This window comes from Bifidobacterium margollesii (genome assembly GCF_002860355.1).
In the GTDB taxonomy this organism is placed as follows: domain Bacteria; phylum Actinomycetota; class Actinomycetes; order Actinomycetales; family Bifidobacteriaceae; genus Galliscardovia; species Galliscardovia margollesii.
Genome location: NZ_NMWU01000019.1, coordinates 1 through 56506 on the forward strand (window position 1 = coordinate 1; position 56506 = coordinate 56506).

General features: G+C 61.8%; 55 protein-coding genes, 3 tRNA genes and 2 pseudogenes (1 of these 60 cut by a window edge). 34 read left to right on the plus strand and 26 right to left on the minus strand.

All coding sequences use genetic code 11. The features are described 5' to 3' along the window. The 4 genes from Uis1B_RS05455 to Uis1B_RS05470 all read right to left on the minus strand — a co-directional run. The coding region (locus tag Uis1B_RS05455) for an iron-containing alcohol dehydrogenase (protein ID WP_101616331.1) at positions 1 to 879 on the minus strand (879 nt) is incomplete at its 3' end. 251 nt (positions 880 to 1130) lie between these two features. Then, complete coding sequence (locus Uis1B_RS05460; RefSeq protein WP_101616333.1) at positions 1131 to 1643, minus strand: nitroreductase family protein; 513 nt, start codon at positions 1641 to 1643, stop codon at positions 1131 to 1133. 148 nt (positions 1644 to 1791) lie between these two features. Further along, a tRNA-Phe gene (locus Uis1B_RS05465) sits at positions 1792 to 1867 on the minus strand. Between the two features lie 52 nt (positions 1868 to 1919). Next, positions 1920 to 1993: transfer RNA gene (locus Uis1B_RS05470), tRNA-Asp, on the minus strand. A 317-nt stretch (positions 1994 to 2310) separates the two neighbouring features. On the opposite strand from Uis1B_RS05470, the gene galE reads away from it, so the two are divergent. The 3 genes from galE (at position 2311) to Uis1B_RS05485 (ending at position 4519) form a co-directional block, all read left to right on the plus strand. Further along, entirely contained in the window at positions 2311 to 3324 is a 1014-nt protein-coding gene (gene galE, locus Uis1B_RS05475) for a UDP-glucose 4-epimerase GalE (RefSeq protein ID WP_101616335.1), read from the plus strand. A gap of 149 nt (positions 3325 to 3473) precedes the next feature. After that, complete coding sequence (gene trmB / locus Uis1B_RS05480) at positions 3474 to 4295, plus strand: tRNA (guanosine(46)-N7)-methyltransferase TrmB (RefSeq protein WP_243390272.1); 822 nt, start codon at positions 3474 to 3476, stop codon at positions 4293 to 4295. A 152-nt stretch (positions 4296 to 4447) separates the two neighbouring features. After that, positions 4448 to 4519: transfer RNA gene (locus Uis1B_RS05485), tRNA-Glu, on the plus strand. 177 nt (positions 4520 to 4696) lie between these two features. On the opposite strand, the pseudogene Uis1B_RS12530 reads toward Uis1B_RS05485, so the two are convergent. After that, positions 4697 to 4963: pseudogene (locus tag Uis1B_RS12530) on the minus strand (helix-turn-helix domain-containing protein); the annotation flags it as partial. Between the two features lie 128 nt (positions 4964 to 5091). Between Uis1B_RS12530 and Uis1B_RS05495 the strand changes: the two are divergent. From Uis1B_RS05495 to Uis1B_RS05520, 9 genes are all read left to right on the plus strand, one after another. After that, the gene (locus tag Uis1B_RS05495; RefSeq protein WP_095346999.1) at positions 5092 to 5313 is read left to right on the plus strand and encodes a hypothetical protein; all 222 of its coding nucleotides are present in this window, start codon (positions 5092 to 5094) and stop codon (positions 5311 to 5313) included. A 101-nt stretch (positions 5314 to 5414) separates the two neighbouring features. Beyond that, positions 5415 to 5588 (plus strand): hypothetical protein, encoded by a 174-nt coding sequence (locus tag Uis1B_RS12000; protein ID WP_012576942.1) that lies wholly within the window; start codon positions 5415 to 5417, stop codon positions 5586 to 5588. A 50-nt stretch (positions 5589 to 5638) separates the two neighbouring features. Then, the gene (locus tag Uis1B_RS12005) at positions 5639 to 5785 is read left to right on the plus strand and encodes a hypothetical protein (protein ID WP_014484625.1); all 147 of its coding nucleotides are present in this window, start codon (positions 5639 to 5641) and stop codon (positions 5783 to 5785) included. Then, complete coding sequence (locus Uis1B_RS05500) at positions 5782 to 6996, plus strand: helix-turn-helix domain-containing protein (RefSeq protein ID WP_101616340.1); 1215 nt, start codon at positions 5782 to 5784, stop codon at positions 6994 to 6996. Before Uis1B_RS12005 ends, Uis1B_RS05500 begins: the two co-directional genes overlap by 4 nt. Continuing rightward, positions 6993 to 7520, plus strand: coding sequence for a WhiB family transcriptional regulator (locus Uis1B_RS05505; RefSeq protein ID WP_101616343.1), 528 nt, complete (start codon positions 6993 to 6995; stop codon positions 7518 to 7520). Before Uis1B_RS05500 ends, Uis1B_RS05505 begins: the two co-directional genes overlap by 4 nt. 43 nt (positions 7521 to 7563) lie before the next feature. Beyond that, a complete protein-coding gene (locus Uis1B_RS05510; protein ID WP_033495365.1) occupies positions 7564 to 8160 on the plus strand; it encodes a ParA family protein in 597 nt (198 codons plus the stop codon). Positions 8161 to 8164: 4 nt separating this feature from the next. Beyond that, entirely contained in the window at positions 8165 to 8404 is a 240-nt protein-coding gene (locus Uis1B_RS12340) for a hypothetical protein (protein WP_033495367.1), read from the plus strand. A 154-nt stretch (positions 8405 to 8558) separates the two neighbouring features. Then, positions 8559 to 8966 carry a transcriptional regulator gene (locus tag Uis1B_RS05515; protein WP_101616410.1) on the plus strand — a complete coding sequence of 136 codons (408 nt, stop codon included), beginning with the start codon at positions 8559 to 8561 and terminating at the stop codon, positions 8964 to 8966. A gap of 17 nt (positions 8967 to 8983) precedes the next feature. Then, the gene (locus Uis1B_RS05520) at positions 8984 to 9352 is read left to right on the plus strand and encodes a hypothetical protein (protein ID WP_243390267.1); all 369 of its coding nucleotides are present in this window, start codon (positions 8984 to 8986) and stop codon (positions 9350 to 9352) included. 102 nt (positions 9353 to 9454) lie between these two features. On the opposite strand, the gene Uis1B_RS05525 is transcribed toward Uis1B_RS05520, so the two are convergent. Next, entirely contained in the window at positions 9455 to 10468 is a 1014-nt protein-coding gene (locus Uis1B_RS05525; RefSeq protein ID WP_101616346.1) for an Abi family protein, read from the minus strand. Positions 10469 to 10857: 389 nt separating this feature from the next. Here Uis1B_RS05525 and Uis1B_RS05530 point away from each other — a divergent pair, with 389 nt between their 5' ends. Next, positions 10858 to 15153 carry an LPXTG cell wall anchor domain-containing protein gene (locus Uis1B_RS05530; RefSeq protein WP_101616348.1) on the plus strand — a complete coding sequence of 1432 codons (4296 nt, stop codon included), beginning with the start codon at positions 10858 to 10860 and terminating at the stop codon, positions 15151 to 15153. Positions 15154 to 15325: 172 nt separating this feature from the next. Here Uis1B_RS05530 and Uis1B_RS05535 read toward each other — a convergent pair. Further along, positions 15326 to 16808: pseudogene (locus Uis1B_RS05535) on the minus strand (glycoside-pentoside-hexuronide (GPH):cation symporter). Positions 16809 to 17170: 362 nt separating this feature from the next. On the opposite strand from Uis1B_RS05535, the gene lacZ reads away from it, so the two are divergent. The 3 genes from lacZ to Uis1B_RS05550 all read left to right on the plus strand — a co-directional run bounded on the left by lacZ (position 17171) and on the right by Uis1B_RS05550 (position 22629). Then, positions 17171 to 20332, plus strand: a complete 3162-nt coding sequence (lacZ, locus tag Uis1B_RS05540) for a beta-galactosidase, LacZ type (RefSeq protein WP_101616350.1) — start codon at positions 17171 to 17173, stop codon at positions 20330 to 20332. 96 nt (positions 20333 to 20428) lie between these two features. Beyond that, positions 20429 to 21241: a glucosamine-6-phosphate deaminase gene (gene nagB, locus Uis1B_RS05545; RefSeq protein WP_101616352.1), complete on the plus strand. Its 813-nt coding sequence runs from the start codon at positions 20429 to 20431 to the stop codon at positions 21239 to 21241. Between the two features lie 74 nt (positions 21242 to 21315). After that, on the plus strand, positions 21316 to 22629 hold the full coding sequence (locus Uis1B_RS05550) for an N-acetylglucosamine-6-phosphate deacetylase (protein WP_101616353.1): 1314 nt from the start codon (positions 21316 to 21318) through the stop codon (positions 22627 to 22629). 51 nt (positions 22630 to 22680) lie between these two features. On the opposite strand, the gene Uis1B_RS05555 is transcribed toward Uis1B_RS05550, so the two are convergent. From Uis1B_RS05555 to Uis1B_RS05565, 3 genes are all read right to left on the minus strand, one after another. Then, positions 22681 to 23682, minus strand: coding sequence for a LacI family DNA-binding transcriptional regulator (locus Uis1B_RS05555; protein ID WP_043164836.1), 1002 nt, complete (start codon positions 23680 to 23682; stop codon positions 22681 to 22683). Between the two features lie 333 nt (positions 23683 to 24015). After that, on the minus strand, positions 24016 to 25302 hold the full coding sequence (locus tag Uis1B_RS05560) for a sensor histidine kinase (protein WP_101616355.1): 1287 nt from the start codon (positions 25300 to 25302) through the stop codon (positions 24016 to 24018). Then, entirely contained in the window at positions 25299 to 25955 is a 657-nt protein-coding gene (locus Uis1B_RS05565) for a response regulator transcription factor (protein WP_101616357.1), read from the minus strand. Before Uis1B_RS05565 ends, Uis1B_RS05560 begins: the two co-directional genes overlap by 4 nt. A 185-nt stretch (positions 25956 to 26140) precedes the next feature. Here Uis1B_RS05565 and Uis1B_RS05570 point away from each other — a divergent pair, with 185 nt between their 5' ends. From Uis1B_RS05570 to Uis1B_RS05620, 11 genes are all read left to right on the plus strand, one after another. After that, on the plus strand, positions 26141 to 26446 hold the full coding sequence (locus Uis1B_RS05570) for a hypothetical protein (RefSeq protein ID WP_101616359.1): 306 nt from the start codon (positions 26141 to 26143) through the stop codon (positions 26444 to 26446). Positions 26447 to 26538: 92 nt separating this feature from the next. Continuing rightward, positions 26539 to 27177, plus strand: coding sequence for a hypothetical protein (locus Uis1B_RS05575; RefSeq protein WP_243390268.1), 639 nt, complete (start codon positions 26539 to 26541; stop codon positions 27175 to 27177). Between the two features lie 9 nt (positions 27178 to 27186). Then, entirely contained in the window at positions 27187 to 28287 is a 1101-nt protein-coding gene (locus tag Uis1B_RS12345; protein ID WP_240540841.1) for a peptidoglycan-binding domain-containing protein, read from the plus strand. Next, positions 28277 to 28879, plus strand: a complete 603-nt coding sequence (locus Uis1B_RS05585) for an ATP-binding cassette domain-containing protein (RefSeq protein ID WP_101616361.1) — start codon at positions 28277 to 28279, stop codon at positions 28877 to 28879. The genes Uis1B_RS12345 and Uis1B_RS05585 overlap by 11 nt, the downstream gene beginning before the upstream one ends. An 11-nt stretch (positions 28880 to 28890) precedes the next feature. Then, positions 28891 to 29973: a hypothetical protein gene (locus Uis1B_RS05590; RefSeq protein WP_240540842.1), complete on the plus strand. Its 1083-nt coding sequence runs from the start codon at positions 28891 to 28893 to the stop codon at positions 29971 to 29973. 391 nt (positions 29974 to 30364) lie between these two features. Further along, positions 30365 to 30571 (plus strand): hypothetical protein, encoded by a 207-nt coding sequence (locus tag Uis1B_RS05595; RefSeq protein ID WP_025263185.1) that lies wholly within the window; start codon positions 30365 to 30367, stop codon positions 30569 to 30571. Between the two features lie 18 nt (positions 30572 to 30589). Beyond that, entirely contained in the window at positions 30590 to 31435 is an 846-nt protein-coding gene (locus Uis1B_RS05600) for a VirB6/TrbL-like conjugal transfer protein, CD1112 family (protein WP_101616364.1), read from the plus strand. A 43-nt stretch (positions 31436 to 31478) separates the two neighbouring features. Continuing rightward, positions 31479 to 31859: a PrgI family protein gene (locus tag Uis1B_RS05605; RefSeq protein ID WP_101616367.1), complete on the plus strand. Its 381-nt coding sequence runs from the start codon at positions 31479 to 31481 to the stop codon at positions 31857 to 31859. Next, the gene (locus Uis1B_RS05610; protein WP_101616369.1) at positions 31852 to 34248 is read left to right on the plus strand and encodes a VirB4-like conjugal transfer ATPase, CD1110 family; all 2397 of its coding nucleotides are present in this window, start codon (positions 31852 to 31854) and stop codon (positions 34246 to 34248) included. The genes Uis1B_RS05605 and Uis1B_RS05610 overlap by 8 nt, the downstream gene beginning before the upstream one ends. A gap of 599 nt (positions 34249 to 34847) precedes the next feature. Further along, positions 34848 to 35837, plus strand: coding sequence for a CHAP domain-containing protein (locus Uis1B_RS05615; RefSeq protein WP_243390270.1), 990 nt, complete (start codon positions 34848 to 34850; stop codon positions 35835 to 35837). Between the two features lie 16 nt (positions 35838 to 35853). Next, a complete protein-coding gene (locus tag Uis1B_RS05620; protein WP_240540844.1) occupies positions 35854 to 37095 on the plus strand; it encodes a hypothetical protein in 1242 nt (413 codons plus the stop codon). A gap of 6 nt (positions 37096 to 37101) precedes the next feature. On the opposite strand, the gene Uis1B_RS05625 is transcribed toward Uis1B_RS05620, so the two are convergent. The 14 genes from Uis1B_RS05625 to Uis1B_RS05685 all read right to left on the minus strand — a co-directional run bounded on the left by Uis1B_RS05625 (position 37102) and on the right by Uis1B_RS05685 (position 49063). Continuing rightward, positions 37102 to 37728 (minus strand): ABC transporter ATP-binding protein, encoded by a 627-nt coding sequence (locus tag Uis1B_RS05625; RefSeq protein WP_101616373.1) that lies wholly within the window; start codon positions 37726 to 37728, stop codon positions 37102 to 37104. A gap of 63 nt (positions 37729 to 37791) precedes the next feature. Beyond that, positions 37792 to 38475, minus strand: coding sequence for a hypothetical protein (locus Uis1B_RS05630; RefSeq protein WP_101616375.1), 684 nt, complete (start codon positions 38473 to 38475; stop codon positions 37792 to 37794). A gap of 1 nt (position 38476) precedes the next feature. Then, complete coding sequence (locus tag Uis1B_RS05635; protein WP_101616377.1) at positions 38477 to 39175, minus strand: hypothetical protein; 699 nt, start codon at positions 39173 to 39175, stop codon at positions 38477 to 38479. Beyond that, positions 39165 to 39851, minus strand: coding sequence for a hypothetical protein (locus Uis1B_RS05640; RefSeq protein ID WP_133124850.1), 687 nt, complete (start codon positions 39849 to 39851; stop codon positions 39165 to 39167). The genes Uis1B_RS05635 and Uis1B_RS05640 overlap by 11 nt, the downstream gene beginning before the upstream one ends. Positions 39852 to 40088: 237 nt before the next feature. Then, positions 40089 to 40559 carry a hypothetical protein gene (locus Uis1B_RS12015; RefSeq protein WP_165782746.1) on the minus strand — a complete coding sequence of 157 codons (471 nt, stop codon included), beginning with the start codon at positions 40557 to 40559 and terminating at the stop codon, positions 40089 to 40091. A 79-nt stretch (positions 40560 to 40638) separates the two neighbouring features. Continuing rightward, positions 40639 to 42306: a VirD4-like conjugal transfer protein, CD1115 family gene (locus Uis1B_RS05645; RefSeq protein WP_101616382.1), complete on the minus strand. Its 1668-nt coding sequence runs from the start codon at positions 42304 to 42306 to the stop codon at positions 40639 to 40641. After that, positions 42303 to 42737 carry a hypothetical protein gene (locus Uis1B_RS05650; RefSeq protein WP_101616384.1) on the minus strand — a complete coding sequence of 145 codons (435 nt, stop codon included), beginning with the start codon at positions 42735 to 42737 and terminating at the stop codon, positions 42303 to 42305. The genes Uis1B_RS05645 and Uis1B_RS05650 overlap by 4 nt, the downstream gene beginning before the upstream one ends. Continuing rightward, positions 42734 to 43042 (minus strand): hypothetical protein, encoded by a 309-nt coding sequence (locus Uis1B_RS05655; RefSeq protein WP_101616386.1) that lies wholly within the window; start codon positions 43040 to 43042, stop codon positions 42734 to 42736. Before Uis1B_RS05655 ends, Uis1B_RS05650 begins: the two co-directional genes overlap by 4 nt. Continuing rightward, positions 43039 to 43752: a hypothetical protein gene (locus tag Uis1B_RS05660; protein ID WP_101616388.1), complete on the minus strand. Its 714-nt coding sequence runs from the start codon at positions 43750 to 43752 to the stop codon at positions 43039 to 43041. The genes Uis1B_RS05655 and Uis1B_RS05660 overlap by 4 nt, the downstream gene beginning before the upstream one ends. Positions 43753 to 43770: 18 nt before the next feature. Next, the gene (locus Uis1B_RS05665; RefSeq protein WP_165782747.1) at positions 43771 to 45219 is read right to left on the minus strand and encodes an antirestriction protein ArdA; all 1449 of its coding nucleotides are present in this window, start codon (positions 45217 to 45219) and stop codon (positions 43771 to 43773) included. Further along, a complete protein-coding gene (locus tag Uis1B_RS12350; protein ID WP_240540845.1) occupies positions 45216 to 46223 on the minus strand; it encodes a hypothetical protein in 1008 nt (335 codons plus the stop codon). Before Uis1B_RS12350 ends, Uis1B_RS05665 begins: the two co-directional genes overlap by 4 nt. A gap of 39 nt (positions 46224 to 46262) precedes the next feature. Further along, entirely contained in the window at positions 46263 to 47165 is a 903-nt protein-coding gene (locus Uis1B_RS05675; protein ID WP_101616392.1) for a DUF3801 domain-containing protein, read from the minus strand. A gap of 51 nt (positions 47166 to 47216) precedes the next feature. Next, positions 47217 to 48668, minus strand: a complete 1452-nt coding sequence (locus Uis1B_RS05680; protein ID WP_044088992.1) for a relaxase/mobilization nuclease domain-containing protein — start codon at positions 48666 to 48668, stop codon at positions 47217 to 47219. Beyond that, the gene (locus Uis1B_RS05685) at positions 48659 to 49063 is read right to left on the minus strand and encodes a MobC family plasmid mobilization relaxosome protein (protein WP_043164798.1); all 405 of its coding nucleotides are present in this window, start codon (positions 49061 to 49063) and stop codon (positions 48659 to 48661) included. Before Uis1B_RS05685 ends, Uis1B_RS05680 begins: the two co-directional genes overlap by 10 nt. A gap of 289 nt (positions 49064 to 49352) precedes the next feature. Between Uis1B_RS05685 and Uis1B_RS05690 the strand changes: the two genes are divergently transcribed. Together Uis1B_RS05690 and Uis1B_RS05695 are read left to right on the plus strand one after the other, a co-directional pair. Then, positions 49353 to 49859, plus strand: coding sequence for a hypothetical protein (locus Uis1B_RS05690; protein ID WP_052119034.1), 507 nt, complete (start codon positions 49353 to 49355; stop codon positions 49857 to 49859). A gap of 28 nt (positions 49860 to 49887) precedes the next feature. Continuing rightward, positions 49888 to 50220, plus strand: coding sequence for a hypothetical protein (locus Uis1B_RS05695; RefSeq protein WP_043164796.1), 333 nt, complete (start codon positions 49888 to 49890; stop codon positions 50218 to 50220). 115 nt (positions 50221 to 50335) lie between these two features. On the opposite strand, the gene Uis1B_RS05700 is transcribed toward Uis1B_RS05695, so the two are convergent. Both Uis1B_RS05700 and Uis1B_RS05705 read right to left on the minus strand, forming a co-directional pair. Further along, the gene (locus tag Uis1B_RS05700; RefSeq protein ID WP_101616394.1) at positions 50336 to 51895 is read right to left on the minus strand and encodes a ParB/RepB/Spo0J family partition protein; all 1560 of its coding nucleotides are present in this window, start codon (positions 51893 to 51895) and stop codon (positions 50336 to 50338) included. Between the two features lie 88 nt (positions 51896 to 51983). Beyond that, complete coding sequence (locus Uis1B_RS05705; RefSeq protein ID WP_133125354.1) at positions 51984 to 52598, minus strand: DUF4192 family protein; 615 nt, start codon at positions 52596 to 52598, stop codon at positions 51984 to 51986. Positions 52599 to 53089: 491 nt separating this feature from the next. Here Uis1B_RS05705 and Uis1B_RS05710 point away from each other — a divergent pair, with 491 nt between their 5' ends. The 5 genes from Uis1B_RS05710 to Uis1B_RS05725 all read left to right on the plus strand — a co-directional run. Then, complete coding sequence (locus Uis1B_RS05710) at positions 53090 to 54442, plus strand: sensor histidine kinase (protein WP_243390271.1); 1353 nt, start codon at positions 53090 to 53092, stop codon at positions 54440 to 54442. Between the two features lie 16 nt (positions 54443 to 54458). Next, positions 54459 to 55166: a response regulator transcription factor gene (locus Uis1B_RS05715; RefSeq protein WP_101616400.1), complete on the plus strand. Its 708-nt coding sequence runs from the start codon at positions 54459 to 54461 to the stop codon at positions 55164 to 55166. Between the two features lie 244 nt (positions 55167 to 55410). After that, positions 55411 to 56094 (plus strand): ATP-binding cassette domain-containing protein, encoded by a 684-nt coding sequence (locus tag Uis1B_RS05720; protein WP_240540846.1) that lies wholly within the window; start codon positions 55411 to 55413, stop codon positions 56092 to 56094. A gap of 170 nt (positions 56095 to 56264) precedes the next feature. Further along, entirely contained in the window at positions 56265 to 56393 is a 129-nt protein-coding gene (locus Uis1B_RS11780) for a lasso RiPP family leader peptide-containing protein (RefSeq protein ID WP_106426817.1), read from the plus strand. 54 nt (positions 56394 to 56447) lie between these two features. Then, positions 56448 to 56506 carry the beginning of an asparagine synthase-related protein gene (locus tag Uis1B_RS05725; protein WP_101616402.1) on the plus strand. 1531 nt of this gene lie beyond the right edge of the window, so 59 of the gene's 1590 nt are visible here — the first part of the coding sequence; the start codon lies at positions 56448 to 56450; the stop codon falls past the right edge of the window.

Genomic DNA, 56506 nt, shown 5'->3' on the forward strand with positions numbered 1-56506 from the left:
CTCCTTGTTGTACTCCATGACCGGGGCCAGCAGGATCCCGTTGGCCACGCCGTGCGCCACGCCCAGACGCCCGCCCAGCGGATGCGCCATGCCGTGCACCAGACCCAGACCCACGTTCGAATACGCCATGCCCGTGATGTAGCTCGCGTACGCCATCTGCTCGCCCGCCGGCACGTCCCCGTCCGCGCTCCTCGCCAGGTTCTTCGCGATCATGCGGATCGTCTGCATGGAAAGGCAGTCCGACAGGCTCCACGCGCCCGGCGTGACGTACCCCTCGATCGCGTGCGTCAAAGCGTCCAGACCCGTGGCGACCTTCAGGCCGCGGGGCATCGAGTCCGTCAGGTCCGGGTCCACGAACGCGACGACCGGGATGTCGTGCGGGTCCACCGCCACGAACTTGCGCTTGTTCCTCGTGTCCGTGACCACGTAGTTGATCGTCGTCTCCGACGCGGTGCCCGCCGTGGTGGGCACGCCGAAGATCGGCACGCTCGGGTTCCTCGTGTCCGCCACGCCCTCGAGGGAGAGCACGTCGCCGAACTCCGGGTTCGCGGCGATGATGCCGATGCCCTTGCACGTGTCCTGCGGGCTTCCGCCGCCCAGGCCGATCAGGAAGTCCGCGCCCGACGCGTTGAACCGCAGCACGCCGTCCTGGATGCACTCCACCGGCGGGTTCGGCCTCACGTTGTCGAACACCTCGTACTCCATGCCCGCCGCGTCCAGCACGTCGAGCACCCTCCTCGCCGTGCCGGTCTCCAGCAGCACCGGATCCGTGACCACGAACGCCTTGCGGAACCCGTGCTTGCGGGCGACCTCCGGGATCTCCCGGACCGCGCCGCGACCGAAATACGCCGTCTGATTGAAAATCATCCTGTAGACCATCATGTTCTCCTTTGAGTGACTGGTCGGTAATCTTCTGGCCGTCTCCATCGGTGGGGACGTCAACCGATATTCATCGTAGCGTGGATTTGATCGTTAAACTGTGAGCGCTCTCAAAACATGCCGAGAATCCCTATAACTGGGATTGTTCTCCCACATGTAGGGACGCACGCGCTGTCATAAACGCGACACAACAGCCGCACGAGAGCATCCATGCCGGAAACGCCTAAGAAATGACACCAATCGGAGACGGATCAGCGGTAGGATACCAGCTCCTCAAGCGGCTTGCGGCGGCCATGCTTGGCGGAGGGAGCGGCATCGGCTGCAGGATATCCCAGATCCAGCATCGCCACGATCTCCTCGGTATCCGGCACGGAGAACGCCTTACGCACGGCATCGGGATCGAACGCGTTCACCCAGCAGCTTCCCAGCCCCAGATTCGTGGCCGCCAGCATCATATGGGTCAACGCGATGGAGGCATCCTCCACACCCGAATCGTATTTACCGCCGGGATACGTATACACGTCGTTCCTGTCGAAGGTGATCAGCAGTACCACTGGAGCGCCATACCGGCATTCGGTGAGGTCATCGACGGTCTTCAGCCCCTCCCCCGATCGAATGACGACGACATGCTGCTCCTGCTGATCCACCGACGTCGGAGCCAACCTGCCCACGTCGAGAATCCCGTCCAGCACCGGCTGCTCCACCGGACGATCGGCATACTTGCGGCAGGCATACCGGTTTTTGATCACATCGTTGAATTCCATGACGACTCCTCCGCTCTGCGGTCCTCGGACAACCGCCATCGCCACTCACTATAGGCGGGTTATAGGCTGATTCCGCGGAAAGAGAAGAGATCATCACCACCAGCAAAACATAAAAGGCCTGCGCATCACATCTGATCGCAGGCCTTGCTGGTGGCTCCGAACGGCATCGATCCGTTGACCTCACGATTTTCAGTCGTACGCTCTACCAACTGAGCTACAGAGCCAATCAGAACAGTTGAAAAAACCCGGACAAGCCGGGCCGATCAACCATCCAAGCGACTCCGACCGGACTTGAACCGGCGACCTCCGCCGTGACAGGGCGGCGCTCTAACCAACTGAGCTACGGAGCCATCCGCTGCGATCTCGAAAACCGCAACGATTGAATATATTACATGAATGGCGGAGCAACGCAAGTCCAAAACGCAAAATCATCGTTTCGGGCGTGTCGCAACAGCCGAAAACCTTGATCCGTCGAGGCGTTTCAACGATTCTTCGGATTTTTACCACAGGGTGTTCCGCCCTCATAAAGTGCGCTATACTGAAGATGTTCAAAAAAGTAACAAAAACGAGCACAACCGAACAATTGCTGTGCGGGTGCGTCACGGTCGACGCTGCGCCGAACACCCACCCACCACGATCACGGCTCGTTCTATCAGAAAGGTGTGAGATGACAGTTCTGGTTACCGGAGGCTGCGGCTACATCGGAGCCCATGTGGTCCACGCACTCCATCAGGCCGGCGAAAACGTCGTCGTCGTGGACGATCTGAGCTACGGCAAGCCCACCCGCATCGAGGGAGCACGCCTGTACGGCATGGACATCGCCGCCCCGGGCGCCGGCGAACGTCTCGCCGAGATCCTCGACGCCGAGGACGTCGACGCCGTCATCCACTTCGCCGCCCGCAAGCAGGTCGGTGAATCCGTCGAGAAGCCGCTGTGGTACTACCAGCAGAACATCGGCGGCATGCTCAACGTGCTCACCGGCATGAGCGAATCCAAGAAGACCCGCAAGCTCGTCTTCTCGTCATCTGCGGCCACCTACGGCGTACCGCCGGTCGACGTGGTGCCCGAAGACGTGGTCCCGATGCTGCCGATCAACCCCTACGGCCAGACCAAACTGTTCGGCGAGTGGATGGCACGCGCCTGCGAAGGCCGATACGGCATCCGCTTCTGCGCCCTGCGCTACTTCAATGTGGCAGGATGCGGCCCGGTCGAACTGGAGGATCCGGCCATCCTGAACCTGATCCCGATGCTGCTCGATCGTCTGAAGAAGGGCAAGGCCCCGCTGATCTTCGGCGACGACTACCCCACGCCGGACGGCACCTGCGTGCGCGACTACATCCACGTCTCCGATCTGGCCGATGCGCATATCGCCGCGCTGCACTACCTCGACCGCGACGAGCGCAAGTACGATGCCTTCAACGTCGGCACCGGCGAGGGCACCTCCGTGCGTCAGATCGTCGACGAGCTCAAGAAGGTCACCGGACTGCCGTTCGAAGAGCATGTGCAGGGCCGTCGCGCCGGCGATCCGCCGCACCTGATCGGCTCCCCGAAGCGCATCAACGAGGAGATGGGCTGGCACGCCAAGTACAACGTGGAGGACATCGTCGAATCCGCGTGGAAGGCATGGCAGGCCAACCCCGAGCACCACATCGACGTCGAAAACTGGAAGCAGTCCGACTGACCGATCGGTTTCGCTTCACCCGGGCCGTCCGGCGCATATGCCGGGCGGCCTTCTTCGTCCGCCTTCGGTATCGTGGTGGCACAACGACAGGACCACGAATCACCGGAGGATCGATGAACGAATCGCATACCGCGTCACCCGATTGGCAGATGACCGAAGGCACGATGCCGGGAACGGCCGGGCCGGGACGTCGCCGGGAGCTGATGTCGTTCGTCAGACGATCCTCCCGCCTCGACAAGCGTTTGCAGAAGGCCTGGGACGCCTACGCCGGCACCTATCTGCTCGAACTGCCGCAGTACGATCACCGCGAACTGTCGGTAGCCACCGATTTCCACTTCGACCGGGAATACGCGCACAGCGTCTGGGGCAACGACAACCCTCTGATCGTGGAGATCGGCACCGGACAGGGAGAAAACATCGTGGCCGCCGCGCAGAAACGACCGGACGTCAATTACCTTGCTCTAGAGGTATACCGCCCCGGCGTGGCGCACGCTCTGCTCAAGGCCGGCAAATATGAGCTCTCCAATCTTCGGGTGTGTGAGGTCAACGCGCCGGATCTGATGCGCGCGGCCGAAGACGGGCTGTTCGAGGAGGTCTGGACGTTCTTCCCCGACCCTTGGCCCAAGACCAAGCACCACAAGCGTCGGATCGTCCAGTCCACGCTGGCCGACGAGGTGCATCGGGCGCTGAAAACCGGCGGATCGTGGCGGATCGCCACCGACATCGAGGATTACGCTCTGCATGTGCATGAGGTGATGGATCAGCGCAACGACTTCGACAACGTCGGCGACCTCACGGTGAGCCTGCCCACGGAGCATGTGAGCAAGGGAACGGCGGATATGGCCGCCCAGCTGCCGCACGCCGATTTCACCGAATCGCGACGGTTCGAGGGCCGCGTACTTACCAATTTCGAGAAGAAGGGCATCGAGGCCGGCCGTGTGATCCACGATTTCACCTACCGGGCCGTATGACCCGACTACCGTAGGTACAGCGCCGGCCGTCCGCCCGGCAGTCACCTCGGGGACACGCTGCCGCATGCATCACTGTCGTCATGGTGTTACCGAGGCGACACGCCGAGTGTTGCATGACCGATGATTCTCCTGTATCGTCTATCAAGTTGTTCGCCCCCGTCGTCTAACGGTTAGGACATCAGACTTTCAATCTGACAACGAGAGTTCGACTCTCTCCGGGGGTACTCACCGGCTCCGGGTTCCACGAGGTATCGTGGACCGGAGCCTTTTGTTTCCAACGGTTTCAGGCCGTCAGCTTGGCCTTCAGCTGCTCGAACAGGAAATCGCGCGGTGGTCGCTGCCACCAAAGATGCACCTAAGTTCCCCTCTCCCAGCATCTGACGCATGAGCGTGTCGTCCAGCAGGGACGTCACGGGCACGCCGAAGTAGTCGGCCAGCGCCGCGATGTCGGGGATGCTCCACGTGTTCTTGTTCTTCATCTTCGCGCTGACGCCGCCCCTGGTCATCTTCAGGGGTTCCGTGAGCGCCGTCTGGGACAGGCCGTGCGCGGTGAGCAGCATGCTGATGTTCCATACGATCACCTTCTGCAGGTATTCGCCCGAGTTCGTCATCCGTTTCTTTATCGTCGTGGTCATGGCAATCGCCCTTTCACTGCTTCGCAAACGCATGTTGGCATGTCCAACATCTCTGGACACGATATTAGCACTCCGACTTGCGAAAGGCAAAATACTTAATTACTATGTCAACTGTGAGTAGACAAAAGCATTTTTCCGTACTGTCTCCAGTGGCTCGTTGGATGGCGCAGCAGGGTCTGTCCTGCCGCGGGTTGGCCGCGGAGATGGGGCAATCGAAGTCATCGGTTGCGGGAAAGGTGAACGGCTCCCTCCATTGGCAGCAGGCCGATCTCGTCTGGCTGTATCGGATGAAGGGGCTGCCGTCGGATTTCGTGCTGGGCAACGATGCCGCCCTCGTGAACAGGCTGCTGTCTCCTCCGGCAAAAGAAGGTTCCGCGCACTAGGCGCGGAACCGAACGACAACCGAAGGCGTCTCCGACCCGTACATCCGCCAAGATTCCCGGCCGCCGACGTCTTGCATCCCAAGTGAAGGAGGGTCATCGCCATGACCGATTCTACCAATACCGCCGGCATTCGCCCGGCATCTGTCTTTGAGCCTAATCGCCGGCGCGACGCCGCGCGGCGGACGACGCGGGCCGGCGGCAACGTCGATCTGCGCATCGCGAAGGCTCATGTGCTGTCCATGCTCGCCCACCCGTCCCGGGGCTCGCGCCGTTGAGGCGCGCGTCCGCGGACCGTTTCCCTGATACCGGCCGAACCATGTGGTGGTTGGTCGTTGCCGCCGTGTGCGTGTCCGGCGGTGTTCTCTCGTATGCGTTGTGCCGCGCCGCCCGTCTGGGCGACGACATCGGCGCGAGGCTGCGCGAACGCCGCGAAGCGGACCCGGCGCATGACGGCGGGAAGGTCGAACGATGAGCAGCAGAGCCGAGAACTGGGCATGGGAGCGCGACGACGTCAAGGGCATCACCAAGTTCGTGCTGGTGTACCTGGCCCGCCGCGCCTACTACGACGATGGCACCGCCGCGTGGCCGAGCGTGGAGACCATCGCGTTCAACTGCGGGTGCTGTGAGCGCACCGTGATCCGTTCGTTGCAGGAATTGGAGCGTAAGGGCTACATCAGGCCCGGCGACCAGGAGATGTCGGCGCGCAACCCGCGCACGCGCAAGCCGATCGCCAAGGGACACCGCTCGCGCGTGTGGGACGTCGTCATGGACGGCGACCGTCCCGCCGAGAACATCGAGGAGAAGCCCCGGAACCTGGACGCGCTGGCGGAAGGCGACGGCAAATCGAATCCAGACAAGGACAATTTGTCACCCGACGGATTGTCACCCGAACCGAAGGGCGTGAAGCCGAGGACAAATTGTCCCGGAATCTTGGACAGAAAGTCACCCAATAGACAAGTGATAAACAATTCTCCCCTCATCCCCTTCGGGGATGCTCCCCTCAACGCCGAACAAGCCGCTACGAAACCGGACGCCGATCCGAAACCCGAACCCGTTCCGACGACCGATTGGGGCAAGGCCCTGCCTCCAAGGGGTTGCAGGAACCCGCTGTGGGTGCCCGAACCCGGCAAGCTGCCCGAGCCGGTGATGGAACGCGCCGGTCAGGAGGTACGCGTGCTCGACGGCATCCGCCGGCGCATGCTCGCCGTGGACCAGAGGTTCGACGTTCCGGCGACCATGGCCGACCGCAAGGCCGTCCACTCGCTGCTGATCGATCGCCCGTACGGCGAGATCGTCGCGACGATGGACTGGGCGTACCGCAACCGCTACTGGCTGCCCCGGCTCACCAGCGGCGCCAGGTTCGCCGCGAACTACGTGCAGCTGCGGCTGGAAATGCTCACCCATCCCGATCCGACGGGCAAGCGGGCGCCAGACGCCCCGCTGCCGGTCGTCAAGGACCCCAACCGGGCGATACCGGTCAGCTCGTCGTCCGCGAGCCGTGTGCCGATCTACGGGGCGGCGCTGCTGCGCACCTCGCTGTGCCAGGAACACATCGAAGGCGTCATCTCGCAGGAGGCGTGCCCAGTATGCGCGTACGACAAACGCAACCACGCCACCCACGACGTCGCCGGACGGCGCAAGGCGAAGACCGGCGCGTCGGCGGAGGCGGTGGTGCGGCCATGAGCGGAGACGGGCAGCGTCTTGAGGCGTGGAAGAAGGCCGGCGAATGCCGCGACTTCCCGCGACCATGGTCCGACTACCTGTGGTCGCTGGAGTTCGAGCACCGTCCCGGCGACGCGAAGGCGTTCCACTCGGTCGCCAAGGCCGTGTGCGAACGATGCCCGGTACGCGCCGAATGCCTGGCCTACGCGGCCAGCGGCGGACTCGAATGGGGCGTGTACGGCGGCAAGGTGTGCACCGACCGGCGCAGGATCGCGCGCATGGCCGAAGCCGACGGCGTCCCCTGCCGGGACCGCGGCCTGCCGTGGCCGCAACGCTGGCGGCTGCTCACGGACTGGATACGCGCCCACCGGAACGTGTTCGACGAAGCCACCGGCGAGGCCAGCGCCGAACGCCAGCAACGACGCCTGCGCGCACGGGGCAGGACGGCCGATCGCCCCGCCCCGCATGAGCCGTCAGACAATCAAACAATCAAGCAAGCAGGAATCCAAGCAATCAGACAAGCGGACAATCAAGCGACCGACTGACCGGGTTCGCATGATATCCGGCAGCCGCAAAGGAGAAGAACGAATGCGCATCGCCATAGCCAACGCCAAGGGCGGGGTCGCGAAGACCACGTCCAGCATCTACATCGCCTCGGTCATCGTTTCCAGGGGCGGCAGGGCCGTCGTGTACGACGCGGACCCGCAGTCCAGCGCGAGCCTGTGGGCCGCTGCCGCGGAGCAGACCGCGGACCCGCTGACGTTCGACGTGCTGCCCGCCAACCAGGCCACGCTCCGCCAGCTCGCCGCGGGAGCCGACCCGGACGAATGGGCGATCATTGACGCGCCGCCGCAGGGACCGACCCTGGACATGGCCATCAAGGCGGCCGACTTCGTGATCGTGCCGGCATCGGACTCGCCCATGGACCTCCAGCAGGCATGGAGCACCCTCGACATGGCCAGGATGAGCACGCCCGCCGCGCTGCTGCTGGTCAAGGCCGAACGCAACACGAAGGCGTTCCGCGACACCATGGACGCCCTCAACGCCATGGACACTCCCCGGTTCGACACGATCGTGCCGAAGGCCCAGTCCTACAAGCGTTCGCTCGGCACCAACCCGCACCAGCTGGGCGAATACCGCGACCTCGTCACCGAACTCCAGCAGATCGCCGGAAAGCAGGAGTGAGACCATGCAGGGCAACTACCAGCCACTGGCACGACCGGTGCCGTTCGACGACGTGCTGCGCCAGCAGAACAAGACATCCAAGGCCACGGGCGAACCGTTGGTCATGCTCTCATTGCGCATACCCGTGTCGCTCAAGACCCGGCTCAAGACCACGGCCGCCGCGCACGACCTGCCCATGCAGCAGCTCCTGCGCGACGCCATCGAACGCGAGCTCGACCGGCTCGACGGCGACGACGAGCCATGACCCGTCAGACAATCAAACAATCAAACAATCAAACAATCAAACAATCAAGCAATCCGACAATCCAGCAAGCAAACAAGCCAACAACCAAACATTCAGGCAGTCAAACATGCAGACGCGATCCGGCAAGCCGGCGCGTCTGCGGAAAGGAGACACTATGGACTATTCGATGGAGGTCTCCGTACTCGGCGACCGGATCAGCATCGGCGAGGAGGCGCACGTCATCACCCTCGGCGTGAACACGGGATTCCCCGCGGGCTCCACGGCGGGACTGGCATACACGCTTTCGCCATTGCAGGCCCGCGTGTTCGGCGCGCAGATGCGTGCGGCCGCGGACGCCGCGGAGGGACATCCAGGCATGCCGTCCGACGAGGAGGTGAACGCTGCGGCGAAGGTGTTCTGCGGCGGCGTGTGGAACGGGTTCGACCCCGCCAGCATGATGCCGACCAAACAGTTCGACCGGTTCTGGGGCGACGGCGAGGGCCACCAGCTCTACCTAGAGATCGCGCGCCACGCGCTCATCGCCGCCCGCATGTCCATCCTCGCCGGGCAAAACGAAAGCTGACAAGCAAACAAGCCCGCATGCAGACAATCAAACAATCAAACTTGACTGCATGCAGGCAAGCTGACATGCAAGCAATCAAGCAAGCCAACAATCAGGAAAGCAAACAATCCAACAATCAGGAACGGAGCAGAACCATGAATGACAACCACAACGAAAACGAGGAGCCCTTCGACGGCACGAGCGAGGATTCCACTCTCGAAGACCAGATGAGCGCACACATCGCGGCCATCGCCGCCAGCGGCGTCGCCGCCGAAGCCGAAGCCCTGGCCAACCGGCAAGCCGACATGGCGGCCAAGGAACGCCGCGAAACCAGACTGGCGCTCCTTGCCGCCGTCACCGTCATCGCAGGTCTTATGGCCTATGTAATTACTCGCATCGTCAAATAAAGACGATGTTTCTGTCGCTTATCATTTCAGGGACGGGTAATTCCTTGGATCCACGTCCCTGAAAGGCGCGCGTTTCCCCATTTATGCAATTAGGATGCCCCGTCAATGAGCTGAGCCATCGACTCGCCACAGCGGCGACACCCGCCATCCGTCAGGGAATCCCATGTCAGACTTCGGAATCTGAGGGTACCTATCCATAAGGGAGATGAATTTCTCCGTCCACGCGGGTCCGTCGATCTGGGATGTCAGGTAGTTCTCCATGGTGAGGAATGCAGCAGGGCCGGAGGACTTACGGAAGATATCCCAATTGTTACCCCACCAGCCCTTTGCATGGGATCCGCTGCGATGCTTCGGCAGTTTCGGCGCTATGCGGGTGCTGGTTTCGTTCCAGAAGCGATCATGATGCGCGGTCATGTTCCGGGCCTGCCGGATAGTCTCAAGCCAATTGGAGAGGATTTTGGCGTCGCCGCGTACGGCGGGATTCGGGTTGGGGTTGAAGATATGCAGCTTGGTGGCCAGCTTTCTCTTGATATGGTCTGGCGCACCTTGGTAGAAGTTCTCCTTGAGTGTTCCGTAGCTCAGGCATCCGACGATCATCCAGTACGGAGGCAGCGGATCACTGTAGGTACTCCGGAAATGCCTGAGGTACGGAAGATTTGATTTGGTGAATGTCGAACGCAACGAGGAAAGGCAAGCCAGATGGTCGTCATAGCTCAACCCCGGGAGTCCTTCCTGTGTCATGTAGCCGAATTCGCCGCCGAATACCGATAGCTCATGGGCGAGGAAGCTCTTGAGATAGATCTCGATGGTGACGATGCCGTCGAATACCAGCATCCGCAGTTCCTGATCGAACAGATACCTATCCCAGATATCCTTGAATTGCACATCTTGACGGAAGGGCAATGAGCGCTTCGCCGACTGCTCCGATACCGGGGTGAGGAACGGATACCAGTATCCTTTCAGCCGAAAGTATCCCACTTGCTCGATTCGACGTTCAAGGAGCTCGCGACTTATTCCGGACAAACCGTTGTCAATGAGCTTGGCCGATAAATCATCCAATGATTTCGGCGGATGCTGCGGATAGGGGCGGAGCTGTGGAGTATCATTCTCGTCCATCGTTCCTCCGATAAGAAAAATGCCACCCTAGTGTGCTTCAGTGAGAGGCAATGGTGGCTTTTAACATCGCTAATTGTAGCGAATATATCGCCTTTCGTAAAGATACAGAACACTCCGTACATCTAGTATCCAAAGCAAAGCAATGCACTAAATGTAGTATCCGCGTCATGTTTCATCCATGAACGGGTTGCCAATCTTCGTCACATGTCCGCCGCAGCATCGCTCGATGCGGGGTGATGCTGATGGTGCGTTCGGGGTCCGGCGGCCGGCCGTCGGGCTTGCGGGCGTGCTTTTCTTCCAGGGACCCGGGAGGAGGCGGGTTCTGGAGTCCCCGTCTCCTCCCTTTCCCGGAGAGGGGCGCTTCTGTCGTATGTGGGAAAGGATTTCGTATGAGGTTCGGGAAGAAGGGCACCGGTGCGGTGGCGTCGATCACCGCCGCCGCGGCGTTGCTGGCCTGCTTGGTTCCGGTCGCGTTGGCCGATAACGGTGGCGGCGGTTCCGGTGAGGACGGTGGCGGTTCGGGCGGTGGTCCGACGCAGACGGCCGATGTGCATTGGATCTACAAGGATTCGTGGCCGGCCACGCTGGATGGCATGAAGACGGCGTTGAGTGACGCGAAGGTGCGTCTGTCGTCCGATCTGGCGAACGGGCAGAACCAGTTCGTGAACATGAACAAGACTTTGAGCGACGCGATCGATGAGTGCCAGCGTTCCTATACGGGTGAGGGGAACGCGGACTGCCGTCTGGTGGCGGTGGGCTACGTGCGATTGGCGGATGGTTCGTTCAACGGCAGCTATGTGAGTTCGAACGCGAAGAACCGTTGGGAGGCGCAGTGGAAGGCCGAGGCGAAGGGCGATTACACGTATCAGGGCCAGAAGTATTCGACCGCGACCACGTGGAAGGACAAGCTCGGCACGCGCAGTGTTGACTCTCTGGCGCAGGAGTCGATCAACTCCAACCCGAACGCCTCGTTCCGCGTGATCGTGCTGGCGCAGAACCAGCCGCCGGTCGATTACAAATTGAACGTGACCACCAGCCACAAGCAGAAGACCGACATGCAGGTCGGCTCCACCGACCCGATCGGCGACGTCATCCATGCAGACAACGGCGGTTCCGCGATCAGGGAGACGTTGAACGGCACCGCGATCATCCATTACGAGAACGGCCCCTATCTGCCCGCGAAGAGCGTGAGCAAGCCGATCAGCTTCTCCGGCAATGGGGACACCCAGCTCGACAATCTCGCCTCGCCGAAGGATTTCGGCATGGAACACTGGGCCGAGGGTTCGTACTGGATCGACATCCAGGTGCCCAAGCAGGGCCGCATGCAGGCGGCCGTGGACACCGCGGACCGTGATCCGGCCGAATCCTGGAAGGTGAGCTCGGTGCCGCCCGAACCCCCGGTCAAGAAGATCGAGGACGGCGTGAGCGCCGACCGGATGACGAACCGTACCACCATCACGTACGGCACCGGCCGTGGCGGCTACGAGATGCGTTTCCGCGACGTGATCGAACCCAACGGCGTCGAATACTCCGTGGACAACTACAGGCTCATCGACAGGACCGACGGCAACCGCGACGTTTCCGGCGAGTTCGAGATCAATTGGGACAAAGCGTCGAACACGGTGTCGGCCGCGCGTTCGGCGGACAAGGGCGAGATGCCCATGGACCATGTCTACGAGTTCAGTTTCGACGTGACCGTGTCGAAGCCCTCCGACTTCCAGCAGGTCAAGGACCATGCGTGGGGCAAGTGGAACCATGAGCCCGAGGCCGACGCCGGAAAGAAACAGTTCGATACGTGGCGGCCGAATCCCGACAAGAGCTGGATCCGCCTGAACGCGAAGGGCCAGTGGGAGGCGGTCATCGACCCGAAGGAGACCAATCGGACCGGCGCCGACGATATGACGCTTCTGGACGGGGACCGGGTCGCCTCGGTGGTCAACGGCACCATCGCCAAGAACCTCATCCAGGCCCCGGAGACCCTGACGCTCACGGACGACTGGTCGGCCGCCGACTACCTGTTCGACGCCGACGACAAGTCGAAGATCAAGGTGTACGAGGCCGATGCCGGCACCGATCTCGAGTCCAGCGTCACCGACATCGCCAACCACGGCAGGGACGTCACCGACCAGTGGACGATCACGATGGAAGGCACCACGGTGACTGCCACCGCCGGCCGGGCCTACCGTGAGGGATTGAAGGGACTGAAGACCGCGAAGCAGGTCACGCTGCTCATCCCGGGCAAGGCGGCCTACGCCAACGGCAAGGGCGCGGGCCAGGTACGCGACGACTTCGGCAAGCAGGCGAGCGACGAACTGTCGTTCTGCACCGCGCCGGACGGCAAGGCGCTGACGAACAAGGGCTCACAGACCGTCAACACGCACACCATCCCCACGAACGAGCCGAAGATCTGCGGCTACATACCGCCCGTCGTCAAGGACGTGGTCGGCGAATCCTCGCAGGGAGGCGACCAGGCGTCCGTGGACGGTAGGGTCGTCTACCCGGGCCAACGCTTGGAATACCGTCTGGAGACCCAGCCCCACCTGCCCGGCAATCTCGCGTACTCGGTCAGCGAGGTGGCGGTCACCGACACCTATGACGAGCATCTTGAAGTGGACAAGCAGACCCTGGAGGTCACCGACCTGTCCACCGGCAAGTTCATCCCGAAAACCGAGTACGAGACCCAGTGGAACGACGCGCAGCACGCGGTGCGCCTCGTGTTCTCCGACGGGTACGTGAAGACCAACTGGCGCAACGGCGCGAACCCGCGCATCATCGTCCGCTTCGAGGGCACGGTCGCCAAGGACGCGCCCACGGACACCAAAATCGGCAACCAGTGGGCCCTGACCCTGAACAACATGATCACCCCGAGCAACAAGGTATGGAACGAGCCGCCCGACTTCACGCCGGTGAAGAAGGACACCCAGGCCGACCCGTCCATCAGCATCGACGGCAAGACCGCGCTGCTGGGCGACCGGATCTACTACCGCGTGACCATCGACGCCAAGCAGACCAACCAGGCCTACAAGGTCTGGAGGCTCGGCATGACCGACGACTGGGACGACGAATACCTCTCCCTCGACGTCAAGCGCATCGAGGTCACCGACACCGCGACCGGCAAGGACGTGACCGCGAAGTTCAACATCGCGGCGATCGACGGCGTCGCCTACGTGTACGCCAAGACCGCGGACACGAAGGTGCCGGCCACCGGCGAGACCATCAAGGGCGACCCTCAGCCCAAGAACCTCAAGGAATACGCCGAAAAGAAGGACCACGACCCGTTGAAGGAGCCGGCCATCGACCAGTCGATGCTGGGCACGAGCTACGAGGTGAGCCTGCCGATGACCGTCATCAAGGTCACCGACGGACATATCGTGAGGAACAAGGCCACGCAGGTCGTCAACGACACCCGCAAGGACACCAACGAGGTCGCCAACCCCCTCAAACCCGTCAACCCCTCCAAGGACGTGGTCGTGAGGGTGGACGGCGAATCCATCGACAAGCGGAGCGTGTACCTCAACGGCCTGTTCCTCTATCGCCTCGACAGCTCCGCGCTGCCCGCGCACCGCGCCTACCAGAAGGTCACCGACTGGAGCATCACCGACCCGCTCGACACCGAGCATGACCAGTACACCGGCCAATGGGCCGTATACGCCATGCGCGACCTGACCGAGCAGGGCAAGGTGATCGCCCGCAAGGGCGTGAAGATCGCCGGCAGCGGCTTCGACGCCAGTGTGTACGGCGGCGAACTGTTCACCCTCGCGCAGGACGACAAGGGCGTGGTCACCGTTACCGCGACCCAGCGCATGCTCGATCTCGTCAGCGGCAACGACGAAAGCGAGCAGGCATGGACCGCGTTCATCCAGTGCAAGCGCGTCAAGACCGGCGAACACATCGCCAACCGGTTCGACGAAACCATCAACGGCACCAAACGTCCTTCCAACCAGGTCGAGACGCACACGCCCGACATGACCCCGAGCCTGAAGATCGAGAAATGGGACGAGGCCTCCGGCTGGCCGGCCGGCGACCGCGACCAGGTCAAGGACGCGCTGGCCATGCAGGGCGACACGCGCATCGTGTTCACCATCACCAACACCAGCACCACCGACCCCGACACCAAGCGGGGCGCATGGTACCGAACCAAGGACCTGAACCTCAAGGACCAGCTGGTCGCCGGCGACGGCCGGGTGACCGATCTCGAATACCCCGCCGATTGGGACAGCCGCATCCTCAAGCCCGGCGAGAGCGTCGAGGTCAAGGGCGTCCTCAAGGGCGTGACCGGCCATCACACCGACCGCGCCACGGTCACCGGCACGCCGTTGGTCGAATGCGTCGTCTCCGACCCGGATCCGTTCGACGGCAAGGACGAGACGTCCGCGCCTGATGATGCGGTCACGATCGACGGCAGGCTCGTCTGCCCCGACACCGAAGTGGTCAGCAACACCGACGACTGGAACGGCTACCGGACCGGGCTCGCCCATACCGGCGCCGCCGTCCAGGGCGTGATCGCGGCGGCGATCACCCTGCTCGCCGTCGGCGTGGGACTGGTCGCCGCCCGCAGGTTCAGGCGCGGGAACAACGCCGCCGGCCGCCACTCCGGCACGATGCAACCCGTCGATGCCGAGGATGCCGACGCGGATGACGTCGAAACCGTGGATTCGGTTCCCGGCGGGCAATCCGTGGTCTGACCGAAGCGGCGGGGACCGTTCTCCGCCGCGATGATTCTTCCGGTCGGACGGCAATCCGGCCGGAACCCCGCCGGTTCTCTTCCTTCTTCTCTCCCCGGCGGGCATGGCAACGGCCCGACGCCAACGGTTCAAACCGTTCGCGTCGGGCCGTTCCCTTGCTACTTTTGGCTGCTTACTGTTCGTCGGTGTTCTCGGAGGCGAGTCGTTCTTCGAGTTGTTCGACGATGTGGTCGTGCATGTTCTCGTCGATCTTGACGGTCAGGAGGAAGACGACGAGGCTGGCGACGATGCCGGCGAGCGGCAGGTAGTAGGCGCAGGTCTTGAACGTGCGGATGTTCGCGGCGGTCATGTCGGCGGCGGTGGCGTTGCCGACCATGCCGGCGGCGACGGCCACGAAGCCCACGATGCCGTTGGACAGGGCGCCGGCGATCTTGTCGAGCATCGGGCGCACGGAGAGGGTGACGGCCTCGTTGCGCTTGCCGGTCTTGAGCTGGCCGTATTCGATGGAGTCGGTCATGCTCAGGATGGCGGTCATCTGGATGGTCTGCGCGGGCAGGTAGAAGAGGACGAGCGCGACGATGACGACGGGCAGGTTCATGGGCGCGATGATGAACAGCGTGTAGCCGGCGATCATGAACGCCATGCCGGCGGTGTACAGCCAGCGGCGCGGGATGCGCCGGTTGAGCACCGGGTAGAGGGGCGTGGTGACCAGTCCGGTGATGACCGGGATGACGCCGGCGATGGAGAAGCTGTCCGGGGCGCCGAGCACGTATTTGAACTGGTAGAAGAGCACGCCGGTGGTGGCGACGTTGGCCACGGAGTACAGCAGGTAGCTCAGGGCGACCCACAGGAGCTGGTCGTTCTGTGCGATGGCCTTGAACGCCTCGAATGGGGTTGCCGTTGGCCTCGGCCTTGGCGCGCAGCTCGCCCTGGTTCTCGCGGGTGCCGAACGCGACGCTCCACGCGGTGAGCAAACCGAGTACGGCGATGATGATGGCGAACGCGGCCCAGCCGGTGCGGCCCTGCTCCCATTGGCCGGTGAACTTCCAGGTGAACCAGCTGACGACGGGCACGACGATGACGGTGACGCCGTTGTATCCGATGGATCCGGTGAACGCGCCGAGAGCGGTGTACGTGCTGCGCTCGTGCGAGTCGGAGGAGATCGCGGGGATCATGCCCCAGTAGGAGATGTCGCGCAGCGAGTAGATCACGTCCAGCAGGATGAACACGATGACGAACAGGACCATGAACACGCCGGTGTTCACGTCCACGAGCCCGAACAGGCCGGTGAACACCATGATCAGCAGGATGCCGGGCACGAGGCCTCCGATGAACTGCCAGGGACGGAACCGGCCCCAGCGGGTGTTCGTGTTGTCCACGAGGTTGCCGAGCAGCGGGTCGAGGAAGATCTCCGCGATGCGGATGACCACCACGAGTCCGGTGATTACCGCGATGAGGCGCGCGGCCAGCGTCTTGTCCACGTCGATGAACAGCGCGGTGGTCACGAACGTGATGAAGAACGTGCTCATCGTGTTGTAGAACGCGGCCTGGCCCAGGTTGCCGAACGCGTATGCGATCTTCTGCCCCATGTTCCTGGTGGGCATGGGCTGCGGCTGTCCGGGCGTCGCCGTGCGCTGTGTGGTGGATCCGCTCATGGTGTGGTGGCCTCCTTGCGACCTGTAAAGAATCCGTGCGCGGGAACAGCTCCGATCCCGCAAGACGCGAGTATAGGACTTTCTTGAAAAAGTAAAAAACTTTACCGCGTGTCGCAAGCAATGCCAACGATTCCTGTTCGCCAATCCAACACGCCGCGCGAGCGCCGGCGATGGTCGGAGACCGGATTATCGTTGATAAGTAACGGCTTTCCGCTGTTCTTGCGGTCGCAGTCGGGACAAGCGCAAGAAGTTGCGTAAATTAGTAAATATCTTTATCATCGTTGTGCAAGGAGTCACATTCGGAGGCTCCCGAACTGCGGCGGCAACGACGCGACGCAATCCGATGCGAAAGCGAGGACATCATGAACACAACCGACGATCAGCGGAAGAACGGCGATCCGATCGTCTCCCCGTCCATGCCGACGACGGCATGGCTCGCCGACCCGCGCGTGTACGCGGTCCACCGGCTCGACGCCCATTCCGACCATGCATGCTGGTCGCACGCCCCCTCCGTCGGCGAGGGCACCGATCTCACGCAGAGCCTCGACGGCGAATGGCGGGTCCGCGTCGAGACGGCGCCGGCGAACAGCTTCCCCGACGGGACGAGCGACGGGCCGGATTGGATCAGCGACGTGTCGCCTCTGTTCGCCGCACCGGGCTTCGACGACTCGTCGTTCTCCCGGGTGCAGGTGCCCTCGCATCTGGAGACCGCGGGGCTGCTCGACCCGCAGTACGTGAACGTGCAGTACCCGTGGGACGGCCACGAGGACCCGAAGGCCCCGGCCATCCCCGAGCATGGCCATGTGGCGGTCTACCGACGCGAGTTCGCCGCGGAGGGCGCGGTCGCTCAGGCCATCCGCGAGGGCCGCACGGTGACGCTCACCTTCCAGGGCGCTGCCACCGCCATCTACGTGTGGCTCAACGGCGCGTTCGTCGGATACGCCGAGGACTCCTTCACGCCCAGCGAGTTCGACGTGACGGACGTCGTCAGGAAGGACGGCAACGTGCTGGCGGTCGCCTGCTACGAGTATTCGAGCGCGAGCTGGCTGGAGGACCAGGACTTCTGGCGTCTGCACGGCCTGTTCCGCTCCGTCGAGCTCAATGCGAGGCCCGCCGCCCATGTCTCCGACATCCACGCCGGGGCCGATTGGGAGCCCGCCACGTCGATCGGATCGCTTTCGCTGGACGTACTGATCGACGGCGCCGCGAACGCCGCGACGGCCGACCTCGCACTGCGGGACAAGAACGGCGCCGTCGTCTGGCGCACCGCCACGGAAGCGGCCGGAACGCTGCACGCCGAGGCCGAGATCGACGACGCGGCCCCCTGGAGCGCCGAACGCCCCGACCTGTACGAGCTGTCCGTCACCCTGCTCGACGCGGACGGCAAGGTCTTGGAGACCACGCGCAGCCGCATCGGCTTCCGGCATGTGGCCATCGAGGACGGCATCCTCAAGCTCAACGGCAAGCGTCTCGTGTTCCGCGGCGTCAACCGCCACGAGTTCGACTGCCGGCGCGGCCGTGCCGTCACCGAAGAGGACATGCTGTGGGACATCCGCTTCATGAAGCGCCACAACATCAACGCGGTGCGCACCTCGCACTACCCGAACCAGTCACGCTGGTACGAGCTGTGCGACGAATACGGCATCTACCTGATCGACGAGACCAACCTGGAGACCCACGGCAGCTGGAACAGCCCCGGTGACATCCCCGTGGGCACCTCCGTTCCCGGCGACGACGAGGCCTGGCTGGGCGCGTGCATCGACCGGCTGGACAGCATGATCCTGCGCGATCGCGACCATCCCAGCGTGCTCGTCTGGTCGCTGGGCAACGAATCCTACGCGGGTGAAGTCCTCAAGGCCATGAGCGCGCACGCGCACCGGCTCGACCCGTCCCGCCCCGTCCACTACGAAGGCGTCAACTGGAACCACGCCTACGACGGGATCAGCGACTTCGAAAGCCGCATGTACGCCAAGCCCGACGAAATCCGCGACTGGCTCGAACACGGCGACGAACGGGGCGATGCGAACAAGCCGTTCGTCAGCTGCGAGTACATGCACGCCATGGGCAACTCGTGCGGCGGTCTGAGCGAGTTCATCGACCTCGAACAGTACGAGCGCTACTCCGGCGGGTTCATCTGGGACTACATCGACCAGGGACTCGTCCAGCGCCTGCCCGACGGGCGCGAACGTCTCAGCGTCGGCGGCGATTGGGCCGACCGGCCGACCGACTACGAATTCGTGGGCAACGGCATCGTGTTCGCCGACCGCACGCCCAGCCCCAAGGCGCAAGAGGTCAAGCAGCTGTACTCACCGGTCAAGCTCACCCCCGACGGACACGGCGTGACCATCGAGAACCGCAACCTGTTCGCCGGCACCGACGGCTACGTGTTCGCCGCACGGCTCCTCGAAGACGGGCATGAGATCTGGCACGCCGACTACCGGTTCGACGTGGCCGCCGGAGATACCCAGCGCCACGACATCGCCTTCCCGGACATCGACACGGACGGGAATACGCGCGAGGTCACCTACGAGGTCGATCTCCTGACCGCCGAAGCCACCGCATGGGCGCCGGCCGGCTACGAGCTCGCGTTCGGTCAGCTCACCGGCACGCTCAACCCCGAACGGGACATCACTGAGACCGATCATGACGACGACGGCCGCGCGACGGTCACGCTCGGCCGATGGAACGCGGGCATCCGCCGCGACGACGAGGAAATCCTCCTGTCGCGCACCCAGGGAGGCATCGTCTCCTGGAAGCGGGACGGCCGGGAAATGGTCATCCGACGCCCCGAACTCGTCACTTTCCGCCCGCTGACCGACAACGACCGGGGCAACCGTTCCGGATTCGACCGCGCCGCATGGTTCGCGGCCGGCCGCTACGCCGTCGTGACCGATACGAGCATCGCGCAATCCGACGACGGAGGGCTCACCGCCAAATACCGGTACGAGCTCGCCGACCCGGACCACACGCCCGTGACGGTCTCCTACCGCATCACCGCCGACATGCGCATGCGACTAACCGTCGAATACCCCGGCGGAGCCACCGGTGCGGCCAGCCTGCCCGCGTTCGGAGTCGAATGGGAACTGCCCGGCGAATACGAGCGTCTGCGCTACTACGGCCCCGGCCCCGAGGAGACCTACCGCGACCGCAAGCAGGGCGGCAAGCTCGGCATCTGGAACGCCACCGCGAAGACGAGCATGGCACCGTATCTCATGGTGCAGGAAACCGGCAGCCACGAGGATGTCCGCTGGCTCGAAGCCACCGACATCCAAGGCCACGGCCTGCGCATCACCCAGCGCGGCGACCGTCACTTCACGGCCAGCCTGCTGCCCTGGAACACCTACACGATCGAGGCCGCGCGCCGCCATGAGGACCTGCCCGAGCCGCGCCACAACTACCTGCGTCTGCTCGCGGCCCAGATGGGAGTCGGCGGAGACGACTCCTGGGGAGCCCCCGTCCACACGGCCTACCAGCTGTCCGCCGGCAGGCCGCTCACCCTCGACGTGGACCTCGAACTCATCTGACCGGCAACGGGCGGCGGCATGCACCACCATGCCGCCGCCCGTACACGTATATATACATTTCCCAAACACAATCCACAGGAAAAGAGGCAATCAATCATGGCTGAAGTGATCATCGTCAAGAACGAGGAGGAGGCCGGCGAGATCTACGGCCGCTGCGTGGCGGACCTCATCAAGGCCAAGCCGAACGCGGTGCTGGGCCTGGCCACGGGTTCCAGCCCATTGGCGGCCTATCAGGCGCTTGCCAAGATCGTGCACGAGGAGCACATCGACGTCTCCCAGGTGCGTGGCTTCGCGCTCGACGAGTATCTGGGTCTGCCGCTGACCCACCCGGAGTCCTACCACTCCACCATCCACCGCACGGTCGTCGAACCCCTCGGCCTCGACCCGGCCAAGGTCCATGTGCCCGGCGACGTGCTCAACGGCGCCCCGCTGGAGGACGGCGACAAGATCGCCGCCGCCGGTCCCGCCTATGACTCGGCCATCGAGGCCGCTGGCGGCATCGACGTGCAGATCCTCGGCATCGGCACCGACGGCCACATCGGCTTCAACGAGCCCGGCTCGTCGCTCGCGTCCGGCACGCGCGTCAAGACCCTCGCCGAGCAGACCCGCATCGACAACGCGCGCTTCTTCGACGACGACATCAACCAGGTGCCCACCCACTGCATCACGCAGGGCATCGGCACGGTGTTGAAGGCTCGTCATCTCGTGCTGCTCGCGTTCGGCTCGGGCAAGGCCGAGGCCATCGAGGAGACCATCGAGGGCGGCGTCTCCGCGTTCTGTCCGGCCTCCGCGCTGCAGCTGCACCCGCACGCGACCGTCATCATCGACGAGGAGGCCGCGAGCCGTCTGCGCCACAAGGACTACTACCGCTACGCCTACGCCCACAAGCCCGACTGGCAGGGCATCTGATCGGCAGACGAACGATTCGGGCTCCTTCTTGCTTCGCCAAGAGGGAGCCCGAACCCATATGCAGGAAGGAAATCATAACGCAGGACAGAGATGAGATCGTCGCCCGCGTGACGGCGGCGTTGGAAGGCGAGGCCAAGCCGGTCGCGATCCGCGGGGCACGCAAGGTAGACGCCTGCGGCGAACAATCGGGCTACTGGGTGGTCTCGGACGCACGTGGCGTGATTGTGGCCACGGGCTTCGCCGCCGCGGACGGTACCGGCGAGGAGGCGTTCGAGCACGCCTGCCGCACGGTCGGCATCGACCCGGCCGTTCCAGCTGACTCCAACGACGCGGTCATCGACGCGGCCGGCCGCATCCTCACGCCCGGCTACGTGGACATTCATGCCCACGGCGCCTGGGAGAAGTCGTTTGACGACGGCCCGGACGGCATCGACGTGGCCCGAGCCGGCCATGCGGTCCACGGCACCACCCGTCAGGTGCTCTCGCTTATCACCAACCCGATGGACGTGATCTGCCGCAACATCCGCACCGTGCATGAGAAGATGGCCTCCCGCCCGGACATCCTCGGCTGCCACCTTGAAGGCCCGTTCCTCGCCTTGAAGCGCAAGGGCGCGCACGACCCGAACTGCCTCAAGGACCCGGTGCCCGAACTCGTGGATCGCATGCTCGACGCCTCGGGCGCCGACCCCGCCGTCGGGCGTCTCGGCTGCATCCGCCAGATCACCATCGCCCCCGAGCTCGAGCACGGCATTGGCGCCATCAAGCAGTTCGCGGCCGCCGGCGTGGTGCCCGCGGTCGGCCACTGTGACGCCGACTACGCCACCGCCCAGGCCGGCTTCGACGCGGGCGCCGGCATCATGACCCACATGTTCAATGCGATGAACGGCCTGCACCACCGCGAACCCGGCCCCATCCCGGCCGCCGTCGAGGACCCGCGCGTCACCATCGAGCTCATCAACGACGGCTTCCACGTGCAGAACCCGATGGTCAAGCTCGGCTTCGGCCTCGCGCCCCACCGCATCGCGTTCGTCACCGACGCCATGGCCGCCACCGACTGCCCCGACGGCGCGTACAAGCTCGGCAAACTTGATGTGAACGTCATCGACGGCCACGCCCGACTCGTGTCCAACGGCGCGATCGCCGGCTCCACCTTGACGTTGGAGGTCGCGGTTCAGCGCGCGGTCAACGAACTCGGCTTCAGCCCGGTCGCCGCCGTCGAGGCCGCCACCCTCACCCCGGCCCGCGCTTTCGGATTCGACAGGGCCAACCCCGTCACCGGCACGCCGCTCGGCCTGATCGCCCCCGGATACGCCGCCGACCTCAACCTCCTCGACCCCACCGACTGGACCGCCCAACACGTCTGGTGCGCCGGCCGCCAGCTGAAGTAAACTCCTTCCAGCAAAATCGACACCGGTGCCGCCCGTCTTCGAGACGACGTCTTACGCCCGAGGAACGAAGCTTGCGCGCGGCACCAGCTCGGTCGTCAGCAGGATGTGACGCCGCACCCGCCGCTCATGCTTCAACCCATCAATCAAGGTGGAGAACGCCATACGGGCCAACTCCCTTTGATCGATCGCATACGAACTCAGCGACGGAGACGTGTACCGGGCGATCGACTGGTTGTTCACACTCACCACAGCCAACTCGTCGGGAACCGCCACACGCAGCGCATTCAACGCCTGCAACGCCCCCACCGCGAGCACGTCGGCGGCCACGATCAGGCCATCGGGCATGCTGCCGGCCTCACGATGGTCAGCCACCAATTGCTCCGCGAGACGGTAGCCGTTCTCCACGGTGAACGTGCCGGACGAATACACCAATCCGTCCGTTCCCAATCCCAAGTGCGCGGCCCACTGGCGGAACGACAGTTCACGGATGTCCTCGGGATAGTCATGCATGCCCATGATGCTGCCCACTCCGCCGAGAAACGCGATGCGCCTGCGGCCCACCGCGATCATCGCGTCCAGGGCGTCCAGCATCGTCTGCGACAGATCGGGCCGTACGGAGTCGAACAGGTGCGGCGCCGGATTCGTATCGATGCACACGCCATGCGGGAGCACCGCATGCAGGGCGCGCAGGTCCGCTTCGGGAAACACCGTGGCGCCCACGGTGATGAACCCATCAAACTCCGCCGCACGTTCCGTCAACTCGTGTATGGACCGGATGAACGTGGGCTGGTCCAATTCCATCGACTTTGCACACTCCACAAGGACCTTCCGCAGATCCGAGAAGTATGCGTCCTGCAATTCCTCCCCGGACGGAGGGGCATCCAACACCGCGATCGCGGGACGGAACACGTTGCGGTATCCCATCTCCTCGCATACGCGCAGCACCCGCCGGCGCGTCTCCTCCTTGATGGAGAACGACGGGTCGTTCAGCAAGCGCGACACCGTGCTCTGCGACACCCCGGCCCGTTCCGCGACTTCCTTGAGCGTGGCCATGACATCCTCCTCGCAAACTTTAGTAAAGGGTTTTACTACAGCATAACCCGGGAAGGCGGGGTTAGCGGCATTGGCGGCGTGGAAGTTTACCCATGACTGGTAGACTGCACATGTCCCGGTAACAGGGGGCAATGCATAGGGGTGACGGGCATGTGCAGCAACATTCCCGTCACCTTTTAAAATTCGGAAGATAATTTTATTTCCAATAGACCGACCGATACACGTTTGGACGAGGCATAACGATTATCTGACGTTTCTCTCAAATATCATTCATAATTTTCAGTATAAATGAACCGAAATTTCTGATGCAGGAAATGTTTAATGCTACGATTCTTATAGCGTGTCAGGTAAAAGAATTATGATTCTCAATCCACCTCCCGGCCGCGCTTGCAGACTCAAATGGCCATGATGCATAGCAACAATCTCTTGCACTATGGATAAACCTAACCCGTGATGAGGTGACGCAGATCCCACATGTGTGTTTATCCTATTATCCTCCCCTCTGTTAAAAGGTGACAGGAAATCGTCTATCTTCGTATCAGAAAGATCCATGCCGGTATTGGATATGTCTATCGCAATGCAGGACTCGCCTTCGTATTGTCTGTCGTTGGCTAAGTTTATCCATACATGTGGTTGAGCTGCACGATTATGCTGAATGGCATTCGTAATAAGGTTTGCAATCATCTGCTTAATTAGCAGACCATCAGCTAGGATATATGTATTCTCCAGATTAGTATGTACTTGAACTCTATCTCCGATAAGTTCCATATTTTCCTGAAGAGTATTGCGAATGATCTCAGCTACATTAACTCGGCTAAGGTTAGCTCGGTCTAATTGCTGAACTTTCGACAATTCGAGCAGATGATTGACGATTTCAACCCCAGCATGATTTGAAGCCAAAGCCTTTTCGACGAAAGGCCTGCAGCGCTCATCGAAAAGCTGGTTATGCAGCGGAATCTCCAATGCGGCCGAAGTGGCCGCAAGTGGATTTTTTAACTCATGTGACGCATCGGCGATAAATTCCTTTTCTCGACTGATTGCGTTGTTGAGATCCTTTAACATGAGGTTGTATGCGGATGCAATAGTGTACGCCTCGTCGTTTTCATATGGAATAACGATAGGTTGCCTTTCCAATCCAGCGTCGGACGCAGTAATCTGAGAGGCCACACTATTGATTCTTCGCTGTGTCCTAGTGGCGATAATCCAAGTTATTCCTCCAGATAATAGGCCGAAAACAATGATGGGGGCTATGCTTACCGCCAATATCAGATCCCGGGATTTTTTATCTCCTTGTTCCATAGTTAGCGTTAAAGCATCCTTACCGGAGTCATACCCGGCGGAAACGTAATCCTTATCGGATTCAGGAGGAATGGCTTGCGAATTCAAACTATGTTGTTCATCGGCCTCTTCTGCCTGAGTAAAAGATTTATTTACGGTCACCGTTTCCAGTTGCCGGTTCACGACATAATATGTCATGGCGGTCACCACTCCGGTAAGCATGAAGAATACGATGACGATCGTGGTGACCAATCTTCTTCTTGTAGACCACTGAAACGGTAAATGCAGTTTCGGATGGCTGGAATGGTTCCCATTCAACGAAGGATATTCAGGATTTTTCATGATATGCGATATCCTTGTCCGGGAACGGTCTCAATGAAATCAGCAATTCCAATTTTCGTGCGAATCGCATAGATTGTGGTCTTGACGATTCCTCTCGTATGAGCGTGATCATCCTGCCAAATCTCACGATATAGACGTTCCGCACTAATCACCGCACCTCGCGCCTCAATCAACGTCCTCAATACGGCAAGTTCTCGTTTCCCAAACTTTAGTTCTGTACCGCGAACCGTGATGGATCCCGTTCTGAAGTCCGCAGAAAAGTCATCCCGGTTGTAGACCATGTCATTCACCATGCCCAAACGCCGACGCACCGCATTAACTCTGGCCAGCAGTTCGGCGTATTCAAATGGTTTCGTCAAATAGTCATCTGCCCCAAGATCAAGCCCGCGGACTATGTCCTCGGTCTGAGATGCCGCGGTCAACATGAGAATGTGTATGGGATCACGTCGTTCGCTTAACCTCTTAGCGATTTCGTCACCATGCAGTCCGGGAAGATCGCGATCAAGTATCAGCATGTCCCACTCCCCGGAATTCAGTTCCTCCAGAGCATCCCGGCCATCGTAAACAGCTTTTGCCTCCATGCCTTCCATGGAGAGCCCCATCCGTACCACATCAGCGAGATTGGCGTTGTCTTCGACAATCAGAACCTTCATCCGGCCAGCTCCCTTCGCGAAACAATGCGCACACCATAGCATTCGCGTCCAACCTGGTCAGGAATCGGTCAGGTTCAGTCAGCGGCAGGTCAAAACCCACCTTGCCAGCCATGCACGTCGTAGCTTTGACTCCGGCTGGACGGACTTCCCCGTCGCAGCCTCTTTCACAAGAGAAAGGAAACAACATGATGAACATGAAGAAAAGAGTCATGTCCGGTGTGCTTGGCGCAGCACTTGCCTTGACCGGATTCGCTGGTGTCACAGCGCCGGCGATGGCAGTGGTCGGCAACGGCTCATACATCAATGCGGCAAAGAATCTCACTTGGGCCAACGCATACAACACAGCAGGGAACAACGGATACGCCCGAGCTGAGGTCGGCCGCATCGTGAACGGCAAGAAGGTCGTCTACTACAACGGCTGGAAGCACGGATATGCTTATGCATCCTCCACCGCGGGATCCTCTTGGTACGCCCGCGGCATGCTGAAGTAACTTTCATACTGTGCTGGCGTTCCATTCGATAGCAATTCGTATGGAACGCCAGCACTTTCCTTTTATGCACCATAGTTTTGAAAGGAACACATATGTCACAAGATGCGTTGCGCGTGGTTGCGGCTGCCGGTGTGTTGTCGGTGGTGTTGGGTTTGGGGGCGTGTTCGATGCCGGGTTCCGGGAATGCCGGCTCGTCGGATGGGGGTTCCTCCTCGTCTTCGTCGTCTTCCGGATCGTCATCGTATGAGGCGGAGTTGAAGCAGGCGTTGCAGTCGGCGTCGAGTGATTTCGAGCGCGGGGTGTTGGAGCGCGCGGTCAAGGCCGGCAAGATCAGCGAGTCTGATTACCGCGAGGCGAACGAGAAGTACCAGGAGTGCATGGCCGCCAAGGGCGATGACGTGGAGTTCGACACGGACCAGTCCACCGGGTTGATGCAGGAGCACATGAACACGGACGATAATTACGATTCGGCCAAGGCGAACGAGGACAGCATGGCGTGCGCGAAGGGCACGAACCTGCAGATCCGCGACCTGTACGAGCGGATGGTGCAGAACCCGTCGAACGCGGACGAGATCGAACTGGTCGTGGGGTGTCTGAAACGACGCAAGCTGGTGCCTGATTCGTTCACGAAGCAGGATTACCTGACCGAGATGGGCAAGCCCGAGGGGTCGTCGAAGCTGGACACGTCGTCGGACGCGTTCTCCCAGTGCCTGGCGAACCCGGGCAAGTAGAGAGGAGGGATGTTGCTCGTGTTTCGATCGGGAAAGAACAGCGCCCGCACGCGTCGGCGGGTGAACGGCGCGGGGTTCGTGGCGGCGTGCATGGCCGCGTGTCTGGCGGCGGGCATGGGCCTGGCCGTGGGGTTGGAGCGGACGGTGACGCCGCCGTCCCTGTCGGCCTCCCCGGATGCGGGGAGTCTCAGGTTGGGGTCGGAGGAGTTCGACGACGCGCGTTCCCTGAACGTGGACGTGACGGCGTCGCCGGCCAGCGGGGTCGCGTTCCCGGTGTCGGGCAGGGTCACGTTCGCGTCGTGTCCCGCGGACGGGGTGGTGCGTTCGGGCTCGCACGAGTACGACGTGGACGGCACGCCTCTGGTGAGCCTGCACACGGACACGCCCCTGTATCGTGATCTGGCGTACGGGGACAAGGGCGACGACGTGACGGCGTTGCAGGACGAGCTGGCCGCGCTCGGCTACGGCGGCTCCCGGTCGGGCGTGTTCGACTGGGCCACGTGGGACGCGTGGCGGCGCCTGTACGCGGCGAACGCCGGCACGGCCGCGGCGGCCAAAGTCCAGCAGGGCGCGTTCTCCCGCGCGTTGGCGGTGTGGCTGCCCGCGCAGGCGATGAGCGTGTCGTGCGCGGCGTCGCTGGGTTCGACCGTGACCGGCGATTCGACGGATTCGCCCGCGTTCCGCGGCCTGGCCGGGGTCGCGTCGGTCAAGGCCGCGTCCCTGCCGGACGGCCGCATCCAGGGCGATCGCGTGGTCGAGATCAACGGCAGGGACTATCCCATCGGCGACGACGGCATCGTGTCGGATACGGCCGCGTTGCAGGCGATGGCGGGATGGTCCACGTACACGGGCGCGCGCAAGGACGGCGAGGACACTACGGGCGTGACCGTGACCTACAAGCTCAAAAAGCCGATCGGCGTGTACTCGGTGCCCGCGTCCGCCCTCACCGGGCTCAAGGGCAGCGACGGATGCGTGGTGGCGGCCGACGGCACGAGCGTCAAGGCGCACGTGGCCGGCAGCTCGTTGGGCCGCACGCTGGTCACGATCGACGGCAAGGCGCCCGCGCGCATCAAGGCCGATCCGGGACAGGCGGCGTGCGATGCGCGTTGACCTCGACCACGTCGGCCACCGGTACGCCGACGGCCCGCTCCTGTTCCACGATCTGACCGCGAGCCTCACGCCCGGGCACGTGTACGCGTTGACCGGGCCGAGCGGCGCGGGCAAGTCCACGCTGCTCGGCATCATCGCCGGCTGGACCACGCCCGCCGAAGGCCAGGTGACCCGACAGGGCATCGACTCGATGCGCTGGATCTTCCAGAACCCGCACGGTGTGGCCCAACGCACCGCGATCGACCACGTCAGCCTGCCCCTGCTCGCCAAGGGGCTCCCGCGCCGCGAGGCCGAGGAACGGGCGCGCACGCTCATGGACCGGTTCAACCTGACCCGGGTTGCCGACCGCAGGTTCGCGGAACTGTCCGGCGGCGAGGCCCAGCGCCTCATGCTCGCCCGCGCGTTCGCGGCCCAGCCCTCGCTCATGCTCGTGGACGAGCCCACCGCCCAGCTCGACATGCACACCGCGGCCACGGTCAGCGAATCCCTCTCCCGTATCGCCCGCAACGACACGATCGTCGTGGTCTCCACCCACGACCCGAACACGCGCGACGCGTGCACCGACATCATCGATCTGAAGAACTACCAATGAACCACACCACGATGAAAGCAACCTCCGTCATCTCCGAGGCATGGCGCTCCATCACCAGCGGCGCCGCCCGCCTCGCCCCGGCCGTTCTCGCCCTGGCCCTGACCGCAGCCGGCATGGGCGTCATGGACATCGCCGCCGGCTCGGCCATCCTTAATCAGGCAAGCGCATACCGGCAATCCGGGGCCGACATCCTCGTGCTCAACGCGCCCGACGGCATCGACGCGGCATCCTGCGAACGTCTCACCAGCCTCACAGGCGTCCAGGCCGCCGGCGCGATCCGCACGACGGACCCGCTCACCCTCGCGGCCCTGCCCGACACCACCACGCCCCTCTACCAGATCACCCCGGGACTGGCCAGACTCCTCGACACGAAACAGGACACGAACACGACCGGACTGATCGCCTCCCAACAAGTCGCCGAAACACTCGGCACCTCCACCGGCGGCACGATCGGCCTCGCCGACGGGCGCACCGCGCACGTCAAGGGCGTCTACCAATACCCCGACGACGGGCGCACCCCCGGATACGCGTACGCGCTCATGGAGGAAACACCCGCCACCGGCACGTTCGACGCCTGCTGGGCCAAGACCTGGCCGCAAACCAGCCAGACCCGCAACGCCCTATGGTCCACCCTCACCCCGAACGCGAAAACCACCGGCGACGACACACCCACCCTCGGCCAGCTCAACACCACCAAAGGCGACGGCTTCGACGGACAAACCCTCTACCGGCAACGCTCCACACGCATCCTGCCCGCCTGCGGCGCGCTCATCGCCCTCGCCATCGGCTACCTCCTCATACGCGGCCGCCGGCTCGAAATCGCCTCCGCACTGCACTGCGGCGTCCCCAAACCCGCACTCGCCACGCAAATCATCATCGAAACCGGCATCACCATCCTGCTCGCCACCGCCATCAGCCTGCCCATCGACATGACCGCCGCCAGACTCCTCATCGACACCACCGACCGAACCACCATCACCCTCAACGCCATACAAACCACCATCACCACCAACACCGCCTACCTACTCGCCACCACCATCACCGCCCTCCACATCAAAGAACGACACCTCTTCACCTACTTCAAAGAACGATAAAGCGCAGAAAATCATTGGAATTACGCGATCCGTAGATTCCGAAATCCTCATCATCGTCGGCGGACACTATCGGCACGGCAGCCTACTCGATTCATAGGCTGCCGTTTTCATTTATCAATGTTCTTACGAAGGGCGCATAAGACATTTAGCAGCCACATCGACGATAAACTCTCGGTATCTTTCCGATAAAACTAGTTATCGACTTATCAAAATAACCTTCAGAAATCCCCGCTATGGGATGCACAGTCGCATCTTCGTCAACATTGAAGCCCTATGTTCTGAACTATTCAGAAAGTCTGTCCGCCGCTATCCCGCCGATTTTCCCTGACGATGGGTGTCAACGGAGGCCGTTGCCTGTCGGGCTCCTTGATCGTCGTCAGAGGAGGCCGTCGTGGATTTGTTGAATCAGGTGCTTCAGTTGTTCGTCAGGTTCGCCACCATCGGCGGTGGCTTGTGGCTGGTGTGGGGCGCCGTCACATTCGGCGGCGGCCTGAAGGATCATAATGGGCCGCAGACGCAGTCTGGACTGTGGCAGATCGTGGGCGGAGGCATGATCATCGCGGCCGCGCAGATTTTCAACGCGGTGGCTCTAGGCTGAGCTGATTCGGGGCCTGCCGTGGAGGACTTCATCGTAGCCATGCTCAACATGATCGGCGGCGGAGGTGCCGGTTCGATCACGGCCGGGCTGTTGTCCCAGACGCCGGAGACATGGAATCCCGCTCTTTACCAGTTGGCGGTGAACGTGCATGGAGTCGCCGTCAAGCCTCTGACGTCGGTGGTGCTCGCGGTCATGTTCACGTTGGAGCTGGCGCGCAACTCGACGCGCATCGAAGCGGACCGCGATCTGGGCGTGAAGATCGTGGCCGGCACCATGTTCAAGATCGCGCTGGTGTTCATCGCTGTACAGAACGCCGGTTTGTTCATTCGTATGTTCAATCAGGTCACGCAGTTCCTCATGCAGGGCGTGTCCTCGCAGATGTCGTATGAGGCGACGGGCGACGGCGGTCAGTTGGGTGATCTGATGCGTGACCAGATTCGCGATGCCGGGGTGATGGGGCAGGCGGCGTTGTTCTTTCTGCTGGTGATCCCGTGGCTGTTGTCCCAGTTGGCGTCGGTGGTGTTCACAGTGGTGCTGTATGTGCGGTTCATCGAATTGTATGCGTTGACGGCGTTCCAGTCGTTGCCATTCGCGTTTCTGGTGCATGAGGACACCAAGCCGATCGGCGTGGGGTTCTTCAAGTCGTATGCGCGCACGTCGGTGAATGCGGTGTGCGTATTCATCTGTCTGGTGTTCTATCAGCGGGTCGTGGTCGATGCCGTGAAAATCCCGGATTCCGTGGACAAGGGCATGGTGGCGTGGGTGACGGGCAACTTCGGCAATCTCATGATGGCTGGCATCCTGCTGTTCTTCGTGATCGCGGTGAGTCAGCGTGTCAGCCGGGCCATAGCCGGCGGCGAGTAGCCGCCTATCACAAACCGGGTCCAATCAGGGAAAGGATTCTTTCATGTTGCAGATGCGCGTATATAAGGAGATCGCCAATGTCGAGGCGAAGGTGATGTGGGGTTTGAGCTGGCGCCAACTGGCGGCCGCCGCGTGCATGCTCGTTCTGGGCGGGGGTGAGGCGGCGTTGTTCTGGTCGTTGGGGCTGTCCGATCTGGGGTCGTATCTGCTGTTTGTGGTGTGCCTGCCGTTCGCGCTGTGGGGTTGGTGGCGTCCGAAGGGGCTGAAGCCGGAACGGTATCTGGGATACATGCTGCGCCAGCGTTTCGGTCCGAAGGTCTATCTGCTTGAGCCCTATGTTCCCGCGAGGTTTCCCGGCAAACCGTCATTGAGGGAGAAGACCCGTAGACGGATCAGGGGAAGGAAGGCACGTCGTCATGTCTGACATCAGCGGCAGCAAAGCGGTCAAAGGCAACGGCAAGCGACATGGAAAGGCCGGGAACCGGCGTTCCGGGAATCGTCGCATGCCTCGTTCGTCGAAGGAGCTGCTTGGCTATGATTCGATGCTGTCCAATGGCATCGCGTTCCTTGGCGGCGACCGGTGGAGCGTGTCTCTGCGAATCAGCGACATCAATTATCAGGTCGCGACCCAGGATCAGCAGCTGGACGTCGTGGACCGGTGGGGTCGTTTCCTGAATTCGGTCGGCGAGAACATGGGTGTCCAGATCACGGTCGCCACGCGCATGCTGGATCCCGAGGAGGTGACGCGCAGCATCGCCATGTCGCTTCGGGGCGATGCGTTGGATGGACTGCGCGGGGACTTCAACCGCAATGTGCGTCGGCGTCTCGCCGGCCGTTCGCAGGGCGCGGTGACGGACAAGTATCTGACGTTGACGCTGCGCGAGCGGGATGGGGAACGTGCGGTCACGCTGCTGAACCGTGCCGCGTTGCGTGCCACGGCGCAACTGCGGTCGGTGGGCGGATGCGTCGGCGTCCGTTTGAACCGTCAGTCGCGTCTGGCGGTGTTGCACGGGATGCTGCGTCACGGTGTCCGGTTCTCGTTCACCGAGGATGGTTTCTTGAAATCGCATGGCATGTCCACGAAGGATTACGTGGCCCCATTCGCCGTGGACGTGTCGGACCGCCGTCGGCTCCGGTTGAGCTCGGGCACCACGGAAGTATGGCATCAGTGTCTTTTGGTGCGTGACTTCCCGGATTATCTGAGCGATCAGCTGGTGTCATCCATCACAGACATCAAGGCGGACATCACGGTCGGCATCCATCTGTCCCCGCGGGGCAAGGCCGAGGGATTGAAGCTCGTGAACCGGACGATCGCCGAGATGGACATGCAGGCCATCGACGAGCGGCGCAAGAATCGCAAACAGCATCTGCCCGAGGACATGCTGCCTCATGATCTTCAGGAATCCATGGCTCAAGCGGGAGAGCTGCGCGATGATCTGGAGCATAACGGCGACCGGCTGGTGGATTCCCTCATGATCGTGAACGTGTCGGCGGACAGCCGCGAGCAACTGGACCAGACGGTTCGTGACGTGACGGCCGCGATCGATGGACAGTCATGCGTGGCCGAGACTTTGGCCTACATGCAGGTGGAGGGGTTGAACGCCGTGCTGCCATTGGGTAATCCTCTGCCGCCGATGCGTCGCACATTGACCACGTCGAGCGCGGCGATTCTGGTGCCGTTCACGTCCCAGGAGCTGTTCGAGCCGGGCGGGGTGTTCCATGGTGCGAACGCCCGCACCGGCAATCCCGTGGTCATCGACCGTACAAAAGGCATGAACGGCAACGGATTCGTTTTGGGCACGACCGGTTCGGGCAAGAGCCAGGCGGCGAAGAACGAGATAACCCAGATCTATCTGACCCGTCCGGACGATGATCTGATCGTCATCGACCCGGAACGTGAGTTCACGCCGTTATGCACCGGTCTTGGTGGCGAGCGAGTCGAGATCGGGGAATCGTCGCGCGCGCATATCAACGCTTTGGATATCGAGTATGAGGATGATTCCGAAGGTGATCCGATACGGTCGAAATGCGCGAGCGTGCTGAACATGCTCGGCGTGCTGATCGGTGGACAGGATGGCATCGACCGCATGCAGCGCAGTCTGATCGACCGTACGGTCATCGGCATGTATCGCGAGGTGCGGGAGCATCCGGAACTGGGCATGCCCACGCTCGTCACCCTGCATGACCGCCTCGCGGCTTTGAATGAGCCAGGTGCCCGTGATGCGGCACGAGCATTGGAGATCTATGCGACCGGCAGTCTGAACGCCTTCGCCCATGCCACTGATGTGAACACGTCCAGCCGGTTCCTGGTCTATGACGTTTCCGGTCTGGGAGCGGAGTTGCGCACGTTCGGCATGCTCGTCGTTCTGGATCAGATATGGAACCGGGTCGTCAGGAATCGCCGTCTCGGCCGGCGCACCTGGCTGTGGGTGGACGAGTTCCATCTGCTGTTCTCGAACCGATATGCGGCCGAATACTTCTTGCGCCTGTACAAGCGCGCCCGTAAATGGGGCTTGTGCCCCACCGGAATCACGCAGAACATCGAGGAACTGCTGGCCAACCAAGACGCGCGTCTGATGCTCGCGAACAGCGACTTCCTGCTGCTGCTGAACCAGACTGCCACGGATGCCGACGCCTTGTGTGAGCTGCTGAAGTTGTCCGATGAACAGCGGGCGTTCTTTACCGGGGTGCAGCCCGGTCAGGGCATGGCCAAGAGCGGCACCGCGTTCATACCGTTCGACGGGCGTATCGATGCCGATAGTCTGCTTTACCGGCTGTACACTACGAAATTCGAGGATCGGAAGCCCGAATGAGACCCGTCACCTCCGACTCATTCCACGCCACGCGCAATCTCGTTCAGTCGAACGGCACAATTCATAGCCTGAAAGTCCGTCATGTCAATGGACTCTCCCATGGGCCAACACTGGCCGGGCTGAAACAGCCACGAACCACCATCGGGAACAACCAATCAGAAGCATCGCACCCGATCGGCACAACAACCGCTAGCGTTTTGGAACGTGGTGTGAAGGCGACACGGCCCGTGCTTGAATCGCAATCGACACAGACGGAGACCAGCGAGGACGACAACCTGTTGTCGCCAATGGTCCCCGTAAGCCGGATACGCGACGGCGTGACCGGCATTATTCGCACAAGACATGCCGCAAGAGGTTCAACGGCACGTGCCGCGGCAGGAAGAACGGCTTCGGTTCGCGCCAAACGTGCGAAGCGTTCCGGCAAGACCGTACGATCGGGTGTCCAGGGAGCCGAATCCGCTGCCAGAGCTTCGACGCAGGTTGCACGGCAAGTCACGCAGGCGGTTTCTCGATCCGTGACGGCGGTGAAGGCCGGTGTCGCGGCATCGGCGTCAGCTGCGGTCAGCGTTCCATTTCTATTGGGCGCGGCGGCGGTACTGATGGTCTTCAGTCTGCTGTTGTGGTTCATCCCCACCGTTGCCGTCGGAGATGACGGAGGTTGCGAGGCCAGTGTGATTGAGGTTCCGGACGAGGCGAAGCCATGGGTGAGCGAGGCGGCCCGATCGAGCGGATTGAGCGCGGATTTCATCGCGGCGATCATGAAGCAGGAATCCGGTTTCCGACCGTATGCGTATGCCGACGACAGCAACGGCGGAACATGGGGATTGTTGCAGATGAACAGGAGCGTATGGCGCGGCGTGCATCCCGAAGGCGCCAATCAGACACCGCCCGAAGGCATCACCGACCCAATGGTCCACTCCCATTACGGCGGCATATACCTGAAAAACCGTCTGGAAGGCGTCAAACAACTCAAAGCCGCGCATCCGGGCATGCTGTTCGCCGAGCTTGACGACCTGACGGCTTTGGTCATCGCCCATAACGCCGGCGAAGGCAATCTCATGAGATACCCGGATATTCCCAACACCACCAAACGGTATCTCGACAACGTGAAGCCGGCAATCGACGCGGGAGGCGGCTGCTCGGCCACGGCAGGACGAACCATCGGCAAGCTCACGCCACCGTTGGTCATGCGGTCCGGCACGCTGAACGTGGATGTGGCGGCGACCGGCACGCCCGTAGGCAAGATCACCACCTATGAAACCGGCCAATGCACATGGTGGGCGGCCGCCCGCCGATTGCAGATCGGCAAGCCAGTGGACGGTTACATGGGCGACGGCTGGATGTGGGCGTCAAGCGCCAGAAAATTCGGATACTCGACGGGCGGAGGCATACAGCTCGGCGACGTGGCGAGCTTCGCCAAAGGCTATCTCGGCGCAAGCGCCGATTACGGACACGTCGCCATCGTCGAGGAAATCAAGGACGACGGCAGCATTGTCGTCAGCGAATCCGGCGGCGGCCTCCCATACGCATGGCTCAGGACCCTCACCAAGGAACAGGCCAACAATCCCAGCATCACTTACATCCACTAAACCAAAGAAGAATCCCATGCCCCGTATCAATCCCAAACTTGACCCATACGAGCTTGCCGATTTGATGAGCGATTCCAACAACTGGGATCTCCTCACACAAATCCACGAGCATCCCAATACATGGCCAGAACTCGACCAGTGGGCTGCGCATGCCATCGCACATCCCGAAACCGCTGGGGCCCCACCGGAACCGCTGCCAGACAGAAAACCCAAACATCGGCTGCTGCCCATCACACCCATCATCGACGATGAGCTTCCTCGTGATACACGGAACAATAACACTCCCACCTCCGAGCCAGACAAGCAGACGGAAACGACGATAGACACACCAATGGGGATCGGAGAACATGCCAAGGATGATGTGTCCTTGGCAGAAGATTCATCGGCTGACAGCACGGATGAGGTGGCCGTCCATCGGCATATCCCTGTTACCCGCATCGCCGGCATCATGCTCGTTCTGATCATCGCAGCAGGATCAGCCGCAGGCCTTGTCATGGCGAAAAAGAATTACGACCATCGGGATGCAGTCACGTCATGCAATCAAGCAATCAAGCAATCTGACATAGTGCGGATTGAATGGAACAAGGCATTGAAACAGGCGGAACCATATGCGAAGCTCCAGGATAAAGACGTGCGGGATCCCAAGTCTTTGGAACTGCTTGGCAAAATCATGCAGTATCAACCATCGGTCTCAACAGAAAATTGCGATCCGAGTCTGACGGCCGACCGTCTCGATCGCACCCGTACAGAAATAGGGAGAGCGAACAACCAGCTCAGAACCCAGATCAGGAACCTGCATGACACGGTTGACACGGTCAAAGCATTACAGGAACAACAACGGATCGACAACGCACAGAACGTACTGAGTCAAACCATTGAAGACGCCGATAGGCTCTACAAAGAATCCGAGAACAAGGTCAGAGACGACAACACCCGTGCACGGCTCAATGAGCAGATCGCCCGTGCACGACTCATGATGCGCGACCATCAGGATCTCGGTGTCTATAACAGAACCATCCAAGACCTCAACGAGGCCATGCAAATCGTTCGGGATTCCATGATGACTGTAGGGAACGAGTATATTTCTGATGCGGGCCATTCGGATGAATCCACACAACCGGGATCGGATTCCCAGTCATCGAACCGACAGCCCGCACCATCATCGGAAGGTTTATCCCCGTCAGTCACGCACGGCAATCCCACTTGGGATGTGCCTGGGCAATCAGCAACCCCCTCATTCCCCGACCAGCTGGGATAGTACTGCTCATCCGAGTTTGCCGTCGGTCATGGTGTAGAGGTGATCGGCGATTTGGTTGAGCTCGTCACTGTGGTGGGAGGCGATGACGATAGTTCGTCCCGTGTCACGCTGACGTTTCATCTCATCAAGGAAGATGCCCACGGAACGTTCGTCGAGACCATTGGTGGGCTCGTCGAGGAGGACGAGATTCTGGTGTTCCATGAGGGCCTGGACTATGGCGAGCTTCTGGCGCATGCCCAGGGAGAACGACTTGACCTTCTCGCTCCTGTGGCCGTTCAGTCCGAACAGCGTCAGCAGCCGCGTGGTTTCCTGCTCGTCGTAGGCGTGGTTGATGCCGGCGAGATAGCGTAGGTTGGCGTCGGCGGTTTCGGAGGGCATGAATCCGGGATTCTCGATAATTACGCCGACCGTGTCGGGGAGTCTGCGGTTGAACTCAACCAACTTGCCGTCGATGGTCACGGTCCCACGGTCGGGGCGGATGAATCCGCATACGGCCCGCAGCAGCATGGTTTTGCCGGAGCCGTTGGCACCGACCACGCCGTATATCCTCCCCCGTTCGAAGTTGGCGTTCACGTCCTTCAGAACGGTATGACCTTTGAGTGTCTTGGTGAGATTCCTGACCTGCACGTACATGATGCACCCTTTCGCTGATAATAGTTAGATTAAAATTCCGATTGATGATGCTGCTTTGCTCACTCAGAGAATCTGCATTCGGTCGAACGCGATCAGGTTCACCGCGGCGCATATGGGGATCGTCAGCGCGGCCACGGGTATCCAGTTGGGCGCATGGGCCAATCCACTGGCGAGCAGCCACCGTTGCAAACCGGAGAAGGACATGAGCAGCCCTAGCAGTGCGGCCATGACGAAGTAGCCAGCGATACGCGATCCCATTAAATAGCCGAAGTTCGCAATCAGCATCGCAATTAGCAACACGCACGTCGCGCACACGGCTGAGCCGACGAATGCGACCGGATTTTCATCCGGGAACATAATCTGCTGGATCATGGCCTGAATCAATGTGTAGATGACACAATACGCGGTAATCATGAGCAGGTAGGCGAGGAATCGCCCCGGTCCCCGACCGCGCCGGACGTACACCATGCACTCGGGTACGGAGAGCCATTCCGAGAACTGCTCCAACGGAATCGCCACACCGAACAGAACGTACGCCAGCGCGTACATGTTGTACGCCAGCCCCGGGGTGAACGGCGAATCCGACGAGCGGAACATCCCGATGAACACGCTCGGATCTATGCCGCTGATCAGGAACCGGTACACAACCACCACATAGACGACGAACAGCATCACGCGCAGCCCATTGCGCCTATGCAGCGACTGGAGAAGCCTGACCGCTTGCCACTTCCATCTGCTCCCGTTCATGTCACGCCTCCAGCCGGTCCATCCGTCCGAAAACGACGACGTTCGCGAAGACGAATATCAAACACCAGCCAGCGAACGGCATCACTTGCCCGATGAACACATCCGGCCAATAGGGACTGATTGGATACCAGAAGTAGTACACGTACCGGGCTGCCTCGCCCGTCAACGGCATCAACATCCAGTTTGCCAACAGCAGGACGGCAATCAGCACCGGCAACGTCCGCGACCACGGCAGCCCGCAGTTCGCCAGCAACAACACCAGCAATGACACGCTCACGCACATCATCACCGTCTGCGCAGTCAACATCACCGTCAACGACAATGATTTCGCCTCAAACGGTCTACTGAGCAGGACGAACTCAGCCAAAGCGAACACCATGCCCGAGCACGCGCCAGTCAACAGCCCCATAAGGATCAGCCATACGAGGTTGCGCCGCAACTCGTCCCGCGGATCACGGCGCACCCGCTCGAACGCGCCGTACCTAGCGCTACCCGCACCCACCGCGACCAGACATGGCGGCAGAGAGCACGATGCAGCACCTACACGCATGAACCCGATATAGTCGTCGCGCAGAGACGGGGCCGACCCCCCGTACAGCAGACTGACGGCGTATAGGATGCCGAATAGGGATACCAGCCCTACCGCGATACGCATCGTCCATGGCGCAGTCCGGAACGGATGGAACAGGTCAGAGCACATCGCGCGACTCCTTCACACGCGCCAACACCAGAGAGCAAGCCGACATCCCGGCCGTCATCAACAGCATCCCGGTGAAATTCATCCATGCGGTGCCCGGTGGATCCCAATGCGAGAAGTTCAGAAATATAATCTGGCTCCACTCATCAGGAACCAGACCACCGGTCAGCGATGGCAGCATCCACCACACCAAACTCACCACGAACGGCACCAACAGCTCCACATGCTTGCGACGGATGAATAGGGATGCCCCCAATGCCAGTAGGGAGAACGCACCGGATAGGACGAACACCATCAGCAGAATCACCGCAATCAGCAATGGCTGGCTCGTTGCATACAATGGGTACGCCCACGACGAGGAATCAATCAGCACGTACCGCCCCAGCACCATGCCTTCCGCATTCACTGATGTGCCATCGATAAACGACATATACGGTGTTTGGATGGCGGAAACCAACAGGTTGATGATCAACGGCAACACACCGCCCAAGCCACCCAGCACAAAGCCGGAAAGCATGCTCGTGCGCAGCAGCACGGAACGCCCCTCACGTGACAGCATGTTTATCAATCGGCCGCTACGTTCCTCCGCCGCCCACACACTTCCACCCATCAGAGCTGCGAGGAATGGCAGTAGATACAGATATAGCGTGGATGCCGAACCATACTGGTTGAACAGCATTACATCTCTGAGGAAAGTCGGAGCACTCCTCTCAATCCGATACCCCGCATGATACGTGGTCCAATACTGCACCATTATCAATATTGCTGAGGATACGACAACGATCAGCAACCGTATGCTGCACAAGTTTCGCATCAATTGTCGAAAAAACAAAGATCCACTCATAGTTTGCTCCTGCTACCCGCGCCATACAATGACGATGTGGTGACGTCGAGCATTTGGCGTCACCACATCGCATCAGTTGGAGTCTGGGCTCCAAACACCATATGCGGAAGTTGCAGAAGAATAATTCTCTACATTCTGCATACGTAGGTGAATCTGCTTGGGACCGTTCTTGAAAGCATTGTTCGGCACGTTTGCATACGTATTGCTGGTCAGGAACCTGACTCCGGATCCCACATCGTCGTTGCCATATCCAAGAGCCCATACTCTCAGAGTATGGTTTCCAGATACATTATCCGCTCGTACGAAGGAATCAGAGGCATTCTGCTTCTGCCGGTTGGGCGTGTCAAAAGTAGACCAGTTCTTGGCATACCCACTCCAGCTAGTGCTGAGAGCATTGCCGGCAAACGCAGGCGTTGCGAGACAGGCCATACCCAACAATGGTATGAAAGCGCCAAGAAGCACACGTTTGAGAGCATTCATGGTGGTTCTTTCTCTTTTGCGGTTATCCGTCTGATGAGGTTTCACCAGACGTTGAGAATTCATTGACTTCTTTGTAATGAACCTCATCTTTATAATCACACTTCATCTTGGATGCCGCTTGTAAAAAGAACTGTCTTGTCATCTATAGATGACAAGACTTATTACTAAAGAATGGCGGTATGCCTCTGAGCAAGTAGATGCACTGATCGGTAGGTATGCGCCCGAGTTCGTCCGGGGTGAGGAGTTTTCGGGCGTTCTTGCGGGTGCTGCGCGTCCAGCTGCCGTTGAGGCCTTTGGTTTCGCTGGTTTCGATGACGTCGATGGTCTGGTCTCCGAGCCGGTCGCTGATGTACTTGGTGGTGCTGGGTTCGTTGCCGCCGAGGAAGAGCTGGCTGTCGCAGTTGCCGGCGATGGTCTCCCAGTCATCCCGATAGAGGCTTTTGCCTTGGCTGACGGTCTGGAGGATGATGCTGCAGCTGATCCGTCGGCTTCGTATGGTGGCGATGAGCCTTACGAAGTTGGGGATCTTGCCGATGTTGGCGAATTCGTCGAGCATGCAGTGCACGTCGCGGTCGAGCACGCCGTCGGGTTTGGCGTCGGCTTTGCGTACAAGCGTTTCGAAGAGGCATTGGTAGAAGACGCTGGCGATGAAGGAGAACGTGGCATTGGTGTCGGGCAGTTCGAGGTAGATGATGCGTTTGCCTTGGTCAAGGGTTTCGAGCCGGATGTCGTCGCCGTCGAGAATCCGGCGCACTTCGCGTACTTGGAGGGGTGCGAGGTGGACGCCGGTGGTGATGATGATGCTTTTCTTGGTTTCGCCGGCGCCTTTGAGGAACGTGTTGTATTGGGCGCATGCGAACGCGAGCCCGTCGAGCATTCTCCGGGTTTCCGCGTCGTAGTCGTCGGGGTGTTCGCGCATGCGGTGGATTTCGGTTTGGGTTTCGGCGAAGAGCGCGTCGATGATGTATTCCTTGTCTTCGTCTTGTTCGCTGGCTCCCATGCGGTCGAGGGTGTCGGTGACTTGGTTGAGGGTGGGGTTGTTTTCGGTGTAGTAGGTCCATGCGATGAGGGCGCATAGGAGTGCTTTTTCGGCGTCCTGCCAGAAGCTGTCTCCGGTTTTGCGGTCTCCGGTGGCGTTGGTGACGAGGTTGTCGGTCAGGCGCAGGATCGCGGATTGGGGTTCCTTGGAGTCGATGTAGCGCATGGGGTTGAACCGGTCGGATCGGTCGAGGTGGATGAGGTCGAGCGTGTTGACCTGGTAGCCGCGGTCGCGCATGGCGTGTTCTGTGTCGCGTTTGAGTTCGCCTTTGGGGTCGGTGACGGCCCAGTTCATGTCCACGGACAATAGGTTGGGTTTGACGTAGTAGCGGGTTTTGCCGGAGCCTGATGAGCCGAGCAGGAGCGCGTTGAGGTTGCGTAGGGTGCGTCGCGTGTCTATGGAGAGCCGTTCGGTCGCGGTGAATCGGATGTTGTGGGATTCCACGGGGTCGATGAACGGTTTGATGTCCTTCGTGGTGCCCCAGTGAGCGGAGCCGTGTTCCTCGCCGCTGCGCAGGTTCAGGCGTGCCGTGTACTTGTATGCCCAGATCAGCAGGCCGACACCCATTGCGGCGAGTCCGCACATCAGGTCGGTATGGTTCGTGGACAGGTGGAATGGGTGGTACAGGTCGAGCCAGAACCTGTTCATCAGGTCGATCACGCTCGTGCCTTCATCCAGGTCGGTGCGTATCTGGTAGCCGATCTTGTCACCCAGCCAGAACAGCGTGAACAGTCCCATGGCCGCGGGCAGTATGGCTTGCAGACGTTTCATTGGTTTCCCCTGTCTCTTTCCAAGCCTCCGCGGTGCTGCGTCATGGTTCTTCGCATGTCATCGCCTGCGGGGGCATCGGTCGGTTGCGGGATCCGGCCGTTGATGCGGTGTTCGGCGCGGACGCGGATGTTCGTGAGCGTCTGTTCCTTGGTCCATGGCGGATCGTCGGCCGTCGGATGCATGACGGCGGTGTCCGCCGGCAAAAGTTCATCGTGCCCGGACGTCGGCTGCCTGTTTCCCGAGTCGGCGGCGATGGTGATGCGCGTGAGGCCTTGGCGGTTCTCGATGGTGTCGCCTCCGTCGCACATCGCGGCAAGGATGCGTCCCACGGGTGTTCCCGTATCGTAGATGGCCGGGTTCCCGCGTGTGATTGGAGCGCCGTTGGTTTCCTCGCCTGCGTCAATGATGGTGATCGTTCGCGCCGTGTTCACGGGAGCGTGTCCTTGACGCTGGTGTGCAGGGCCATTTCATCGGCCAGGATGTATGCTTCGTCGGCGTTTTCCTCTTCATGGATGATGCCGTGGACGATGAGCCGTCGTCCCTGCAGCGCGCCCTGTTCGCGTAGGTATGCCGCATGGTCTCCGGCTGCATGCACGCGGATGATGAGCGGCGCGTCCATGGTGCCGGCGTTTACGGTCAGGGTTGCCGTCGTCCTGCTGTTGCCGTCGGTGTGGAATCTGGCGTCATCGGTGAGGATGCCGCGCGCATAGGCCTGCGGGTATCGGGCGTCGCTCATCGGCTTGGCCTGCGTTTTCTGGCGGGTTTGCCGATGTTCGGGGCTTTGCCTTGGACGGCGTTGATGGCGTCGTGCCCGATGGCGCGGGCGTCGCGGCCGCCGCCGGTGAGCGCGTCGGATTCTGCGCGGGCCTTGGCCACCCGGACGTGCTTGGAGGAGAGCGTGTCGAGAGCCTGCTCCCGTGCGGCCATGACCCGAATGCTCCATGGGTCCCGGTAGTCGTAGATCGGTTGGCTGATGCGGGTGCGGTCGGGCAGTTCGTTGCGTCGGGTCTTGCGGTCCACCGGGTAGGAGCGACATGCGGGGTTCGCGGATTGGATGTAGTGGATTGCGGTGGCGAGGTCGGCGATGCGTTCCTCCGCCGTTTTGTCCATGTCGATGAGCACGCGGCCCTGCACGTGCTGTTCGTCGCATACGGTGCGCGTCCACGTTTCGTAGTCGCGCACGTCAACGGTGTCCCGTTGTTCGCGGTCGTGCTGGTATCGCGTGGCGTCGAACCGGTAGGTGATGTCATGCGGGTGCACGTCGGCCGACCATTCGGGCAACGGTTCGATGGGGATCTCGCGCAGGGTGACGAGCCGGTACGGTGGTTCGATGTCCCCGTAGGAGCCTTGGGGCTGGAGGATGCCGAAGCCTTCCATGCGCAGCTCGTAGCCGAGGCGTTTGAGTTCGTCCTGCAGTTGCCGGTAGGCGGTGTCCATGGTGGTCATGCTGGTCTCCTCGGCGGCTTATCGGTTGCGGGTCTTCGTCCGCTCCGGTGTGGATGGATGGGCTGTGGGGTCGTCGGCGCGCTGGCTGGCCCGTTGACGTATGCCGTCGAGCACCGTGTCCTTGCCTTTCGACGTGTTCGGCTCTTCCTCTTTCGCCGGTTTGGGGTTGAAGGAGGTGATGGGTGCGGGCAACGCGTATCCCTGGTCGATCGGGGTGATGCCGTCGGCGGGGTCGAGTTCGCCGGCGGGTCTGGCGCCCATGGTTTCGGCGAGTATCGCGGCAGCGTCGCCGCGCCCGGTCCGGTCGGCGATGATGCGTTGGAGGGTGTCCTCCAATCCTGCGCTGATGTCGGTGGAATCGGCGGGCATGATGCACTGGTAGACGGGTGCTCCCCAGTTCGTCGCCGTGCAGGCGAGCGTGTATTCCATGATGCGTTCGCCGGGTTCGAGCAGTGATTCGAGCCGGAACGGTTCCCGTGCCGGCATCTGGTCGGGATTGGCGTGTTCGGTGACGAGTCTGGCGAACGTGGCAGAGCCTGAGGGCATGTCGCCGTCCAGCTGGTCGGCCACCGGTTTGATGAGGCCTTGGACCTGTTGGCGCAGGGTTTCGTCATCGGCGTCGTTGGCCCGCATGATGCGTTCGGTGATGCGTTCCGTGCCGTCCGATCGCATCACGTTGTCGTGCGTGTCTCCCCAGCTTTCGATCATCCGCATTGCGTCGGGGGCTGACTGCGTCGTGGCGTCGAGGCCGGGCTCGTTGTCGGTGTAGGCGTCGATGATCTGCTTGAGTTCCGTGTCGGAATACCGTTTGGTGTCGGGGATGGTGGCGTCGAGCAGGAACCCCTGGTCGGCGAGGGTGACGTTGTCGTTGATGGCGGCGTCGCGCCCGTATTTCGCCACGTCGAAGTACATGCCGTATGGGCCGTCAAGAAGTTTCGCGAGTTCGGCGTTTTGGTTGACGCAATGCCAGCCGTACATCTCGTCCAGATCGGGCGTGTTCTCCTGCGTGATGCCTTGCGGCGGGTCGTAGGTCATGTATTCGATGTCCTCGGATTGGACGAGCAGGTTCGCCAGTCCGATCGGGTCGTGCACGCTGTTCATGTCGGCCGCCAGCCGTACCGCCTCCAATGCTTCGGGCTGGTCTTGCGTGAAGATCCGGGCGGCTTGTGCGAGCGTGTTCAGGGCGTAAATGTCTTCGTATTCGCCGGGCCGATAGTCGAGTGCGGCGAGCAGTCCCGCGTATTCGTGGTCGAAGATGCCGTATTCCTCGTAGACGACGCCTCCTTGGCGTCCGATCTCATAGGCTTGCTGCGCGTCGAGCGTCAGTCCGACCTGTTCGGTGAGGAACCGGTCGATCCGCTGCTCGTCCGTGGGCAGGCGCAGCCATCCGCCGATGAGCGTGCCCTCGTTGTATCGGCCGAGGTTGCCTACCCATACGTTGATCGTCAGATCGTCTTCCGCCATCATCGGCTCCTTGTCTGTGATTGTTGTGATTGCGTCCGCGTTCTTGCCGGCGTGGTGGATGGTGCCTGTGCACGGCGTTCGGCCCTGTCCTTGATGGCGTCGAGCGTCCGGCTCTTGCCGGCCGTCCGGGATTGCGCGGCCGTCGGTTCGGGGTTCTCCGGGCCGGGTGCTGCTGCTGGCGGTTCCTCGCCGGATCGGGCGCCGGTGGTGGTGACCGGTTTGTTTTCGGCGCGTTGCCTCGCGTAGGCCATGCGTTGCGCTTTGACGGCGCGGCACAGCTGCCATGCGTCGTCGATGCGCATGGTCTCGCGTTGCTCGCCTTTGCCCCGCCACAGTTCCACCGGTTCGCCGGGTTTGAAGCTGACGGTCACGTCGCGCCCGTTCAGTTTGGCGTCCCTCGCATGGTCGGTCAGGAAGCGGTCGAGCTGCCATCCGGTCAGGTCCACGCCGCGGATGCTGGTGCCTTGCGGTATCGCCACGCGCATCTTGTCGAACGTGCGCCCGTCCTTGGAAGTCATCCGGTACAGGTGCACGTAGCTGTTGGGGAAGTTCACGCGCGGCCAGATCTCCCTTGTTCTTCCGCCGGCCGCGGGTTGCGCCGTCTGCTCGCCGCCGGGCCAGCCGACGGCCGTCCCGTCCTGCTTCGGCTCCGGGGCCGGGGTCTGCGCGTTCCCGGGATGTTCGGACTGCCATCGCGTCGGCGTCTGCATGGCGTCGGGCGTGTTCCATGATCGTGCGGCCTGCGTGCGGATGCGTTGGGCGATCTCGTCGGAGGCCTGGTCGAGGTCCGGCGCGGGGAAGCCGATCGCGGCGTCGGGCCATGCCTGGTTGTGGCGTCGGATCGCGTCATCGACGACCATGCGGGCGACCTGGCCCAGCCGATTGTCCTGCGGCATACCAGCGGCCGCGTATTGCTCGCCACGTCGTGCGATGTCCGCCAGGGCCTGCCGGTCGTTGTCGATGAGGTTGTCCATGAGCCAACGCGCGTTGGCTGAAAGCTCGGGCATGGCGATGCTCCTTTCCGGTCATGGTCGTCGCGCATCCGCTCACCGGGTGCGGGCGCGTTGCTTCGAGGGCGCGGTGCGGCGTTGGCCTTCGACGCGTTTGCCGGCCCGCTTGCGGATGTCGTTCAGGGTCTGCTGCTTGGTTTTGGGGCGGCGCACGCCGCCGTCCGGGGCGGGGATGTCCATGCGGCTCCAGTCCAGGCCCCGCGAGCGTGCGGTCAGGGATTCGATCGCGTCGGCGATGCGTCTGGCCTGGCCAGCCGGGTAGGTGAAGCGCACCGTGTCGTCGGCGACCCGTTGCGTGTGGTGTGGTATGTGGAGCCGGTCGAGCTGGTCGGTGATAATCGCGGCGTCACGATCCCAGGGCACCGTGCGGAAGTCGAACCGGCCGTTCGATGGCGATTCGGCGTCGAAAGCGAGGCGCAGCGCGTCGTCGGATGGTTCGAGGAACGGGTTCGGCTCCTCCCGTTCCGGCATCGGCGTCGTCTCCATGGACGGCTGTGCGTGGTCGTCGCCACCGGATTCGGGAATCGTGGCGGTCTCCTGTTGGGCGAGTTCCCGATTGAGGCGTTCGACGATGCGCGAGACGACGTGGTTGACCTCATCGGCGTCCCTGCCTTGGAAGTGGAGGAAGGTGCGGCCGGTGTCGCGGTCGTGCTCGATGTGGAAGGTGATGCCGGCCTTTTTCAGGTCGTGTTCGAGCTGCCGGGCGTATCGTCCGGTGACTTCCTGCACGTTGATCGGCTCGCCGGTGCGATGCAGGGTTTTGCCGTCCACCTTGCCGGTGGTCCTGATGCGCCGCAGTGTCTCGCCGGTGGCGTGCACGCCGATGCCAAGCAGGTGCAGCGCCTTGTCGAGCCCGTATTTGGTCACGTCGATGATGACGCGTGTGCCTTGCTCGCTGACGCGCATCATGAGTTCCTGTGCCTGGTCCTCGGCCGCCATGGGATTCTCCCGTCATCCGTCGTGGTTCGTTGCGTTCCAGCTTCCGCCGGCTCACCGGTTCCTGCGGCGGACACGATGCCCGTCATCGCGGCGTTGCGCGCGCCGTGCGCCGTCGGAGCGTTCGGAGGCTGGCGCGGTGCGGGCGATGAGCCGGCGCAGGGCGAGGGCGTCGGAAGCCAGGTTGCGGGTCTCCTGCTCCTCGATGGCGAGCTGGGCTTCCAGTCCCGTGGCGTCGGCTCCCTGATCGTGGTTGTCGGCGATGAGCGCGATCAGGGCGCGCATGTGCTTCGCGTTGCGTTCGACGGAGTCGGTGAGTCGGCCGAGCGTCGCCAATCGGCCGTCGCCCTCATCAATGACTTGGGCGAGCACATTGAGCTCGCGCAGGCTGTCGGCGAGCCGGTCGCAGGCGATCGCCTGACGCAGCGCGCGCCCGTTCACGCCGGTCATGTCCCGGCCGTCGAACCGTTGCCGACAGTAGTCCTCAAGTCGCAGCGCGGGCCGTGCGAACCATGCGTACAGGCTCTCGCAGTCCGTTGACCGCACATAGCCGCCGTTCCCGTCGGTGAGCACCTGTCTGACGTCGTCGGACAGGTAGGCGTGCCAGATCCTTCCGTCGCGCACGAGCCGGTCGCACGGTATTGCCAGGTGCAGGCGTCCGTGCGTGCCGGGCACCCGCACGGTCACCGCCGTATCCGTCCGACGGGTGATCATGGCCTCATGGAAGATGATCTCGCTGAGCGTGCGCCGGTGGATCTTGCCCATGACGGCGAGCATGTTGTACGCCACGCCCAGTCGCCGGTCTCGGATTCCGCGGGTCTGCCCGCATGACGTGTAGGTGATGCGTCCGCCGCGAACGGTCGCGTTGACGCCGAGCGTCGCGAGTTCGCGGCGGAATCCCGCGAAGTCATGGGCGTTCATGCAGGCCGTGTCGATGCTGGTGCGCAGCCGGTCCTTGAGGTTGCCGCCTCTGGCGCTCAGGTGGAGTTCCCCGATCGACGGGGCCACGCGCCCGGACTGTTCCGGCATGAGGATGTGCAGCCCGTATTCGCGGCACAGCCGGTCGCTGATCTTCCGCCATTCGCCCAAAGTCCCTTTCCGCAGACGCAGGGCCTTGCCCGTAATCCGGTCTGCCGGGCAGATGAGGATGTGGTTGTGCATGTGGGACCTGTCGGTGTGGGTGGCGATCACGTAGTCGTGCGTGCCTCCGGTGATCTCCCGGACGAACCGTTCCCCGATCAGATGCGCCAATCGGGGCGTGACCTGGTCGGTGGGATCGAACGATTGGATCACGTGCAGCGCCAACACGGCGCCCCGTCGGCGTGAGCCGCCTTTCGTGGCGTCCAACGCACGTTCGAAGCCGCGGGCGATGGACTCGGCGTCCGTGATGTCATCGCCGACGGTGGTCGAGGCCCACCGGTAGCCGTCGGTCTTGGCCGGGTTCGTCACGTAGGCGATGCTGCGGGCGAGCGTGCTTTTGATCTTGCCGATCTTGACTACAGCCATTCGGGCACCCCTTTGGGGTCGACGTCGGTCTCCACCCGGATGCTCAGGCCCGCGACCAGTCGTTCCGCCTGGCGCAGCTCGTCGAACACGCGCGAGAGCATGGCCAGGTCCGTCTCCCGCGTGGTGTTCGCGTGACGGGCGATCTGGTTGACGTTGTTGCCGATCCTCGCCAGTTGGGCGCTCACGTCATGCAGGTTCGCGGGCACGGTGATGTTGACGCGGTGGGCGCATCTGATCCGGTTGCGGGCGAACGCCATCCATCCCACGGGCCTGAGCCCGGCTTGGATACGCTGACGGTTCTCCACTTTGAGCGAGTCCGCCACCCACCGCCATTCCTCCTCGCTGAACGTGACCGTCTTGCGGATCGTCCTGGAACGGTTGCCTTTCCAGCCCATCGGCGCCTCCTCATATCGGGTTCCACGGGTGTCCCGCGATCGGCCCCGAGCTTCGCGGGGCCGCGCCGGTGTACGTACACCGGCGATGCTTGCTGCACACCAACCGCCCCTCCGGGGAGGGATGGTTGCGGCACCGGTCAGTTTCACCTTCGTGCCACGCCATGCGCGGCGGACTCCATGTCACGTTTCGCATGCCGGTGCCGGTTCCGTTTTCGTGTCCGCCGGCATCATGGCCGGCGTCGTTCTACGATGCGGGGCAACGAAGAACAATCACCGTGAGGAGACCGTCATGGCGAAGCCGAGGGAACGCAACCGGGCGATGCGCGCCATCGCCGACAACGCATTGGATGCCGAGTTGGAGGCGCTTCGGCGCAAACGCGGCGAACTGTCGCGTTTGGGCATCCTGCTGGACGACATGCGCTGGGCCGCGGAACGATTCCGCGACGCCGCCCAGTCGTTCTGCGACGACCATCACATGCCGCGCGCCCAGCTTGTGCGCACGCTCAGGATGGAGCCGAGGGAGACGGGCATGGCGTTCCATGCCGTCACGCCCGACTACGGACATGCCAATCCCGCCGATAGCCATGGCGAAATCCATGATGGCGCGGATTCGGCCGTCGAATCCGGCGGCCGACCGGCATCCGCCGCCGATGCGCCGGAGACTGCCCTGACGAAGGACAACGCCGCAACGGAGAATGCGGCTGATGCCATGGATGCTGACACGTCCGGTTCGATTGGATTGGACCCGGAGGGGTTGCGATTCGGTTTCCCGCGTCCTGGCGGCTACGCTGGATGACATTGGCGACATACGGGAGGTGACGGCGATGCCGATGCTGCTGGTGATGCTTGGCCTGTCGCTGGCGACGGGCGTGATACGCACGCTGATGCGGGGCGTGGCCTCGTGCCTTGCCCTGCTCGCGCACCCGTTGCGGCTCGTGGTGTTCCTCGCGAATTCCGTGTTCACGGCGTTCGCCATGCTGTCGGGATTGCTCATGCTGGCGTTCCTGCTCATGCATTTCCTCGCCGGCTCGGACGCTCCGGCATTGGACGGCTCTTTCACGTTAATCGTCGCCGCGTTCCTCACGGCCGTGCTTGCGAGCATGCTCATGGATTGGTGCGACGCGCGGCTCCGACGACGCTCCGCCCGCCACGGCTGAGCGTCACCCGCCGCCGCTTGGCTCCGGCAGGTGCGGGCGCGCATGCGCCGTCACGTTTCGCCGTCCGCGCCCGGACTGGGCGGAACCCGTATTCCGGTTCCGCCCAGTCCGTCGTCTATTCGGCGTCTTCCGGTTCGCCGGATGCGTCGTCGGTCTGCGACGTCCCGTCGTCGTCCGGTTCGCCGTCCTGCCCTATGCCGGCATCCCCGCCATTGTCGTCGTCATCGATTGGCGCGAGGGAGCCGTTGAGGGCTTCGGTCTCCGTGTCCGAGGTGCGGTAGCCGAGCGTTTCCAAAGCCTCGTACAGTGGCGCGGCGTGTTCCGCGATGGTCGCCGCGCCGCGCCACGTTTCCCAGCTGACGCGTTCTTCGGCCAACGCGTAGAGCAGTCCGAACGCGGCCCGTTGCGGGTCGCCGGCAATCATCGCGGTGACGGACGCGCGTAACGGGTCTTCGGCCTCGCTCTCCGGCTCCTCGGCATCGGCGTCGTCGCCCGTCGTGTCGATGCCGGTGATTTGCCCCCAGACGTCTTCGGCGTGACTGTCCCATCGGTCGAATCCCTCGGTGAGCGCATCGAGCACGAATCTCGCGGACAGCAGGGCGACGGCCCTGCCGATGCCTTTCGGCTGGGATTTCAGTTCCATGAGATGCGTCACGAACGCGATGCGCAAATCACGGCTTGCCCGCGCGAACTCCTTGGCCGGTGCCGTCTCGCGTTCCTCGCGTTCCCGTTCCTCTCGCCAACGCGCCTCCCGCGCCTCGCGGGCCGCGGTCTCCGCCTCCTCGTCCACGGTCTCGTACAGGACGATGCCGCGCGCCCATGACGCGCCTTCGGCCCGCACCCCCACGACGGGCGTGGCACCGTCATGGGAGTCGCGCCATGCGTCGATGGCCTTGGCGATGTCGCCCGTGGTCAGCATCGTGGTGCGTCGCAATCCCTTCGGCGAGTCATACCAGCCGTCCGTGTTCGGCTGTTCGTCGGCCGCGTCGATGCCCATGCGTTCCAATTCGGCTCTCGCCGTGTCGAGCCATTCGCGCCATGTCCGCTCCTGCCGGGCGTGCTTGACGGCCATGTTCCAGTTCTTGCCGCCCGCCGCCTCGGCGAGCCGTTCCTGAAGGTCCGGATACCGGTCGAAGTCGGCGATGGTCTCCCAGTCGTCGATGCTCAGCTGGGCGGTTCCGGCCTTGCTTCGCGCGTTCTCGCCGATGGCGGCTATCTTCAGGCGTCGGCGCACCAATGACACGGAACGGCCGGTACGTTGCGCCGCCTCGTCCACGCCCACGCCCAAATCGAGAAGCCCCTGATAGCCGTCGGCCTCCTCGATGACGGTCAGGTCGGCGCGCTGGCTGTTCTCCACGAGCATGAGCTCGCGTTGCTCCCGTTCCGACAAATCGGCCACCACGGCGGGCACCCGGCTCAATCCGGCGAGTTTGGCGGCGGCGAGGCGACGATGCCCGATGACGAGCAGGTAGCGTCCCCGCGGCGTGGGAGTGACGAGCAGGTTCTGCCGGATGCCCTGCGCGCGTATCGAATCCGCGAGTTCCGACACGTCGCCTACGTCACGGCGCGGGTTCGCGGGGTTCGGGTCGATGAGCCCCACGTCCAGCATGACGATGTTCGATTCGTCCATGCCTTCGTCGGTCATTACGGGACGTTCGATGATTGCGGTTTCCATGATTGTCTCCTTGAAAAAACGGATGATTGGGATTGGTCGGGGTTTCCGACGTCGGAAGCCCCGACCGGATTGAATCCGCGTCCGACGCTCAGTGGCGGCGTTCCGTCCATGCGGGGCGGATGCCGTGTTCGCTGGCCGCGAGCACGAGGGATGCCAGCGAACAGTCGTCGTCCAAGGCCAAGGCCTTGAGCGCGCGCACCGCGGCGGCGGTCGAACGGTCGGCCATCCACAGCAGGTACGCGCACGACGCCATCGGCTGCGCCTCGTATCCGTCCGGGGCGTCGGCCGTCACTGATTCCAGCAACGCCGTCGCGCGTTCCCCGCGTCGCGTGTCCGGCTGGTAGTCGGCGTCCTTGAACGCCCGTGACAGTTCGCGCATGACCACGGCCGCCGATTCCATCGAATGCGGCTGGGCGTACAGCATGTGCAGTTCGCCGCCGCCCATTTCGCGCAGCGATGCGAGTATCAGCGCGTCCCGCATGCTCAGGCACTCGGTCATCAACACCGCCAGCGTGACGCGCTCCTCATGGGAGAAACCGCCCTCGTCGCGCGACAGCAGGCCGTTCCACCTGTCCATCAGGGGCGCGAACCACTTGTCGGCCGCTTGCGCCGGGCCAAGTTCACGCCGGTCCTGAAGGAACCCGTCGCGTACGCGTTTCGCCAGTCCGGTTCCCGCCGTGCGGGTATCCACCATGTCGTTCATGTCCATCGGTCCTTTCCGTGTGGTTTCCATTTCGGACACCACCCGCCTGCCATGCGCGTAGGCGGAGAGACCGGAGGCGTGGACCGCGACGATCCGGGCCGTAGCGAAGACGGCATGCTGGTTCGCCGTCGCAGCGCAGGCACGGGAGCGGCGCGGGACACGGCGCAGGGAACGCAGACGGAGCGCATGGCATGCTGGTGGTGGCCGCAAACCCCTCGTCAGATTCCGCGCGGCCCACCGCCGCGAGCGTGCGAGCGGCCAGACAGCACGGTCATGCGCGTAGCGCATGGCCCGGGGCCGCGTCCCCGCGCCGATTGCGGAGAGTATGTCGAACGGCCCCGCCTGGAGCATTCTCTCCGCAAGCGGAGCGGGAAGTCCGCGTAAGTTATTGTCATTCATAGATGTCAAACAGGAGCCAAGTCATGGACATGCGAGCCTCGAATCGTAGATAATGGGAAAGCTGTATTTTCGGACAACGAAGAAGGCGTAAGGTGCAGGTTGCGAGGAACCGCCTCATTATGGGCTCACGCCGGGGTAAGTCATCAGATGGGGGACAAACGCTGGCCGTCACCCCACGGGATCGATTGATCCTATGGCTTCGTCAGCTCAAAGGGGAACGCCTGCTTCGTTTCACGACGACTCTGATCTGCATCGTTGGCACGATGGGCGTGCTGATCCGCGATTATGTGAAAGAGCGGATGGCAATCGGCACAGGATATTCGTTTATCCGGTTCCTCAACGAAGGAGCGGGAATATGGTACTTCCTCATACTGCTGGTTTTAGGAGCCACAAACGTGACGTTAAGGTCCAGAAGCCCCGTGGCGTTGCTGGCCTTGGAATTCATTGAGCTCTCTCTGGGCGTCCTGTTCGGCGTTGGCCTGCACTCATACACGCAGGTCGCGCTTATCCTGGTGCTTTATCTGTGCATTCGGCTTCCCCTGTATGCTCAGGCCATGTGCGGTCTGGCCATGATCTGCATGATCGCAATGCAATGCATCTATCCCTCCTATCTACAGCCTCAGTATTTGGCGTTACTGTATTCCGTCGCTTTGGCCGGCATCGCATCCTCACTGTTGTCCATAGCGCGGGACCGGCGAACGGCGAATAGACTGCTGTCTGAAGCACGGCGAAAGACCGCAATACTGGCGGAGGAGAGGAATCGTACGGAACGGCGCCTTCGCATGGCCAACGAGTTGCATGACAGTGTCGGCCATGGATTGACCTCGATCATCGCGTTATCGCAGGGAGGCGAGGACTGCATAAGGAACGGCGGCTATTCCGACTCGCAACTGGCCGATGTCTTAGCGGAGATCACATCGATTGCGAAGGACAGTCTGGGCGATACGCGCCGCATCTTAAAGGTCTTCAATGAAGAAGAATCGCAGCCGTCTTTGGAACAGATCGGTCTTGAACCAGTGAATCAGGATGACATCCTGCGTTTACGGGATTGGGACGATATCAGACCAGTACTGGAACACATACGCTCAACCGGAATCATCGTCGTGTTCACCGAAACAGGAAGACGCGTCGAGGATCCCCGCCGTTCGGATTTATGCTTCGCCGTCACTCGCGAGGCACTGACCAATGCCCTTCGGCACGGCGCGGGACTGACCCGCATTGCCGTCTCCTGGAATCATTACCGTGATGGCGGAACAGCAATCACGATCCGCAACGATGGACACGTCTCCGGACACGACACCACCGGCGAGGCATCCGGTCAAAACAGGAAGCCGACAGGTGGAACCGGACTGCAACGACTCTCCCAACGCCTTGCGAAAATGGGCGGCACCCTGTCCTATGGGCCATACGGCAATGGCTGGACGGTCAAGGCACTAATCCCCTGAAAGAAACGGAAGAACCATGAAGGATGCAAGAGACGACATCATCAAGGTCATGCTGGTCGATGACATGCGAGGGGCGCGAACCGGCTTCATGATGATGCTGAACAACGATCCGAACATCATCGTCAGCTCACAGGCCGCGGATGGCGCCCAAGCAATCGAATTCCTACGGCAATCACCGCAGCAACTGCCTGACGTGATTCTGATGGACGTGCGCATGCCCGTCATGGACGGCATAGAGGCGACGGGCATCATCAAGGAGCAATTCCCCCAAATCCAAATATTGATCCTGACCACATATGATGAGGACGATTACGCCTTCGACGGATTGGCGCGAGGGGCATCCGGATTCCTGCTCAAGGACGCAACCCCCAAACAGCTACGTGACGCCGTACACGCCGTGCATAACGGAGATGCAGTATTGACACCGAGAATCACCGGTGAAGTGCTCAATCGCGGGGTTCGCCCCATATCGGACAACACCCGTATCAAGCTGCTACGGAGCCTATTCGACGGACTTTCCAAGCGGGAACATGAAGTCGCGGAACTCGTGGCGGCAGGCTTGTCCAATCAGGAAATCGCGGAGCGCCTATTCATCGAAACGACATCGGTACGACGCACGGTAAGCCGCATATTGGCCAGAATGCATATGCGAGACCGAGTCCAAATCGCCATAGCCTGGTATCAATCGGGGTTGGACCAAATAACAGGCGGCAAACCAGCATAAAGATCACGATATTCATCTCAAGGATTGTGGTGTTTGTCATCTGAAGATGACAAACACCACAATCCTTTTATTGAGAAATAGAGCGAACTGGTTAACTGTCTATATCCGTCGCTCAAGCGAACGGAACAAACCTAGCATATATCACGTCACTTTTGCCATCCCCTAAGATAGGGCAGTATCCAAAAACCGTTAGGGGGGGGGACTTCGATTATTGCGGCTCGGGTCAATCGAAGAAAGGAAAACGATGTGCCAGCTGCCCGATTCGGCTTCACCCATCATCGCGTTTGAGAGCGTCTCATTCAATCATGCCGGTCGCGAATTGCATGGGATCTCATTTGCCGCCTATGCAGGTCGAGTCACCGTTCTGATGGGGCCACATGACGCCGGCAAAACAACTGTTCTCCGGATGCTGTTGGGACTGGATATCCCGGATTCCGGATGCATATACACCTGTGGCAAACCCTATGGCACATCCCGTATACCCAAAAACGTTGTGAATGCAATGCCCGAAGCTATTTCACTGTCCCCGTATTACTCGGCCGGAACCTATCTTCGTTGGAAAGCGCTCTGGGCCAGAACACCTAATCCGGTTCTTGACGGCATCGTTCACATGACCGAACTGCAGAATCTTCTCACCGTCAAGCTCCGCGATCTCACCCCGATCGATGTCCTCAAAATGCGATTCGCTATAGCTCTGCTTCCCAACCCCAAAGCCCTGATCGTAGACGAACCGCTCCAGGCACTTGATCAATCGGGCACGAATTGGATCTGCGAGCAGATACGGAAGCAGGCGAATCGTGGCGTTGCGGTGCTCATCGCATCCGAACCGGACGGCAGACTGAAGCCGATTACCGATGATGTTGTGGTACTGGATAAAGGCACCGTGGTAAAAGAGGGTTCCCGCGGCCAGCTCTGGAAGGAAGACTGAAAAACGCCGGCGGATCACCCGCTCCCATAGGTCCATGTGTTTGGTGTTTGTCATCCGAAGATGACAAACACCAAACACATTCTTGGATGTACCATCCAAATCAGGTTAACTGGAATGGCATGCACCGGCATGCAATCCGGTTCCATATACAGAACATGAGGAGAACGAAGATGAAGGATTATGTGCCTCCTGTCGTTGAGGTCATCGCATCATTCAAGGAAGCAACCAATGGCGTATGGTTCGGCAACTATGTCGATGTTGGCGGAGCCAAGGCCCCGTTCCCTTGGGGATCGAACTGACCGAAACCCTGCATATATTGATGATCCCTAGCTGTATCAGGATAGGGAAACGTGATGCCGTTTACGCATAAGAACCCAAACCGTACCGTGATTCTCCGCGGCGGGAAGCCGAC

What these genes read in the sequence shown, in the direction of transcription:
- Uis1B_RS05660 (WP_101616388.1), bottom strand. Translation starts at nt 43,752, where the DNA reads ATGACCACCATGGACACCGCCTACCGGCAACTGCAGGACGAACTCAAA.
- Uis1B_RS12000 (WP_012576942.1), top strand. Translation starts at nt 5,415, where the DNA reads ATGACCGATTCTACCAATACCGCCGGCATTCGCCCGGCATCTGTCTTT.
- lacZ (WP_101616350.1), top strand. Translation starts at nt 17,171, where the DNA reads ATGAACACAACCGACGATCAGCGGAAGAACGGCGATCCGATCGTCTCC.
- Uis1B_RS05720 (WP_240540846.1), top strand. Translation starts at nt 55,411, where the DNA reads ATGTGCCAGCTGCCCGATTCGGCTTCACCCATCATCGCGTTTGAGAGC.
- Uis1B_RS05630 (WP_101616375.1), bottom strand. Translation starts at nt 38,475, where the DNA reads ATGAACGGGAGCAGATGGAAGTGGCAAGCGGTCAGGCTTCTCCAGTCG.
- Uis1B_RS05665 (WP_165782747.1), bottom strand. Translation starts at nt 45,219, where the DNA reads ATGATGGCGGAAGACGATCTGACGATCAACGTATGGGTAGGCAACCTC.
- Uis1B_RS05590 (WP_240540842.1), top strand. Translation starts at nt 28,891, where the DNA reads ATGAAAGCAACCTCCGTCATCTCCGAGGCATGGCGCTCCATCACCAGC.
- Uis1B_RS05645 (WP_101616382.1), bottom strand. Translation starts at nt 42,306, where the DNA reads ATGAAACGTCTGCAAGCCATACTGCCCGCGGCCATGGGACTGTTCACG.
- Uis1B_RS05505 (WP_101616343.1), top strand. Translation starts at nt 6,993, where the DNA reads ATGAGCGGAGACGGGCAGCGTCTTGAGGCGTGGAAGAAGGCCGGCGAA.
- Uis1B_RS11780 (WP_106426817.1), top strand. Translation starts at nt 56,265, where the DNA reads ATGAAGGATTATGTGCCTCCTGTCGTTGAGGTCATCGCATCATTCAAG.
- Uis1B_RS05640 (WP_133124850.1), bottom strand. Translation starts at nt 39,851, where the DNA reads ATGCTGTTCAACCAGTATGGTTCGGCATCCACGCTATATCTGTATCTA.
- Uis1B_RS05515 (WP_101616410.1), top strand. Translation starts at nt 8,559, where the DNA reads ATGGACTATTCGATGGAGGTCTCCGTACTCGGCGACCGGATCAGCATC.
- Uis1B_RS05715 (WP_101616400.1), top strand. Translation starts at nt 54,459, where the DNA reads ATGAAGGATGCAAGAGACGACATCATCAAGGTCATGCTGGTCGATGAC.
- Uis1B_RS05605 (WP_101616367.1), top strand. Translation starts at nt 31,479, where the DNA reads ATGTTGCAGATGCGCGTATATAAGGAGATCGCCAATGTCGAGGCGAAG.
- Uis1B_RS12015 (WP_165782746.1), bottom strand. Translation starts at nt 40,559, where the DNA reads ATGAATTCTCAACGTCTGGTGAAACCTCATCAGACGGATAACCGCAAA.
- Uis1B_RS05585 (WP_101616361.1), top strand. Translation starts at nt 28,277, where the DNA reads ATGCGCGTTGACCTCGACCACGTCGGCCACCGGTACGCCGACGGCCCG.
- Uis1B_RS05520 (WP_243390267.1), top strand. Translation starts at nt 8,984, where the DNA reads ATGCAGACAATCAAACAATCAAACTTGACTGCATGCAGGCAAGCTGAC.
- Uis1B_RS05555 (WP_043164836.1), bottom strand. Translation starts at nt 23,682, where the DNA reads ATGGCCACGCTCAAGGAAGTCGCGGAACGGGCCGGGGTGTCGCAGAGC.
- Uis1B_RS05575 (WP_243390268.1), top strand. Translation starts at nt 26,539, where the DNA reads ATGTCACAAGATGCGTTGCGCGTGGTTGCGGCTGCCGGTGTGTTGTCG.
- Uis1B_RS12350 (WP_240540845.1), bottom strand. Translation starts at nt 46,223, where the DNA reads ATGCCCGAGCTTTCAGCCAACGCGCGTTGGCTCATGGACAACCTCATC.
- Uis1B_RS05635 (WP_101616377.1), bottom strand. Translation starts at nt 39,175, where the DNA reads ATGTGCTCTGACCTGTTCCATCCGTTCCGGACTGCGCCATGGACGATG.
- Uis1B_RS05620 (WP_240540844.1), top strand. Translation starts at nt 35,854, where the DNA reads ATGCCCCGTATCAATCCCAAACTTGACCCATACGAGCTTGCCGATTTG.
- Uis1B_RS12345 (WP_240540841.1), top strand. Translation starts at nt 27,187, where the DNA reads ATGTTGCTCGTGTTTCGATCGGGAAAGAACAGCGCCCGCACGCGTCGG.
- Uis1B_RS05500 (WP_101616340.1), top strand. Translation starts at nt 5,782, where the DNA reads ATGAGCAGCAGAGCCGAGAACTGGGCATGGGAGCGCGACGACGTCAAG.
- Uis1B_RS05510 (WP_033495365.1), top strand. Translation starts at nt 7,564, where the DNA reads ATGCGCATCGCCATAGCCAACGCCAAGGGCGGGGTCGCGAAGACCACG.
- Uis1B_RS05690 (WP_052119034.1), top strand. Translation starts at nt 49,353, where the DNA reads ATGGCGAAGCCGAGGGAACGCAACCGGGCGATGCGCGCCATCGCCGAC.
- Uis1B_RS05680 (WP_044088992.1), bottom strand. Translation starts at nt 48,668, where the DNA reads ATGGCTGTAGTCAAGATCGGCAAGATCAAAAGCACGCTCGCCCGCAGC.
- Uis1B_RS05460 (WP_101616333.1), bottom strand. Translation starts at nt 1,643, where the DNA reads ATGGAATTCAACGATGTGATCAAAAACCGGTATGCCTGCCGCAAGTAT.
- Uis1B_RS05695 (WP_043164796.1), top strand. Translation starts at nt 49,888, where the DNA reads ATGCCGATGCTGCTGGTGATGCTTGGCCTGTCGCTGGCGACGGGCGTG.
- Uis1B_RS05625 (WP_101616373.1), bottom strand. Translation starts at nt 37,728, where the DNA reads ATGTACGTGCAGGTCAGGAATCTCACCAAGACACTCAAAGGTCATACC.
- Uis1B_RS05610 (WP_101616369.1), top strand. Translation starts at nt 31,852, where the DNA reads ATGTCTGACATCAGCGGCAGCAAAGCGGTCAAAGGCAACGGCAAGCGA.
- Uis1B_RS05700 (WP_101616394.1), bottom strand. Translation starts at nt 51,895, where the DNA reads ATGGAAACCGCAATCATCGAACGTCCCGTAATGACCGACGAAGGCATG.
- galE (WP_101616335.1), top strand. Translation starts at nt 2,311, where the DNA reads ATGACAGTTCTGGTTACCGGAGGCTGCGGCTACATCGGAGCCCATGTG.
- trmB (WP_243390272.1), top strand. Translation starts at nt 3,474, where the DNA reads ATGACCGAAGGCACGATGCCGGGAACGGCCGGGCCGGGACGTCGCCGG.
- Uis1B_RS05560 (WP_101616355.1), bottom strand. Translation starts at nt 25,302, where the DNA reads ATGAAAAATCCTGAATATCCTTCGTTGAATGGGAACCATTCCAGCCAT.
- Uis1B_RS05705 (WP_133125354.1), bottom strand. Translation starts at nt 52,598, where the DNA reads ATGAACGACATGGTGGATACCCGCACGGCGGGAACCGGACTGGCGAAA.
- Uis1B_RS05655 (WP_101616386.1), bottom strand. Translation starts at nt 43,042, where the DNA reads ATGAGCGACGCCCGATACCCGCAGGCCTATGCGCGCGGCATCCTCACC.
- Uis1B_RS05530 (WP_101616348.1), top strand. Translation starts at nt 10,858, where the DNA reads ATGAGGTTCGGGAAGAAGGGCACCGGTGCGGTGGCGTCGATCACCGCC.
- nagB (WP_101616352.1), top strand. Translation starts at nt 20,429, where the DNA reads ATGGCTGAAGTGATCATCGTCAAGAACGAGGAGGAGGCCGGCGAGATC.
- Uis1B_RS05495 (WP_095346999.1), top strand. Translation starts at nt 5,092, where the DNA reads ATGGCGCAGCAGGGTCTGTCCTGCCGCGGGTTGGCCGCGGAGATGGGG.
- Uis1B_RS05565 (WP_101616357.1), bottom strand. Translation starts at nt 25,955, where the DNA reads ATGAAGGTTCTGATTGTCGAAGACAACGCCAATCTCGCTGATGTGGTA.
- Uis1B_RS05525 (WP_101616346.1), bottom strand. Translation starts at nt 10,468, where the DNA reads ATGGACGAGAATGATACTCCACAGCTCCGCCCCTATCCGCAGCATCCG.
- Uis1B_RS12340 (WP_033495367.1), top strand. Translation starts at nt 8,165, where the DNA reads ATGCAGGGCAACTACCAGCCACTGGCACGACCGGTGCCGTTCGACGAC.
- Uis1B_RS05675 (WP_101616392.1), bottom strand. Translation starts at nt 47,165, where the DNA reads ATGGCGGCCGAGGACCAGGCACAGGAACTCATGATGCGCGTCAGCGAG.
- Uis1B_RS05615 (WP_243390270.1), top strand. Translation starts at nt 34,848, where the DNA reads ATGGTCTTCAGTCTGCTGTTGTGGTTCATCCCCACCGTTGCCGTCGGA.
- Uis1B_RS05570 (WP_101616359.1), top strand. Translation starts at nt 26,141, where the DNA reads ATGATGAACATGAAGAAAAGAGTCATGTCCGGTGTGCTTGGCGCAGCA.
- Uis1B_RS05685 (WP_043164798.1), bottom strand. Translation starts at nt 49,063, where the DNA reads ATGGGCTGGAAAGGCAACCGTTCCAGGACGATCCGCAAGACGGTCACG.